Source organism: Frateuria sp. YIM B11624 (assembly GCF_049727805.1).
Lineage (GTDB): Bacteria > Pseudomonadota > Gammaproteobacteria > Xanthomonadales > Rhodanobacteraceae > Frateuria_A.
This window is the reverse complement of record NZ_JBCNYA010000008.1, coordinates 57,672-113,121: the sequence shown is the minus strand read 5'-3', so window position 1 is coordinate 113,121 and position 55,450 is coordinate 57,672. Positions and strand designations below refer to the sequence as shown.

Sequence of the window (55,450 nt, the reverse complement as noted above, 5' to 3'; positions counted from 1 at the left end):
GCGACCAGGTAGGTCGGCAGCGGCTTGGTGGTGGAGAAGGTCAGCGTCTTCCAGCCGTCGCCGGCCGGCGCTTCCTTGATCTGCTTGGTGTTGGCGACCGCCTTCTCGTCGTTGGGGATGGTAAGGCTGATGTCGAACGGGGTCTTGAAGTCGGGCTCGTCGAAGCCGGGGAAGGCGTAGCGCGCGCTGATCGGCTCCATCTGCGTCATCGCGTAGGGCACGCCCTCGTGGCTGACCTTGTACAGGCCCTGCAACTGCATGTTGAGCGGCGCGGTGTAGTCGAAGCGCAGGGTCAGTTCCTGCGGCTTGAGCGTGCTGCCGAAGTCGACCCGCACCACGCCTTCCTTCGGCGCGGCCTCGACGTACTTGGCGCTGTGGGTCTTGCCGGCGGCGTCGGTCACGCTGACCCTGGCGACTTTCAGCTCGTTGCCGTGCAGCCAGACGTGGTCGGAAGCCTGCTTGAGGTCGACCTTGATCACGGTGGTGCCGGAGAAATCCTGCTGGCGCGGATCGACCTTGAAGGACAGCGCATAGGATTCCGGCACCGCCCAGCGCGGCAGCTTGCCGTGCGGCACCTGGTCGGCGGTGGCGGCGAAGGCGGCGCCGCAGCAGGCGGCAAGCGCGGTGAGCACGAGGGGTTTGACGAGACGGCGCATGGTGTTTTCCCCAGGGGACTGTGAAGGCAACTTCCGGAAGCTAGGCGGCGCATGACTTGTGACACAGTGCCAAAAGGCATGGGCGGGGGTGCGTGAAGGCGCTCCTGCCGCGCGCGGGGTCGTGAGTGCGTACCCGCGCACGGAACACGGCCACCGACGGAGGGCACCACGCAGGAAAGGGCCTCCCGCAGCATTGTCCAAATCGATGACTGCCCTCACACTCATAGGCATGATCTATCGGAGCGCCCCATGAACCTGCGCGACCTCGCCTACCTCGTCTCGCTGGCCGAGCACCGCCATTTCGGCCGGGCCGCCGAGGCCAGCTTCGTCAGCCAGCCGACCCTCTCCACGCAGATCAAGAAGCTGGAGGACGAGCTGGGCGTGGCGCTGGTCGAGCGCACGCCGCGCAAGGTGCTGCTCACCGAAACGGGGCGTGAGATCGCCCGCCGCGCGCGCGGCGTGCTGGCCGAGGTCGAGGAGATCAAGGCGATCGCCCAGCGCACGCGCGACCCGGAGGCCGGCAAGCTGCGCCTGGGCGTGTTTCCCACGCTCGGCCCCTACCTGCTGCCGCACCTGGTGCCGCGCGTGCGCCAGCGCTTTCCACGGCTGGAGCTGCTGCTGATCGAGGAGAAGACCGAACAGATCGTGCGCATGCTGCGCGAGGGCTCGCTGGACGTGGGCATCCTGGCGCTGCCGATCCACGAGGAAAGCCTGCACGCGGAGTTCCTGTTCGAGGAGCCGTTCGTGCTGGCGGTGCCGGACGACCATCCGCTGGCCCACCGCAAGGCACGCCTGAAGCTCGCGGACCTCTCGGACGAGAGCCTGCTGCTGCTGGAGGACGGCCATTGCCTGCGCGACCAGGCGCTGGAGCTGTGCCAACTGGCCGGCGCCGGCGAGAAAGTGGGTTTCCGCGCCACCAGCCTGGAGACGCTGCGGCAGATGGTCGCCGCCAACGTGGGCATCACCCTGCTGCCGACGCTGGCGATCAAGCCGCCGGTGGCGCGCACCGACAACGTGCAGTTGCTGGAATTTTCCGGCCACGCGCCGAGCCGGCGCATCGCGCTGGTGTGGCGCAAGAGCTCCTCGCTGGGCCCCTTCCTCGAGCGCTTCGCCGACGTGGTGCGCAGCCTGCCGGCCGAGCTGCTCAAGCCCGAGCTGGCCGAACCGGAACGACGCAAGCGCGCCTGACGCGCATCCACAGGGGGAAATACCGATGCGGCGAGTGCTGTGGCTGGCATGGCTGGCGCTGCTCGGCTGGGGCGCGCTCCACTGGTGGCAGCAGCGCCCGCTGCACCCACCGCCGGGCGTGCTGGCGGCCGAGGCGCCCGAGCAGGTCGACCTGGGCGACGGTGCCGTGCTCCAGCGCGCCGACGTCTCCCTGCGCACGCGGGCGCATTTCGCACTGACCGCCCGCGTGCTCTCGCGCGAGGACTACCACTAGGACGCCGGCGCCTCGCTCGCGCCGATGGACCTGGCGCTGGGCTGGGGCCGCATGTCCGACAGCGCGGTGCTCGCGCGCATCGACGTCAGCCAATCGGGCCGCTTCTACTACTGGCACGTGGACAGCTTCCCGATCCCGCGCCGCGAGATCGAAACCTCCAGCGCCAACATGCACCTGATCCCCGCCGACGCGGGCGTGCGCCGCGCGATGGACCGCGTGCGCCGGGGCGAGCTGGTGCACATCGAGGGCTTCCTGGTCGACGCCAGCCGTCCGGACGGCTGGCACTGGCGCAGCTCGCTCACCCGCGACGACACCGGCAACGGCGCCTGCGAGCTGGTGTACGTGGAGGAACTGGAGCCGGTCGCTCCGTAGGGAACGGGAGGAACGGGCGTAGGCTGGCTTCAGCCCACCACCCGGACCTCATGGTGAGCTGAAACCCACCCTGCGCGGCTATTTTTCGCGCCGGGCCAGCGTCGCCATGCGCTGCGCATCGGCCAGCACGCCATGCAGGATGCGCAGCTCGCGCTCGTCCGGCTGCGCGCGCTGGAACAGGCGGCGCAGGCGCAGCATGATCGTGGTCGGCTCGCGGCCCTTGTGGAACTCGATCTCGTCCAAGGTCTGCGCCAGGTGCTCGAAGAAGCGCTCCATCCGCGCCGCGTCGGCCGGCGGCTCGTCGTGTTCCGGCGGCGCCGGCGGCGGTGCCTCGCCGAGCATGGCCAGGCGCTGCTCGTAGGCCATCACCTGCACCGCCTGGGCCAGGTTGAGCGAGCTGTAGTCCTCCACGCTGGGAATGCGCACCATCGCGTGGCAGCGCGCCAGCTCCTCGTTCTCCAGGCCGGTGCGCTCGTTGCCGAACACCAGCGCCACCTGCTCGCCGCGCGCCGCGGCGGCCAGCGCTTGCGCGGCGCCTTCGCGCGGCGTCAGCTCGGGCAGATTCACCCCGCGCCGCCGCGCCGACAGGCCGAGCACGAACGTGGAGCCGGCCAGGCCGTCCACCAGCGCACCATGCACCCCCGCTTCGGCCAATACGCTTACCGCGTTCGCCGCCAGCGCATCGGCCTCGCGGCTGGGAAATTCGGCCGGCGCGACCAACTCCAGCCGCGTGAAGCCCATGGTGCGAATCGCCCGCGCCGCGCTGCCGATGTTGCCCGGGTGCGAAGTACGCACGAGCACGAAGCGGAAGCGGGCGGCAAGGTCGAGGAAGTCGGACATGGGAGCGCGAGATAAAAAGGACGCCATCATAGTCGACCCTGTTGGGGCTCGCTGTTATCCCGCTTCTGGCGAGCTTTTGTCGGCCTTGTCGATTTCGGGCGTACGCAGTGTCCAGCTTCCAATCTGCCGGGCTCGTACAAGAAGAACCAACCCGATGAGCAGCTCAGTGAGGCGCGCTGCAGCCAATGCCCGTCTGCCCAGATCGAGCGAAGCCCACGCGGACTGACCGGTCGCGCCGCTGAGCAATTGCGCGCTTACCCACAGGTCGGCCAGGCCGCACAGTGCGCTCTTGAGCCACCATAGCCCCAACAGTATGCAACCGGCCACGACGAGATCGACCGCCCTCAATCCGTCAACGGCTTCGCGGGGAAGTCCGTGGAAGAAGAGGACCGATAAAGGCCCGGCCGCGAACCAGAGCACGACCGCCAAGGCAAATGCCCCCGCCGCCACAAATGCCAGCGTCTGCGATGCCGCCGGGCCATGCAAGGCCCCGGTATAGATGACGGTAGTGAGCACAGAGATGCAGAGCACAAGCGCCAGAAAGCGCAACCCAACGGCTGCCAGCATACGGATGGACATCCCTTTCTCCTGAATTCAGCCGACCCGTCGGTCGCTGGATCATGCACGAACTGGCGGAAGCCCGCAGCAATGGCTTTGTGTCCACGCCACCGTAGGTTCACGTGCGACCTCTGCTAGAATGCGCGGCCGCACTCCGCTCTTTTCCCAAAGCCGAAGCCATGCCAAGACCCGCCGTCACCATCGCGGCACGTGCCGCGCGCGCCGCAGGCAACGTGATCCTGCGTTACATGAACCGCATCGACGGCCTGCACGTGGTCGAGAAGCAGCGCATGGACTTCGCCTCCGAGGTCGATCGCCTGGCCGAGGCCGAGATCGTCAAGGAGCTGCGCCGCGCCTACCCCGACCACGCGATCCTCGCCGAGGAAGGCGGCGCCAGCGGCAAGAATCCGCTGACCTGGGTGATCGATCCGCTCGATGGCACGCACAACTACCTGCGCGGCATCCCGCACTTCTCCGTCTCGATCGCGCTGGTCGACAAGGGCGTGCCGGTCTACGGCGTAGTGTTCGATCCGCTGCGCGACGAACTGTTCACCGCCAGCAAGGGCGACGGCGCCTACCTCAACGACCGGCGCATCCGCGTCTCCCGCCGCGAGAACCTTGGCGGCGCGATGATCGCGACCGGTTTCCCGTACCGCCAGCGCGAGCACCTGGACGCCCAGTTGGCGATGACCCGCGCCCTACTCGGCCAGGCCGAGGATATCCGCCGCTCGGGCTCGGCCGCGCTGGACCTGGCCTACACCGCCGCCGCGCGCTACGACGGCTACTTCGAGATCGGCCTCAAGCCCTGGGACATGGCGGCCGGCGTGCTGCTGGTGCACGAGGCGGGCGGGCGCTACTGCGATTTCGCCGGCCGCGACGGCCTGCCAGCCAGCGGCAACCTGATCGCCGGCAACCTCCACGTGGCCAAGGCGATGACCGACGCGATCGGCGCGCAGGCCACGCCCTCGCTGCTCAAGGCCTGAGCGGCCACTCGGCGGATCGACGAGGGCGCCCACGGGCGCCCTTCGTTTTTGCACGCCCCACCTGCGCCAGTCGCCTGCCTGGGCAGCAGGCGGACGCTGCTGTAGATCTTTCCAGCGCGGGCGGTTTTTTCCAACCGCCCGACGCAGGACTCCTGCCCGCGACGCAGCTCGCGCTGGCATCCGCATTGCAACGCCCCTGCCCGTCCGAAGGGCCCGCGACGCGTCGCGACGCCCTTGCGGGCGACGGAGCGCCCGTCGCCATCGCGGCACACCGGGTGCCGATGGGCGGACGCGGGTCTTCAAACCCTGCCGGACCCGCTGTTTTCCGCTGGGCGCCGGGATGGCGGCCAGCCGAGCCTTGCGAAGAAAACCGATCGGATGCAGCTACGGAGATAACCCATGAGCCGGCAACAGTCCCCAGGCAGTCAGTCCCCCAGCAACAAGACCCACCACGCCGCCAACGGCACGATCGACGGCGCCCGCGGCAAGCTCAGCGTGCGCGAGGCAGGCCGCAAGGGCGGCCTGCGCGTGCGCGAACTGATCAACCGCGGTCGCCAGGTCGAAGCGCACCAGGGCGAACAACGCCCGCATTGACGGCCCCGCAGCAGGAGAACCCACGATGACCCAGCAAAAGAACCCGGGCAGTCACGGCAAACAGGCCGGCGGCAGCCAGCACGGCAAGGGCGACATGAGCGTGCGCGAAGCCGGCCGCAAGGGCGGCGAGACCGGCGGCCACAAGGGCGGCCAGCGCACACGCGAACTGATCGAGGAAGGCAAACAGGCCGAAGGCCACGGCGACAGCCGCAAGTGATCCACCGCGGCCCGCCGTGGTGGGCCGCATCGACGACGAGGCAGACAATGGCAAAGCACAGCGACAACCAGCACGACAAGGGCGACATGACCGTGCGCGAGGCTGGCCAGAAGGGCGGCCACAAGGGCGGCGAGATCCGCAAGGAACAGCTCGGTCCCGAAGGTTATTCCGAGCTCGGCCACAAGGGCGGCCAGCGCGTGCGCGAACTGATCGAGGAAGGCAAGCAGTCCGAGGGCAAGCACTAGAAGCACGACCGCCGCGCCGATGGCTCGGCGCGGCGGACCGATTCCACGAGCGGAGCCGGGGTTATGGCTTGACCGGCAGGTTGGCCATGATGCTCCAACCGGACGGATAGGTGCTCAGGTACCCGCCACCCGATCCCGGGTAGGCCGCAATGTTCTTCGAGACGAAGCCGCCGGTGCCGCTGTTCATCCACACGTACATGTCGCGCGACGCGCTGGTCCAGAGGATGCCGTCGCCGCGGCTGGAGAACCGGTCGATGGCTGCGATCGAGTATCCCGGCGACACGCCGATGACCCGATATCCGGTCCGGGTGGCACCGTTCATCAGCCAATAGGCGAAGTTGTGGTCGACGTCGTCCATCCAGATCAGGTCTGCGCGCTGGTCGGCATCGATGTGGCCGCTGCCCACCAGTCGCCAGCCCGCCGGGTAACTGAGCGAGCGCGTGCTCTTGAAGCCGCCGTTGCTGGCGGTCGTCCAGATGTACAGGTCGCGCGCCGGGCTGGTCCATGCGATATCGGCCCGGCCATCGCCGTTGAAGTCACCGATTGCGCCGATGTAATACCCCGTCGCGATCGACATGGTCCGGCTGGACGCTACCGTGGTGCCCTGCATGATCCAGTACATGAACTCGTGGGTCGTCGCATTCAGCCATAGCAGGTCGTCGCTGCCGTCACCGTTGAGGTCGCCGGTACCCACGAGCGTCCAGCCGGCGCTGTAGTTGGGACCCTGCACCGACTGGTAGGCGTCGGCGCCATTGTTGATCCAGAAGAACAGGTCGTGCGCTCCGCTCGTCCAGATCAGGTCCGCGCTGCCGCTGCCGTCCAGATCGCCAACGGCGGCGATCCGGTAGCCGGTCGTCCCCGTGCGCGTGTTGGTCTGGGGCAGGAAGTTGGCCGTTTCGAGCATGGTCGTGAACGAGCCGGCGTTGTCCTGCAGCACGATGTCGGCCTGGCGATCACCGTTGAGGTCCATCACTGCACCACTCGCCGCGCTGACGAAGTTGGCCACCACCGGCATGGTCTGGTTGAGCGCCAGGGTCTGGTTCGCGACCGTCGGATCGCCGCAACGGTTGCCGTTGCACAACGTGATGTTCGGATTGGCGAAATAAGGCACAGGCTCCTGGTCGCCGGTCGAATAGGCCATGATCGTCGAGAAGCTGCCCGAGGCGAGCGTCCTGCGCCAGCCGTAGGCATAGCTGAAGGCACCCGGGTCGGGTGCATTCGCCTGGTCGTGGGCCAGGCCCATGTTGTGCCCCAACTCGTGCGCCAGGGTGGTATCCCGGCAGTAGGTATTAGTCGACGGATCCTCGCCATCGCCCACCGTCGAGTAGCCGTAGGGCGCAAAGCCGGTGGTGAACGTCACCTCGTTGGCACCGTTCAGATAGCCGAGGCCGCAGAACCCCCCCTGACCGCTCTGGGTATATGGACGGATCAGGCTGACCAGGTCGGCACCCAGCGCAGCGCGCCGGGCGCGCAACCCCGCCAGCGGGCCGCTGGAGGAAGTGTTGGTCATGTCATTCAACACCTGGCTGTTCGGACCGGTATCCGAGTAGCTCACCGCCATCGTCCCTACCAGCCGGATGTGGTAGTTGACCTTACTGTCGTCGTACGCCTGGTTGGCGACCGCGACGAGATAGCTCAATCGCGTCTGTACGGCCGAAATCGTGCCGTAGCGGGTGACCATGCCCGGCGTATAGGCCAGCAGCACGTCCACCGTGGACGACGCGGCCGCTGTGGCGTTGGCCTGCGGCTGCGCCGCCTGCGCGCCCGGCACGGATGTGCCGGCCTGCGGCGGGCGCGGGGCGATCAGATAATCGCGGCCGGGCGGCTCCTGCGCCGGGCCGCCGGTACCGAGCCTCGCCGCGCTCGCATCCCGCTGCACCATGTAGGTCTTGCCACCACTGGTGACCAGTCGGAACGGCTCGCCCTTCGCGGTCACCAGTGAACCGAAGGTGGCGTCCGGGCCCATGGTGATCACCACGCTGCGCTCGCCACCTGGCACCGACACCTTGCCGATCCAGGTCTCGATGCCTCCCGCCTGCTCGAGCAACCGGACCGTGCGGGCGTAGACCCTGCCCCCGTCTGGCTGTGGCAACCACATGCCACCTTCGGTCACGGCCGCCTGCGGCGCAGAGTGCTCTATCCGCACGGGGTAGTAGCGGTCCGTTCCCTTGATGAAACTCGCCTGGCCCCCGACCAGTGCGAAAGGATCCACCGGGGCGGCGGAAACAGCGCCCGACCCCAGCAACATGGCCAACACCAGCATCCTGTACATGGTTCACTCCTGTCCACAATGTGTGTGCCTCGTTACGCCAGGCACGGTGCGTGGCGCAGAGCATGACCACGGCCGGGTAGCCGTTTTGTGTAAAGCGGGCGGGACCATCGTGGTGGATCGCGTGAAGCGAATGTCTAGTGCATCTCGCGCAGGAACTCGCGCAGGAACGGCACGGTGATACGCCGCTTCGCCGCCAGCGAGGCCTGGTCGAGACGGTCGAGCAGGTCCAGCAGCGCGGCCAGGTCGCGCGCGTAGCGGGCGAACAGCCAGTCGAGCACCGCCTCGTCCAGGCCGATGCCGCGCGCGGCGGCCTGCTCCTTCAGCACGGCGCGACGTTCGGCATCGTCCAGCGGCTTGAGCGCGAACTGCGTGCAGGCGCCCAACCGCGAGCGCAGGTCCGGCAGGCCGACGCCGAGCTGCGCGGGCGCCTTGTCGGCGGCGAACAGCATCGCGCCGCCTTCGGCGCGCATCTGGTTGTACAGGTCGAACAGCGCGTGTTCGGTGGCGCGCTCGCCCGCCAGCACGCCCAGGTCGTCGATCGCCAGCAGCTCGCTGCTGCCTACGCCGCGCAGGGCGCCGATGTGGTCGTGCATGGCAGTGAGCGGCAGGTACTGCACACGCCGGCCGGCCGCGCTCGCGGCCTGGCAGGCGGCCAGCAGCAGGTGGCTGCGGCCGCTGCCGGCCGGGCCGTGCAGGTACACCCAGGGCGCACCCGGGGTCTCGGCCAGCGCCCTCACCGCCGCCAGCGCGGCAGCATTGGCGCCGGCGTGGAAGTGCTCGAAGCGCTGCCGGCGCGGCCAGCGCAGGGCGAGCGGCAACTGCGGGATCATGGCGGGCCGTCGCTTCCGGGGGTGCGCTGCGCGGGAACCGCCGCGCTGCCCTGCGCCGTGCCTTCGGGCGTATCCACCGTCACGTCGACCTCGGCGATCACCGGGTCGTCGTGCCCGGGCTCGGTGTAGAGCTCGCTCATGCGGTAGCGCTCGAGCAGGTAGCGCAGCAGCACCATGATCACCGAAGCCGCCGGCAGCGCCAGCAGCACGCCGAGGAAGCCGAACAGGTAGCCACCGGCGAGCACCGCGAAGATCACCGCCACCGGATGCAGGCCGATCTTGTCGCCGACCAGCTTGGGTACCAGCACGTAGCCTTCCAGCAACTGGCCAATCACGAACACGCCGCAGACCAGCAACGGATGCGCCCAATCGCCGTACTGCACCAGTGCGGCGATGATCGCCGCGCCGAAGCCGACCATGAAACCCAGGTACGGCACGAAGCTGAGCAGGCCGGCGACCATGCCGATCAGCGGACCGACCGACAGCCCCACCAGCGTCAGCGCCACGCCGTAGAAAATGCCCAGCGCCAGCATCACCAGTAACTGGCCGCGCACGAAGGCGCCGAGCACGGCGTCCGACTCGCGTGCCAGATGCGCGACGGTGGGTTGCACCGAGCGCGGCAGCACGCTGTCGATGTAGGCGATCAGCCGGTCCCAGTCGCGCAGCAGATAAAACGCCACCACCGGCACCAGCACCACGTTGGTCAGCCACATCACTGCACCCAGGCTCGAGCGCGAGACGGTGCCCAGCACGGTGGTCGCCACCGCGCCGATCGAGCCGATGTGCGCGCGGATCGCCGCCATCAGCCGGCTGGTGTCGAACGCGTCAGGGTCGAGGCTGAGCTTGCGCTGCACCCAGGGCAGCGCGGTGTTCTGGAACCAGTCGACGTAGCGCGGCAGGTTGTGGATCAGGTTGCCGATCTGGTCGGAGATCAGCGGCACGAGCAACAGCAGCGCGCCGACCAGCAGCAGCACCAGCACGAAGAACACGATGCTCACTGCCCAGGTGCGGTTCATGCCCAGCCGCTCCAGCCGGTCGGCCAGCGGGTCGCCCAGGTAGGCCAGCATGCCGGCGACGGCGAACGGCATCAGCACCGGCGCCAGCAGCCAGATCAGGAAGCCGATCACCAGCACGATCGCGAGCAGCTGCCAGCGGCGGGAAATGTCGTGGGTCACGGAGGGCCTCACTCGGTGGATGCCTTGATGCAGGGGCGCGTACCCGTGCACGAATGTTTGGCGTCCCGGGCGCGCACGGGCGCGCTCCAGCGGGAGATGCGGATCAGTGCAACCACTGCAGGCTGGCATCGGCCCCTGCGTGGGGCGCGCCCTGGATCACCCGGCCGCCCGCCGCCAGGCTGGCGGCCAGCGCCGCGGGTGGCATGCCGGCCTTGATGCCGAGCAGGAAGCCGTCGTTGTCGGCCGCCAGCGTGTTCACCTCGCGCACGGCCGGATTGCCGCGCAGCATTGCCAGCAGGTTGGCGTAAGCCTGCGCCGAATCGACCTTGCCCACCCACAGCTTGCCGCTGCTGATGCTTGCGCCGATGACGTTGAGCTGCGAGCCGAGGCGGTCGGCCATCGCCGTGCCCGCGTCGGTGAGCAGGGCATCGGCGCTGACCGCCTGGTCGCTCCACGAGAGCACCTTGCCGCCGGACACCAGGGTCCAATCCGCGCTGCCGCCCTTCAGGCTGCCGACCAGGATCAGTCCGGTGTGGTAGCGCTGGGTAATCATCGCAAGCGCGGTCGGATCGGCCGCCGCCACCGCCGATGCGTCCGGCAGGTGGGACGGGTCCGGCCAGGCCAGCGCATAGCCGCGCGCCGCGGCCGACTGCGCCAGGGCACCCAGCGCATCCTGGCCCAGCAGGCTGCCGTCGCTGCCGTGCACCAGCGCCAGCACCGGCGGCTTGACGCCCGCGGCCGGCACGCCGATCTGCGCGATCAGCCGGCGCACGGCGCCCGGGTCGAAGTTCACCTGCAGCACGATGCCGGTGCCGGCACGCTGGTACTGGAACTGCTGCACCAGGCCGGGCGCGCCCTTGAGGGCGTCGTCGTAGCCGGGCTTGTCGCGCAGGTCCTGGCCGCCGGCCACGCGCTCGAGCACCTGGCCCAGCGCCGTGGCGAAGGCCGCGTCGCGCTGCGCCTCGCTGGTATCGGTGACCGGCACCACCACCGCGTAGGGCGAGGCCGGCACCGGCGCCGGTACCTGCGCGTGCACTGCGGGAGCGAGGAAACCCAGCAGGAGGAAGGCAGACAGCAGGCGGGGCAGGCGCATGGGCTAAGGCTCGTCCGTGGGGGCTCGGATATCGTGGGAGTCTGCCCAATCCAGCCGGCAGCGTCCATCGACGCCGCACGCAGCAACCCGTTCCCAGCGGATCGAAGTGCCCGCGGAAAGCAGGCCGCGGAAGACGCCAACACGTCGCGTAACGGACCCGCGGCCGGCGCGGGCGGTGGCGTGCTGGTAGAATTGCGCGCTTTCCCCAGGCCGCCCTCCGCCATGTCCGACGCCCTCACCTACCGCGCCGCCGGCGTCGATATCGACGCGGGCAATGCCGTGGTCGAACGCATCAAGCCGCTGGTCAAGCGCACCTTCCGCCCCGAGGTGATGGGCGGGCTGGGCGGTTTCGGCGGGCTGTTCGACCTGGCCGGCCGCTACCGCGAACCGGTGCTGGTGTCCGGCACCGACGGCGTGGGCACCAAGCTCAAGCTCGCCCAGCAGTTGGGCCGGCACGACACGATCGGCATCGACCTGGTCGGCATGTGCGTGAACGACGTGCTGGTGCAGGGTGCCGAGCCGCTGTTCTTCCTGGACTACTTCGCCACCGGCAAGCTGGACGTGGACACCACCGTGGCGGTGGTCGGCGGCATCGCCAAGGGCTGCGAGCTGGCCGGCTGCGCACTGATCGGCGGCGAGACCGCCGAGATGCCGGACATGTATCCGCCGGGCGAGTACGACCTGGCCGGCTTCACGGTGGGCGCCGTGGAGAAGTCGCAGTTGCTCTCCGGCGAGGCCATCGTGAGCGGCGACGCGGTGCTCGGCGTGGCCTCCTCGGGTCCGCATTCGAACGGCTATTCGCTGATCCGCAGGATCGTCGAGCGCGCCGGCAGCCCGATGGACGTCGAGGTCGGCGGCGTGAAGCTGGCCGACGCGCTGATGGCGCCGACCACGATCTACGTCAAGCCGATGCTCGAGCTGCTCAAGAACCAGCCGGTCCACGGCATGGCGCACATCACCGGCGGCGGCCTGAAGGAAAACATCATCCGCGTGGTGCCCGAGGGCCTGGGCCTGGCGCTGCACGCCGACGCCATCGTGCTGCCGCCGGTGTTCGACTGGCTGATGCGCGAGGGCAAGGTGGCGCGCGAGGAAATGTGGCGCACGTTCAACTGCGGCGTGGGTTTCACGGTGATCCTCCCGCGCGACGCGGTCGATGCCGCGGCCGCGCTGCTCGCGAAACATGGGCTGGCCAGCCGCGTCATCGGCGAAGTGGTCAAGGCGCAGGGCGACGAACGCGTCCATATCGGTTGAGGACAGGCCGCGGTTCGCCCGGCGCCGAGACAGACATGCCCCACCCTCTCCGCATCGCCGTCCTCGCCTCCGGGCGCGGCAGCAACCTCGCCGCGCTGCTGGCTGCACGCGAGCGCGGCGAGCTGGCGGCCGAGTTCGTGCTGGTGGCCAGCGACAAGTCCAACGCCGGCGCGCTGCAACTGGCCGCGGACGCGGGCGTTCGCACGCTGGTGCTCGACCCGAAGGCGTACCCGGACCGCCGCGCGTTCGACCTCGACCTGTTCGGCAAGCTCGCCGCGAGCGGCGCCGAACTGATCGTGCTGGCCGGCTTCATGCGCATCCTGGACGGCGAGGCGATCGCGCCCTGGGCCGGGCGCATGCTCAACATCCATCCCTCGCTGCTGCCCAAGTACCGCGGCCTGCACACGCATCGCCGCGCGCTGGAAGCGGGCGACCTGGAGCATGGCGCCAGCGTGCATTTCGTGACGGCCGAGCTCGACGGCGGGCCGGTGGTGGCGCAAGCCATCCTGCCGGTCGCGCCGGGTGATGACGAGCACCGCCTCGCGCAACGCCTGCTGCCGCTGGAACACCGGCTGCTGCCGGCGGTCGTGGCGCTGATCGCCGCAGGCCGCCTGGCCTGGCGCGACGGCGGCCCCTGGTTCGACGGCGCGCCGCTGCCAGCGCCGCTGCGGCTGGGCCCGCATGGTCTGCTTAACGCCTGAACCCCAAGGTTCAGACAGCCGCGGGCACACTCGAACGCATGACCATCCGTCCCCTGTTCCGCTTCACCCTCGCGCTGGCGCTTTCCGCCGTCAGCGGCCTGGTCCTCGCCGCCCCGCCGAAGGCCTTCACCGCCACCTACCGCGTGCTGCGCGACGGCTCGCCGATGGGCGAGGCGACGGTGAGCCTCAAGCCGCTGGGCAACGGCCAGTGGGAATACAGCAAGCATGTGCGCGGCACCTCCGGCCTGGCCGCCATGCTGGGCGCCAATCTCGACGAGGTGTCGCACTTCCGCTGGAAGGGCGATGTGCCCGAGGCGGTCAGTTACGACTACCGGCTGGATGCGGCCATCAAGACGAAGCAGCGCCACGTCATGGTGGACTGGGGCAAGCACCAGGTCACCGTCGACGAGGGCAAGGGCGCGGTGACCTATCCGGCGCAGCCTGGCATGGTCGAGCGCAATACCACCGCGCTGGCGATCGGTCTGGCACTGCGCGACGGGCAGAAGCAGATCGCGCTACCGGTCGCGGTGAAGCAGGAAGTGGAAACGCAACGCTTCAAGGTCACCGGCAAGGAGAAGGTCACCGTGCCGGCCGGCGGCTTCGATGCCGTGCGGGTCGACCGCACCGACGCCGACCGCGGCTTCAGCGCCTGGTATGCGCCGGAGCGTTATCCGTTGCCGGTGAAGCTGTCGCAGAAGGACGGCGGCGACCTGACGATGGAGCTGGTGAGTTTCCGGTAAGTCCACCGTTGAGCCCTCTCCCCTCCGGGGAGAGGGTTGGGTGAGGGGCCGGGGCTCGCGGGAAAGGCAAAGGCGAAAAACAGGGCTCGCTTCGTAGCAGGCCGTGTCGCAAGAGCGCCCCCTCACCCCAGCCCTCTCCCCGGAGGGGAGAGGGAGCAAAGACTGGCTCGCTCCGTAGCAAGTTCGCAAGAGCGCTGCGAGGCCTCTCCCCAGAAGTGAGGAAACAGAAGCCTCAGTTCGGCAGGCGGCGGATCTTCGCCCCCAGCACGCCGAGCTTCTCCTCGATGTTCTCGTAGCCGCGGTCGATGTGGTACACGCGGTCGACCACGGTGTCGCCATGCGCCACCAGGCCGGCCAGCACCAGGCAGGCCGAGGCGCGCAGGTCGGTGGCCATGATCGGGGCGCCACTCATGTAGTCCACACCCTGGATGATCGCGGTGTTGCCTTCCAGGCGGATGTCCGCGCCCAGGCGCTTGAGCTCCTGCGCGTGCATGAAGCGGTTCTCGAACACCGTCTCGGTGATCACGCCCACGCCCTCGGCCACGCAGTTGAGCGCGGTGAACTGCGCCTGCATGTCGGTTGGAAAGGCCGGGTACGGCGCGGTGACGATGTTGACCGCCTTCGGCCGGCGCCCGCCCATGTCCAGCTCGATCCAGTCCGGCCCGGTGCAGATGTGCGCGCCGGCCTCGTCCAGCTTGGCCAGCACGGCGTCCAGGGTGTCGGCGCGGGCGCCGCGGGCGCGCACCTTGCCGCCGGTCATCGCCGCACCGACCAGGAAGGTGCCGGTCTCGATGCGGTCGGGCAACACCTCGTATTCGGCGCCGTCGAGGCGATCGACGCCGTGGATCACCAGCGTGGCCGTGCCGATGCCCTCGATCCGCGCGCCCATCGCCACCAGGCAATGGGCCAGGTCGACCACCTCCGGCTCCTGCGCCGCGTTCTCGATCACCGTAGTGCCTTCGGCCAGCGTGGCAGCCATCAGGATGTTCTCGGTGCCGGTGACGGTGACCATGTCCATGGCGATGCGCGCGCCTTTCAGGCGCTTGGCCTTCGCGCGGATGTAGCCGTTCTCCACGGTCACCTCGGCGCCCAGCGCCTGCAGGCCGCGGATGTGCTGGTCGACCGGGCGCGAGCCGATCGCGCAGCCGCCGGGCAGCGACACCTCCGCTTCGCCGAAGCGCGCCACCAGCGGCCCGAGCACCAGGATCGAGGCGCGCATCGTGCGCACCAGGTCGTACGGCGCCACGTGGCTTTCGATGGTGCGCGGGTCGACGTGCATCTTCATGCGGTCGTCCAGCACCAGGTTGACGCCCATGCGGCCGAGCAGTTCGATGAAGGTGGTCACGTCGTGCAGGTGCGGCACGTTGGAGATCGTCACCGGGCCGTCGGCCAGCAGGCAGGCGGCCAGGATCGGCAGCACGGCGTTCTTGGCGCCGGAAATGGCGACTTCGCCGTGGAGCGGCTCGCCGCCGCTGATCAGGATCTTGGCCATGAATGTCCTTCGTGGAATGCAGGAAGCCGGCGCAGTCTCAACGGCGCGCCGCGGCTTCCTCGGGAGTCAGCGTCTTCAGCGCCAGCGCATGGATCGCCCCGCCCATCAGCTCGCCCAGCGTGCCGTACACCATGCGGTGGCGCGCCAGCGGCAGCTTGCCGGCGAACTGGCTGGCCACCACGGTGGCTTCGAAGTGCACGCCGTCGTCGCCGCTGACCTGCGCGGTCGCGCCGGGCAGGCCGGTTTCGATCAGTGCCTGGATGCGGGCAGGGTCCATCGGAGGGTCCATCGGTGGCGCGCGGCGGTGCGGGATTCCCAACGCTTGATGAATCCGGTGCGCGGCCATATGACGTTAAAATGCGGATATGCCATGGTAATGGAAATCCCATGGCGCAGAAATGCCAACGGCTTCCCGCTGCCCACGAGACCCCATGAACGCACGCATCGCCCCGCCCGCCGCCAACCTCGATCCGGACGCCATCGCCCGCAGCGCACGCACGGTGATCGCCACCGAGGCGGCCGCGATCCGCGCGCTGGAGCCGCGCGTGGACGCCGACTTCGTGCAGGCCTGCCGGCTGATCCTGGCCTGCCGCGGGCGCCTGGTGGTCACCGGCATGGGCAAGTCCGGCCACGTCGGGCGCAAGATCGCCGCCACCCTGGCCTCCACCGGCACGCCATCGTTCTTCGTGCATCCGGGCGAGGCCAGCCACGGCGACCTGGGGATGATCCAGCCCGACGACGTGGTGCTCGCGCTGTCCAATTCCGGCGAGACCGACGAACTGCTGTTCATCCTGCCGGTGATCAAGCGCCAGGGCATTCCGCTGATCGCCATCACCGGCAACCCGAAGTCCTCGCTGGCGCACCAGGCCGACGTGCACCTGGACGCGAGCATCTCCAGCGAAGCCTGTCCGCTGGGCCTGGCGCCCACCGCCAGCACCACCGCGGCGCTGGTGATGGGCGACGCGCTGGCCATCGCGCTGCTCGAGGCGCGCGGCTTCACCGCCGAGGATTTCGCCCGTTCGCACCCGGCCGGCAGTCTCGGTCGCCGGTTGCTGCTGCACATCAGCGACATCATGCACACCGGCGAGGGCGTGCCGATGGTGGCGCCCGACGCCAGCCTCACCGAGGCGCTGATGGAGATGACCCGCAAGCATCTGGGCATGACCGCCGTGGTCGATGCGGAGCGGCGCCTGCTCGGCGTGTTCACCGACGGCGACCTGCGCCGCGCGCTGGACGACGAGGAGGTCAACCTGCGCGGCGCCAACGTCGAGGCGCTGATGACGCGCGGCCCCAAGACGATCACCTCGGACAAGCTGGCCATCGAAGCGGCGCAGCTGATGGAAAAGCACCAGATCCATGCCTTGCTGGTGGTCGACGAGCAGCAGCGCGTGGTCGGCGCCCTGAACATCCACGATCTGCTGCGCGCAAGGGTCGTCTGATTTGTCTCGACAAATCGGACAAATCAGGCAAGGTCGCTTTTGACGTTCTTCCACGACAGTTCCGAACCGTGCCCACTTCTTCCTACCTCGCCAACTTGCCCGCCGACCTGATCGCCCGCGCCACCGGCATTCGCCTGGTGGTGTTCGACGTGGACGGCACGCTCACCGACGGGCGCCTCTACTACGGCGAGGACGGTCGCGAGACCAAGGTGTTCTTCGTGCAGGACGGCCTGGGCCTGAAGCGCCTGCAGGTACACGGCGTGCAGGTGGCCATCATCAGCGCGCGGATCAGCCACCCGGTCGCGCTGCGCGCGGAGGAACTGGGCATCACGCACGTCTACCAGGGCCAGGGCGACAAGCGCGCCTGCCTGATGGAGCTGCTCGACGCATTGAAGCTCGCCCCCGAGCAGGTCGCCTTCGTCGGCGACGACCTGCCCGACCTGCCGGCCATGCGCGTGGTCGGCCTGGCGGTGGCGGTCGCCAACGCCCATCCGTGGGTGGTCGAGCAGGCGCACTGGACCACCGCCCGCGCCGGCGGCCAGGGCGGCGCACGCGAGGTGTGCGACCTGATCCTGCATGCGCAGGGCAAGGCCGGCAACGAGAAGGAGCGCTGGCGGTGAGGGAATGGCTGCGCGACCGCCGTCTGGCGGCGGCCATCGTCGTGGTCGCGCTGCTGGCTGGCGCCACCCAGTTGCTGCTGTGGTGGATCGGGCCGGCGCCGAAGGCCAACCCGTTCGTCGGACCGCCTCGTTCGGGCTACACGCTCACCGACTTCAAGCTCGTCCAGTACGGCACCGATGGCCTGCCCAGCTTCCTGATCGATGCACCGCGGCTGGAGCGGCGCGAGGGCGACGAGTCGCTGTACATCAACGCGCCCGATTTCCGCCTGCCCTCCAACCAGGCGGCGGTGCCCGATTGGCTCGGCCGCTCGCTGTACGGCTGGGTCAACCGCGACGGCACGCTGCTCAAGCTGCAGGGGCCGGTGCACATGGAACGAGCAGCGTTCGATGACACGCCGCGGACGACACTCGACACCTCCGAGGTCACGGCCTGGCCCAAGCAGAACCGCCTGGAGACCGCCGCCCCGGCGCAGTTGGTGCAGGGCGGCACTAGAATTCACGGCGTCGGCATGCGTGCCGACCTCAACGACAAACACCTGGAGCTGCTCGATGACGTCCATGCCACGTTCCCGCCTCGCCAGCGTGCGCGCTAGCTGCGCGCTGGCCCTGCTGGGCCTGCTCGTGCTGGCGCCGGCGCAGGCCAAGAAGACCGACCGCGACCAGCCGATGAACGTGGACGCGTCGCATTTCGATGGTTTCCAGAAACCCAACAGCGTGAGCACGCTGACCGGCAACGTGGTCATCACCCAGGGGTCGCTCAAGGCGACCGCCGACCACGGCAAGGTGTACTTCGACGCCAATAGCGAGATCAGCCGCGTGGTGCTGACCGGCAGCCCGGCGCACCTGCAGCAGTTGGACGACAACGGCAACCTGATGCAGGGCGAGGCGGCCACCATCGACTACCAGGTCACCAAGGACTTTGCGGTGCTGCAGGGTCATGCCTCGATCACCCAGCAAGGCCGCGGCGAAGCGCACGGCGACCGGCTCACCTACAACACGCAGACCAGCGAAATGACCGGCGACAGCGGCGGCGACGGCCGCGTGCACATGACCTTCAAGCCCAAGCCCAAGCCGGCTGCGACGGCTGCGCCGGCCGGCAGCGCCGCAGCGCCCGCCGGCAACGCAACGGCACCGGCCAGCAGCAGTCCGGCGCCGGCCACCAGCGCGTCGGCGCCCGCCCCCGCCACCAGCGCCGGGCATCCCTGACCGATGCTCGCTGCCGAAGGCCTGCAGAAACGCTACCGCTCGCGCCAGGTCGTGCGCGATTTCGGTTTTTCCATCCGCCAGGGCGAAGTGGTCGGCCTGCTCGGCCCCAACGGCGCCGGCAAGACCACCTGTTTCTACATGGTGGTGGGCCTGATCGAGGCCGATGGCGGCACCATCCGCCTCGACCGCCAGGACATCACCGGCCTGCCCATGCACGCCCGCGCGCGGATGGGTATCGGCTACCTGCCGCAGGAAGCCTCGGTGTTCCGCCGGCTCAGCGTGGCCGACAACATCATGGCGGTGCTGGAATTGCGCGAGGGTCTGGACGCGCGCCAGCGCAACGAGCAGCTGGAAGGCCTGCTGGACGAGCTGAAGATCGCGCACATCGCCGACCAGAAGGGCATCAGCCTTTCCGGCGGCGAGCGCCGACGCGTGGAGATCGCCCGCGCGCTGGCCGCGCAACCGCGCTACATGCTGCTGGACGAACCGTTCGCCGGCGTCGACCCGATCTCGGTCGGCGAGATCCAGCGCATCGTGCGGCACCTGAAGGAACGCGGCATCGGCGTGCTGATCACCGACCACAATGTCCGCGAGACGCTCGGCATCTGCGACCGCGCCTACATCCTGAACGACGGCGAGGTGCTCTCGCGCGGCACCCCCGCGCACATCCTCGCCGACGAAAAGGTGCGCGAGGTCTACCTGGGGCGCGAATTCAAGCTGTGACGCGGCGCCGGCGAATGCCGGCCACGACTATGGTCGCGTCACAGCCAGCGGGGTAGGATGACCCGCACGTTCCTCCCCAACGGCTGGCATGAAACCCGGACTGCAGTTCCGCCTCAACCAACAGCTCACCCTGACGCCGCAGTTGCAGCAGGCGATCCGGCTGTTGCAGCTCTCGCAGCTGGAGCTCGAGGCCGAACTGCGCCAGATCGCCGAGGGCAACCCGCTGCTGGAGTTCGAGGAGGAAGCCACTCCGGGCGAGGCCGAGGAAGAAAGCTTCACGGCCGCACCGGCCGAGGCGGCCACGGTCGACCATGACGTCGACGACGGCGCCGACTGGAGCGAGCCCGATGCGCCGGCCGAAGCGCCGATCGACTTCTCGCTCAGCGGCAGCGCCAGCGGCGCCGGCAGCCGCGGCGAAGAGGATTTCGAGCCGCAGAACGCCGCGCCCGAGACGCTGCAGGAACACCTGCTGTGGCAACTCAACCTGACGCCGCTGAACACCCGCCAGCGGCTCATCGCCACCATCATCATCGACGCGCTCAACGCTGACGGCTACCTCGCCGAGGGCCTCGACGGCGTGCTCGCCGCGCTGCCGGCCGACCTGGACGCCAGCGTCGAGGAAGTCGAGACGGTGCGCCGCCAGTTGCAGCGCTTCGATCCGACCGGCATCGCCAGCCTGGACCTGCGCGACTGTCTGCGCGTGCAGCTGGAACAGTTCGACGCTTCCACGCCGCATCGCGAGCTGGCGATGCAGATCGTCGCCGGCGAACTGGAACTGCTCGCCCGCAACGACGTCGCCAGGCTCGCGCGCAAGCTGCGCGCCAGCGAGGAGGACGTCGCCGCCGCCGCGCTGTTGATTCGCAGCCTCGACCCGCGCCCCGGCGCCGCACTGGATGCCACCCCGGTGGAGTACGTCGCGCCCGACGTCTACGCCTACAAGGAAGGCACGCGCTGGAAGGTCAGCCTCAACCCCGACTGCCAGCCGCGGCTGGGCCTCAACCAGCACTACTGCAGCCTGATCGCGCAGGCGCGCGGCGAGGACGCCAGCTGGATGCGCGGCCAGTTGCAGGAGGCGCGCTGGCTGATCAAGAGCCTCGAATCGCGCGCCGAGACGCTGCTGAAGGTCGCCGACGCCATCGTGCGCCGGCAGAGCGCCTTCCTCGACTACGGCCCCGAGGCGATGCACCCGCTGGTGCTGCGCGAGGTCGCCGAGGAGGTCGGCATGCACGAATCGACCATCTCGCGCGTGACCACGCGCAAATACATCCACACGCCGCGCGGCACCTACGAGTTGAAGTACTTCTTCTCCAGCGGCGTTTCCACCGAAGACGGCGGCGGCGCCTCGGCCACCGCCATCCAGGCCATGATCAAGAAGCTCATCGACGCCGAGGACACACGCAAGCCGCTGTCCGACCAGGCACTGGCCGAGGAGCTCAACCGCAAGGGCATCCAGGTGGCCCGCCGCACCGTGGCCAAGTACCGCGAGGCCCTGCGCATCCCCAGTTCCAGCGAGCGCCAGCGCGCCGGCTGAACAGGAGGACTTGGAACCGGCCAGAACGCTCCCATAGGAATGAGAGACCGGCGTGCCGCAAGACCACCGGCATGCTGACCCCGCCGCCCCACGGCGGCCTGTACCAGAGGAGGCGAACCATGCAGTTCCAACTCACCGGCCAGCAGATCGAAGTCACCCCCGCCCTGCGTGCACATGCCACGTCACGGCTCGATCGCCTGACCCGCCTCGACGAGAAATGCACCGGCCTGAGCATGGTGCTGTCGCTGGACAAGCTGCAGCACTGTGCCGATGCGACCCTGACCACCAATGGCGCCGCCCTGCACGCCGCGGCGTGCGGGGCCGACATGTACGCCTCCATCGACATGGTGTTCGACAAGCTGGCCGCGCAGCTGCGCCGCCACCGCGACAAGGTGACCGACAAGCACCCGCAGGAGGCGCGCGACGCGCGGCAGTTCGGCTGAACGGCCTGCATCCGGACGAAAGGGACCCGCCCTCGTGGCGGGTCTTTTTTGTCCGGAGCACAAGCTTTCGCGGGCCAAAGTGCCATGCCAGTCCCCGAGCCTTTCCCCGCGAACGCTGGGAGGTGCCGACAGTCGGATGAGGGCGCTTTTGGGCGCGATACCCGGGTGGGCCTTTCGCACGGCTTCATTCCCCATCTGCCCTTCGGGCACCTTCCCCCGTCAACGGGGGAAGGATCAAAAGTGCAGCGCCACGTCCCCGAGCTTCCCCTCGCGACCGCCGGGGAAGGATCAAAGGCGCAGCGCCACGTCCCCGAGCCTTCCCCCGCGACCGCCGGGGAAGGATCAAGGGCGCAGCGCCACGTCCCCGAGCCTTCCCCCGCGACCGCGGGGGAAGGTGCCGACAGGCGGATGGGGGCGCCCCTGCGACACCCGCTCATCCCGCCCCGTCCCGCATAGCTGGCACAATGCCACCCGTTGCCCGCCGGCAGGAAACACAGGCCTTGGAACGTCTCACCGCACGACAACTCTTCGACGGCGTCCATGAACGCATGGGGTTGCGCTGGGTTTCGGGCATGCGCGGCGAAGGACGCGTGATCGAGCCGGGCGCCACCGCCACCCGCCGTCCGTCGCTGATCGGCTACCTGAACGTGATCTACCCCAACAAGGTGCAGATCATCGGCACCGAGGAGCTCAACTGGCTCGACGGCCTGGACTCGCGCCAGCGCTGGGAGGCGATGCACAAGATCGCCGCCTACCAGCCGGTGGCGCTGATCGTGACCAAGGACCAGACCATCCCCTCCGATCTGCGCGAGGTGGCGGAGGAAACCCACACGCCGCTGTGGATCAGCGCCAAGCGCGGCCACGAGCTGCTGACCTGGATGCAGTACCACCTGGCGCGCCTGCTGGCGCCGCGCAGCACCCTGCACGGCGTGTTCCTGGAGGTGTTCTCCATCGGCGTGCTGATCACCGGCGAATCGGGTTCGGGCAAGAGCGAGCTGGCGCTGGAGCTGATCAGCCGCGGCCACCGCCTGGTCGCCGACGACGCCACCGAGTTCACCCTGATCGCGCCGGACGTGATCGACGGCACCTGCCCCGAGCTGCTGCAGGACCTGCTCGAAGTGCGCGGTCTGGGCGTGCTCAACGTGCGCGAGATGTTCGGCCACACCGCGGTCAAGCATTCCAAATACCTGCGCCTGGTGGTGCACCTGAAAACCCTGCGCGAAGGCGAGGACATCGACGCGATGACCCGCCTGACCGGCGACACCAGCCATCGCGAGATCCTCGAGGTATCCGTGCCGATGATCACCATCCCGGTGGCCCCTGGCCGCAACCTGGCGGTACTGGTGGAAGCGGCGGTGCGCCACCATATGCTCAAGAGCAAGGGCATCGATCCCGCGCAGACCTTCATCGACCGCCAGGCGCACCAGATGCGCCGGCTTCCGCCATGGTGAGCCCAGTGAACCCCCACGAGCCCGCGCCGCCCAGCAGCCTCAACGACCCGAACGCCGTGCATTTGGTGGTGCTCACCGGCATGTCCGGCGGCGGCAAGACGGTCGCGCTGCGCGCGCTGGAGGACCTGGAGTTCTACTGCGTCGACAACCTGCCCAGCGGCCTGCTGCCGCAACTGGTGCAGTCGGTGATGCAGAACGGCGGCGGGCGGCGGCGTCGCATCGCAGTGGGCGTGGACGTACGCAACCGCGGCGAGGACTTCGCCCACATGCCGCTGGTGCTCTCGGAACTCGCTGCCGCCGGCGTGCACGTGCATCTGGTGTTCCTGGACTGCCGCGACGAGGTGCTGATCAAGCGCTATTCGGAGACCCGCCGCCGCCATCCGCTCGCGCTGCGCGGCGTCTCGCTGGCCGATGCCATCGCGGAGGAGCGCCGCCTGCTGCGTCCGCTGGTCGGCATCGCGGAAAAGGTGATCGATTCGAGCGAGCTCAACGTGCACCAGTTGCGCCGGCTGATCGCCACCGGCTACGCAGCGGCCACCGAAGGCCTCACGCTGATGTTCCAGTCCTTCGCCTTCCGCCGCGGGCTGCCGCTGGATTCCGACTTCGTGTTCGACGCACGCTGCCTGCCCAATCCGCACTGGCAGCCCGAGCTGCGTCCGCTCTCGGGCAAGGACGCGCCGGTGCGCGAATTCCTCGAGGCCGAACCGATGGTCGGCGAGTACTTCGCCGACACCGCCCGCTGGCTCGATGCCTGGCTGCCGCGCTTCGAACAGGACGACCGCAGCTACGTCACCATCTCGGTCGGCTGCACCGGCGGACGGCACCGCTCGGTGTACCTGGTCGAGCGCCTGGCCGCGCACTACCGCGCCAGGCGCGAAGGCGTGCTGACCTTCCATCGTGAACTCGAATGATGGCCATCTTCCCTCCCTCCCGTGGAGCGCGGCCATGAGCGTCGGCGTCCTCCTGATGACCCACGAGGCGGTCGGCAAGGCACTGATCTCCGCCGCCCACCACGTCATGCCCAAGCTTCCCTTGAAGGTCGAGGCGGTGGAGGTGCCGGCGCACGCCGACCCGGACGTGATGCGCACACTCACCGCCCACCACGCGCGCGAGCTCGACCAGGGCGACGGCGTGCTGGTGCTGGCCGACCTCTACGGCGCCACGCCCTGCAACATCGGCCTGTCGCTCGCGGCGCTCGGCGTGCGGTTGCGTTGTGTGTCCGGGCTCAACCTTCCGATGCTGCTGCGCGTGCTCAACTACGCCGAGAAGCCCTTGGACGAACTGGCACAGGTGGCCGCCCATGGTGGCCGCGGGGGAATCTTCATCGACCATGCTTGAACAGGAAATCACCGTCTCCAACAAGCTCGGCCTGCACGCGCGCGCCTCGGCCAAGCTGGTGCAGCTGGTGCAGGGCTTCAAATCCACCGTGTGGCTGGTCAGCAAGGGCCGCGAGGTCAACGCGCAGAGCATCATGGGCGTGATGATGCTTTCGGCCGGCATCGGCACGCCGCTCACCGTGCGCGCCGACGGCCCCGACGAGGTGCAGGCACTCACCGCCGTCATCGCGCTGTTCGAGCGCAAGTTCGACGAGGGCGCATAAGGTGAGAGCGGGGAACGGCGAAAGGGGAGCGGGGAACGTGCGGGACCGCGCAAGCGGGACCGCCTTCGCTTCGGCCGCTACGTGCAGATGCCTGGCTGGGTGCCGCACGCCGCATGTTCCCCGTTCCCCGTTCCCCGTTCCCGGTGGCCGCGGAGCCGCCCCATGAGGCAACTGCTGCCCGGCACCGCCGCCTCCAAGGGCATGGCCCTGGGCCGCGCGCGGCTGGTGCAGCCGAGCCGCTACCTGGTCGACACCCGGCCGCTGGCCGAGGACGAGGTCGAGGGCGAACTGGAAAACCTCCACCGCGCGCTCGACACCGCTCGGCAGGAGCTGCACGAGTTGCGCGGCCGCCTGCACGGCGCGCTCGCCCGCGAGGTCAACGAGTTCATCGACGCGCACAGCCTGCTGCTGGACGACAAGGAGCTGCTGCGCGGCCTGGACGACCTGATCCGCGTTGGCCACTACCGCGCCGGCGTGGCTCTCAAGAAGCAGCGCGACCGCCTGGCCAAGGTGTTCGAGGCGATGGACGATCCGTACCTGCGCAGCCGCCGCGAGGACGTCGATCAGGTCATCAACCGGGTGATCTCCGCGCTGCAGCGCCAGACCAGCCGCGAGGAACGCAAGCTCGCCGCGCGCGTGGGCGAGATCCTGGTCGCCGACACCATCGCGCCGGCCGACATGGCGCACCTGGTCGGCAACGGGCTGCTGGGCGTGGTGGCGAGCTCGGGCAGCCCCTATTCGCACAGCGCGATCCTGGCGCGCAGCCTGGACCTGCCGATGCTGGTCGGCACGCGCGACGCGCTGGCCACCATCCATGACGACGACCTGATCCTGCTCGACGCCGAGCGCGCCGAGACCATCGTCCACCCGACCGCCCAGGACCTGGCCCGCTATCGCGCCTGGCAGCGCGAGGCCGCGGCCGAGGGCCGGCGCCTGGCCAAGCTCGCCAACGCGCCCACGCGTACCCGCGACGGCGTGCCGGTCAAGCTGTTCGCCAACGCCGAGACCGCCACCGACATCGCCATGGCGCGCGCCCGCGGCGCCGATGGCGTGGGCCTGTACCGCACCGAGTTCCTATTCCTCAAGCACAAGGGGCTGCCCTCGGAAGACGAGCAGTTCAACGCCTACCGCGACCTGGTGCTCGGCATGGGCGGCCTGCCGGTCACCATCCGCACGCTCGACCTCGGCGCCGACAAGGCCGACGCCGCGGGCCTGGCCCTGCGCGGCGAGGACAACCCGGCGCTGGGCGTGCGCGGCGTGCGCCTGTCGCTGCGTTATCCGGCGGTGTTCACCACGCAGATCCGCGCCATCCTGCGCGCCGCCTGTTACGGCCCGGTGCGCGTGCTGGTGCCGATGGTCACCCAGCCGGACGAACTGATCGCCGTGCGCACGCTGTTCAAGCTGGCGCGCGAGGATCTCAAGCACGAGAACGTCGACCTGCCCGAGAAGCTGCCGCTGGGCGCGATGGTCGAAGTGCCCGCCGCCGCGCTCAACGTGCGCGCGCTGCTGGAGCACGCCGACTTCCTCGCCATCGGCACCAACGACCTGGCCCAGTACGTGCTCGCCGCCGACCGCGGCAACGACGGCCTGGAGAACATCTACAACCCGCTGCAGCCGGCGCTGCTGCGCCTGATCGCCTACGTCATCGCCGCCGGCCGCCGCGCCGGCAAGCCGGTGAGCCTGTGCGGCGAGATCGGCGGCGACGTCGGCTTCACCGCCCTGCTGCTGGCGCTGGGCCTGTGCGAATACAGCATGCACCCCAGCCAGATCCTGCACGTGCGCGACCGCCTCGCCACCCTCGACCACGCCGCCCTGCGCCGCCAGGCAACGCGCCTGCTCCGTGCGCACACGCACGAAGAGGTGGAGGCTTTGCTGGCGCAGCTCGCCGACGGGGCATGATCGATTCATGAGCGGGCAACTGCTCGCGAAGCGGAGCCCTGCTACGGCCCGCAAGCTTATCCATCGAGCGGATCTGCCCTGCCTGCCGGTTTGGTGGATGGTCCCAGCCGAAGCATGCGATCCGCGTCCATGACTATTCCCACGACGCATCTTGAACCGGGCCAGACGGAGACTTCCACGTACCGCTTTTGAGGGCGCGTGATGTAGGCACGGGAACCGTACCGCGTCCATGTCCAACCGGCCAGTTCCATGAGCTTCCGCCGAAGGGCAGCTTCATCGACACAACCAGGCGCATCCACTCCGAGCGTCGTACGGACGACCCGCCGTGTGCCGGCGGGCGTGTCTTCGACTTCAAACGTGACCTTTGTGTCGTAGCCGTCGGAGGTCCGGTAAGCCTGTGGGCTTATGTACCAGCCAAGGCGCGGTGGGGTGGCTACGAGATTGCCGCCCAGTATTTCACTGATGGTTTCGGTAGAAGCTGGCAAGGATGAAGTGATGGCCTGCACGAGCGCAGCCAGATCACTTTTCACATGCCTCTGTGCGTGTCCCGGCGGTGCGGCCAGCGAGAGCGGCGCGATCAGGAGCAGTAATCCACGGGTACTCACGGATCCCTCCGGTCCTCCCAAGGGGCGACCAAGCTGTTTGGCTTGGCCATCGACCCGATGTTGCGCTGAGCAAACCTCCCAGGGAACCGCCGTTCCGTCGCTTCCGGTTCTTCAGAATAGACAAAAAGGCCCTCGATACTGAGGGCCTTTCCGGTCGCGTCCATAGAGGTGTTCCTCAGAACGGAATGTCGTCGTCGTCGAAGCCGCCGCCGCTTTCGGCCGGCGCGGGCGCGTTCTGGCGCGGGGCGTTGCCGTAGTCGTTGCCGCCGCCGCGGGACTGGCCGCCGCCGTAGTTGCCGCCACCCTGGCGCTGGCCGCCCTGCGGGCGCTCGCGGAAGCCGCCGCCGCCGCCACCACCGCCGCCGCCACCTTCACCGCCCATGCCGCCGAGCATCTGCATGTCGCTGGCGACGATGTCGGTGGAGTATTTCTCCACGCCGTTCTTGTCGGTGTACTTGTCGGTGCGCAGGGAGCCTTCGATGTAGACCTGGCGGCCCTTCTTCAGGTACTCGCCGGCGATCTCGGCCAGCTTGCCGAACAGCTTCACGCGGTGCCACTCGGTGCGTTCCTGGCGTTCGCCGGACTGCTTGTCGGTCCACTGCTCGGAGGTGGCCACGCTGAGGCTGCACACGGCGGTGCCGCCGCCGGTGTAGCGGACCTCCGGGTCGGCGCCCAGGTTGCCGACGATGATGACCTTGTTGATGCCGCGTGCCATGGGGTTTCCTCGCTTTGCTGGCGGCCGGCGCGCGCGCCCGCCTCGTCATGAGATTCCCGCCGGCGGGCCGGCGGGGCGGCCCCTATCATACCGACCCTCCCCTTCCCGCGCGCCGGGGGACGCGTGCGCTTTTGCCGGCTGATCCGGCAAGTGGCGCCCCCATCCGCCTGTCGGCACCTTCCCCCGCGTCCGCGGGGGAAGGCCCAGCCAGGTGGCCTGAACGTGCCCTCTCACACCGCCGGCGAAGCCCCGGAAGGCACGGGCGCCGCGACAGGCATCCGCTCGACCGCGTGCCCGGCCGCCACCCAGGCATCCAGTCCGCCGCGCAGCGGACGCACCTGGCGGTAGCCCTGCATCTTCAGCAACTGCGCGGCGCGGGCGGCGGAAAACTCGTTGGGGCAGTTGCAGTAGAGCACCAGCTCGCGCTCGCGCGGCACGCCGGCCAGCAGCACGTCGAGGGCGAGCGGGTCGAAGGCGAGCGCGCCGGGTATCGCGCGGTCGTCGAGCTCGCGCGAGCCGGCGGCGCGCACGTCGAACACCAGCGGCGGGCGCGCCGAGCGCAGCGCCTGCGCCAGTTCGTCCACCTCGATCCGCGCCATGCGCAGCGCCACCAGCAGGCGCCGGCGCTGCCACCACTTGAACAGGATATAGGCCGCCAGCAGCGCACCCAGCAGCTCGACCGCCAGCGTGCCGGTGCCCTCGAACGCGGCCAGCACGTGTTCCACGCCGTCGGCGAACACAAAGCCCAGCGCTACCGCTGCGCCTGCCCAGAGCAGCGAGCCCAGCGCGTCGAACAACAGGAACACGCGCGGCGGCAAGCCGATCGCACCGACCAGCGGCGGCGCCACGGTGGACAGTCCCGGCACGAACTTGGCCACCAGCAGCACCGGCGCGCGCCAGCGCTGGAAGCGCAGTTCCGACTGCTTGACGCAGGAATCGGGCGAAAGCGAGATGCGGCAGAGTGTGCGCATCACGCCGGCGCCGTAGCGTCGACCGGCCGCGTACCAGGCAAAATCGCTGAGCAGGCAGCCGGCCAGCGCCACCAGCAGCACGCCCCACAGCGGCAGCCGCCCGGCGGCGGACAGCGCGCCAGCCACCACCAGCGTGGGCACGGCGGGCAGCGGCAGCCCGGCCTGCTCGACCAGGACGTTGAGGAAGACCAGCAGCAGGCCGTATTCGGCGATCAGCGCGACGATCTGGTGGGCCACGGGCAGGCTCGCGTGGGGTGGATGCCGCCGCACATGGGGGCGGCATCCGCGCAACGCAATGCCGTCAGGCCGCCTGTTCGGCCAGGCCGCGCGCGGCGATGCGGCGGGCGCCGAACGCCACCAGCGGCAGCCACAGCAGCGTGGCCGCCGCCGCGCACAGGAATACGCCGCTCACGCCCAGTCGGCCCAATGCGATGCCGCCGATGGCGCCGCCGACGAAGGCGCCGATGAACTGGCTGGTCGAGTACGCGCCCATCGCCGCGCCGCGCAGGTGCGCCGGCGCGAGCCGCGAGACCAGGCTCGGCAGCGCGGCTTCCAGCAGGTTGAACGCCGAGAAGAACGCCGCCGCCGACACGCCCAGCCACGCCAGGTGCCCGCCCGACTGCGTGAAACCCACCAGCGAAAGGCCGATCGCCGCCACGCACACCAGCACGATGCGCAGGCTCTGGCCGATCTCCTTCATGCGGTGCAGCGCGGCACCCATCACCAAGGCGGCGATCACCATCACCGGCAGGTACAGCTCCCAGTGCCGCTCGACCGGCAGGTGCAGCCGGTCGGCCAGCAGCAGCGGCAGGCCGACGAAGCTCGCCGTCAGCAGCAGGTGCAGGAAGAACACCGAACCGTTGAGCACCAGCAGCCGGCCGTCGCGCAGCATCGCCAGCACGCCGCCCAGGTTCGCCGCGGCGGGCGCCCGGGCGCGCTCGGGCGTGGGCACGATCAGCCACAGCAGCACCAGCGACGCCAGCGCCAGCACCGAGGTGGCGCCGAACAGTCCGGGCAGGCCGGCGACCGCTTCCAGCGGCGGCCCCAGGATCAGCGCCAGCAGGAAGGCCACGCCGATCGACACGCCGATGATGCCCATCACCTTGCCGCGCTGGTCCTCGCGGGTGAGGTCGGCGGCCAGCGCGGTGCCGGCGCCGGCCACCGCGCCCATGCCCTGCAGCGCGCGGCCGACGACGATCCCGAGCAAGGTGTGCGACATCGCCGCGACCAGCCCGCCGACCGCGAAGATCAGCAGGCCGAGGGTGATCGCCGGCTTGCGCCCGACCCGGTCCGACAGCAGCCCCAGCGGGATCTGCAGCAGCACCTGGCCCAGTCCGTACACGCCCAGCGCCAGGCCGATCAGCAAGCCGCTGGCGTCGGGCATCTGCTTCGCGTAGAGCGAGAACACCGGCATGATCAGGAACAGCCCGAACAGGCGCAGGCTGATCACGCAGGCCAGGGTCAGCGCGCTGCGGCGCTCGAGGGGCGAGAGCTTGCTCACCGGGACGGGGACGGGCGTGAGGTCATCGGCCCATTATAGGGAGCCGCTTCCCGGCCCGATTGCGGCGCCATGTCGCGCCGCCGCACCGAACCGGGCAGGCCCTATAATCGCCCGTCTCGCCACCCGGACACCCATGCACCCGATGCCCGCCGACGCCAGCCGAACCGCCGACTTCGCCGCCGTGCGCGAGCTGGCCGCCGCCGACATGCAGCGCGTGGACGCGCTGATCCGCGCGCGGCTGGCCTCGGACGTGGTGCTGATCAACCAAATCGCCGACCACATCGTCGCCGGCGGCGGCAAGCGCCTGCGCCCGATGCTGCACGTGCTGGCCGCCGGCGCGGCCGGCTATGCGGGCGCACAGCACGTCAAGCTGGCTGCGGTGATCGAGTTCATCCACACCTCGACCCTGCTGCACGACGACGTGGTCGACGAGTCCGACCTGCGCCGCGGCCGCAAGACCGCCAACGCGCTGTGGGGCAACGCCGCCAGCGTGCTGGTCGGCGATTTCCTCTACTCGCGCTCGTTCCAGCTGATGGTCGAGCTGGACGACATGCGCGTGATGCGCATCCTGGCCGACACCACCAACACCATCGCCGAGGGCGAGGTGCTGCAGCTGCTCAACATCGGCAATGCCGACGTGGACGAAGCGGCCTACCTGGCGGTGATCGAGCGCAAGACCGCGGTGCTGTTCGCCGCTGCCACCGAGCTGGGCGGATTGCTGGGCGGCCTGCCGGACGACCAGGTAGCCGCGCTGCGCCGCTACGGCATGGAGCTGGGCTACGCCTTCCAGATCGCCGACGACCTGCTCGACTACACCAGCGACGCCGACACGCTCGGCAAGAACATCGGCGACGACCTGGCCGAGGGCAAGCCGACCCTGCCGGTGATCTACGCGCTCAGGCAGGCCACGCCGGACGAGGCGCAGGCGATGCGCCAGGCGATCGAGCACGGCGACCTCAGCGCGCTGGACCGCGTGCTCGCCACGATCCGCCGCAGCGGCGCGCTGGAGCGCACGCACGAGCGCGCGGTGGCGCACGCCGATGCCGCGCGTGAGGCGCTCGCCGCCCTGCCCGCCTCGCCCTACCGCGACGCGCTGGATGCCCTGGCCGCCTACGCGGTCGAGCGCAGCGCCTGAGAAGCATGCGCGGCGCGCAGCTGACCGCTTCAGCGGGCAGCGCCGTGCATCCCGGTCGTTCCGTGGACCGCCGATGAAACCGTGGCGGTGGCTGACCTTGCGCATCGGCAGGCTGGCCGTGCTGCCGGCCCTGTTCCTGCTGCTGCCGCTTGCGCTGTCCGCCACCGCGGCACCTCCGCCGTCGGACTGGTCGCGCTGGGACAGTCCCACGTTCGCCCACCTGACCGTTCGCGCGGGTCTGCCGCACGCCACCACCACCGCCTTCGCGCAGGACCGCGACGGACTGATGTGGATCGGCACCTTCGGCGGGCTGGTGCGCTACGACGGCTACCGCGTGCAGGTGTTCCGCCAGTCCGGTGACGGCGGCCTGCCCGACAACTACATCCGCGCGCTGCGGGCGGCGGCGGACGGCAGCCTGATCGTCGGCACCTCGGCCGGCGGGCTGGCGCGCTTCGATCCGCGCGACAACCGCTTCTCGACCTACGACGCCTCACCCGTACACGGCACTGGTCCGCACATCCTCACCCTGGCGCCGGACGGCGACGGCGGCTTCTGGGTGGGCGGGCAGAACGGGCTGAGCCATCTGCGCGCCAGCCTGCGCACGATCGAGCGCCCGCCGGCCGACGCCGGCCTGCCTCGGGACGCGGCCGTGTTCGCGGTGCTGGCCGACCGCCGCGGCAACCTCTGGATCGGCAGCGCGCAGGGCCTGTACCTGCGCCGGGCCGGCGCGACGCGGTTTGCGCGTTTCGACAGTGACGATCATGCCGCCGCACCGGTGCTGGCCGAAGACATCTGGGCATTGCGCGAAGACGCCGCCGGCCGGCTGTGGGTCGGCAGCGGCACCCGCGGCGTGGCGGTGATCGACCGTCAGGGCCGCGCGCGCGTGCCGTCGGGACTGGATGGCGATGCGCCGGCGATCCAGCATCGCACCGTCCGCGACATCCTGGCAGCGCCGGACGGACGGCTGTGGATCGCCACCGACGGCGTCGGCATCACCGTCTACGATCCGGCCAACGGCGGCCTGGAAACGCTGCATCACGACAACGCGCGGCCGGCTTCGCTGGGCGGCAACATCGTGCGCGCGCTGTTCCTGGACCGCTCCAGCGGCCTGTGGGCGGCCACCGAGATCGACGCCTCGCGCTGCGACACGCGCCCGACCATCGTGCATACGCTCGATGGCCTGGCGCTGTCCGGCGGCCACGACGCCGCCTTCGACGAGAACGTGCGCAGCGTCTATGCCGACGGCGGCGGGGCGGTCTGGCTGGGCTTCAACCGCGGCCGCCTGGCCCGGGTCGATCCACGCAGCGGACAGGTCCGCATGCTGACCCTGGACGGCGCGCAGCAGGACCAGGACGTGCGCGCGATCGACGCGCTGGCCGACGGCCGCATCGTCGCCGGCGCGCGCGGGCTGGTGACGATCGATCCGGTGTCGCTGGCGGTACGTTCCTGGCCGGTGGCGGACCTCGACACGCGCCCGATCCTGGCGCTGCGCGCCTGGCGCGACGAGTTGCTGGTCGGCACCTACAACGGCCTCTACCGCATCGACCACGCCGGGCGCGTCACGCACTACCTGCACGTGCCCGGCAACGCGCACAGCCTGGTCGACAACCAGGTGCGCAACATCGCCGTGCTTTCCGACGGCAGCGTGTGGATCGCCACCAGCGGCGGCATTGGCATCCTCCGTCCTGGCGCGCACGGCTTCGAGAACCTCGCCCACACCGAGGGCGATCCGCACAGCCTGCCGCAGAACTACGCCGGCTCGGTGGTCGAGCTGGACGGGCGCATCTGGGTCGGCACCTACGGCGGGCTCGCCTCCACGCCGGCCGCGCCGCCCGGCTCGGACGGCTACCGCTTCGAGGTGCTGCGCGGCAGCGATGGCCTGGGCAGCGACAACGTCGCCAGCGTGCTGGCCGACCGCCTGGGCCGGCTGTGGATCGCCACCGCCAACGGCCTGGCAGTCTACGAGCCGGCGACCGGCCGGATCCGTTCGCTGGGCGAGCGCGACGGCCTGAGCGCGCGCTTCTACAACCACCGCACTGCGGCCGTGGGACCTTCCGGCGCATTGCTGTTCGGCGGCCTCGGCGGGTTGACCGTGATCGACCCGGCACCGCAGGCGCGCCTAGCGCAAGCGGTTGCGCCGCTGGTGGTGACCACGGCCCAGCGCGACGGCGCTCCGTCGCCCTACGCGGCGCTACCCACCGCGAGCCGCCCCCTGCACCTGGAGAACGTGCACGCGCTGCGGCTGGGCTTCGCCCTGCTCGACTACACCGCCAGCGCCGACGTGCGCTACCGCTACCGGCTGGAGGGCTTCGACGCGCAATGGACGGAACTCGATCCCGGCACCCCACCCGCCGCCGCGTTCACCAACCTGCCCGGTGGCAGTTATCGGCTGCAGTTGCAGGCAGACATTCCCGGCCTGCACGCGCGCACGGTGCGCGCCGTGGTCCCGGTCGAGGTGCGTGGCCGCTGGTATGAGCTGGGCTGGGCGCGCGTGGCGCTGGCCTTGCTGGCCGTCGCGCTGGTCTACCTGCTGGTGCGGCTGCGCACGCGCTACCTGCTGGCCCGCGCCGACCGGCTCGCGCGGCTGGTGCAGGAGCGCACGCGCGAGCTGCAGGAGGCCAACGACCGGCTCAACCGGCTGGCCAGCATCGACGAGCTGACCGGCCTGCTCAACCGCCGCGAACTGATGCGCCAGCTCGAGCTCGCGCACGAGGCTGCGCAACGCACGGGTGCGCCGCTGTCGATCCTGATGCTCGACCTGGACGCCTTCAAGGCGCTCAACGACACCCACGGCCACCAGGCCGGCGACGATGCCCTGCGCGGCGTCGCCGCGCGCGTCGCCGCGTTGTGCCGCAAGGACGACCGGCTCGGCCGCTACGGCGGCGAGGAGCTGATGGTGGTGATGCAGGGCGCCGACCTGGCCACGGCTGCGCAACGCGCCGAAGCGATCCGCCAGGCGATCGAGACGATGGAAGTGGATCACGGCGCGCATCGCCTGCGCCTGACCGCCAGCATCGGCGCCGCCCAGCTCAAGCCGGGCGAGCGCACGCATGAGCTGATCGCCCGCGCCGACGCGCGGCTCTACCGGGCCAAGCGGGAAGGACGCAACCGCGTGGCCGCCACGTGAGCCGCGACGGCACGATCGACTGCAACCACCGGCGCGAACCGGTCGGGAGATCAGGGGCGGTTCGCGAAAGCCGCGTCCAGCCAGTCGTGCATCATGCGGTAGCTGCGCGCGGCGGCACGGGCGTCGTACTTGCAGCCGGGCGAGTTCTCGTCGCTTTCGGTGAAGCAGTGCACTGCGTTGCCGAGCACCACGAACTGCCAGTCGGCGTCGCTGGCGCGCATCTCGTCCATGAACGCGTCGGCGTCAGGCATGGTGCCCTTGTCGTCGGCGCCGTTCATGGCCAGCACGCGCGCCTTGAAGCGGTCCGGCTGCGCGGCCTTGCCGGCGGCCAGGGCGCCGTGGAACGACACCACCGCCGCCACGTCGGCGCCGCTGCGTGCCAGGTCCAGCACCGCCGAGCCGCCGAAGCAGAAGCCGATCGCTGCGAGCCTGCCGGTGTCCAGCGGCGCCTTGCCGGCCTGCGCCTTGAGCTGGGCCAGCGCCAGGTTCACGCGATGGCGCATCAGCTCCCGGTCGGCGTAGAGCGGCTGCACCGCCGCCTTGGCCTGGGCGTCGCTGGTCGGGCGCACACCCTGGCCGTACATGTCGGTCAGCAGGATCACGTATTGCTTGCCGGCGATCATCTCGGCCTTCCTGATCGCCGCGTCGTTGACGCCGTACCAGTTGGGCACCATCACCAGGCCGGGTCGCCTGGCCGCGCTGGCATCGTCGTAGACCAACACGCTGTGGAAGCGGGTGCCGTTGTCGGTCCACTCCACCGATCGATGCACCATCTTCGCCGACGCGGCGAAGGCCAGGGGGAGCGAAAGCAGGGCGAACAGGATGCGACGCATGGCGACGGCTCCGGGGTTTGGGTTGGCGCTCCGCACCGGGGTCCGCGGCGTCCGGCCGTCGGTTGGGATCAGCGGCCGGCGGCGTGGGCGGCAAGCCGGCGCTTGAGCGGCGCCAGGCGATCGACCAGGCGCACGCCCAGCGCACGCGCGGCGACCAGCGGCGGCGCCTGCCAGGCGTAGATGCGGCCCAGCGCATCGAAGCTCCACGCATCCAGCGTGTCGGCGCTGCGCCGGCGGCGCGCGTAGCGGCGCAGCACGTGCGGTGCCGCGATGTCGCGGCCGGCCTCGCGTGCGGCCAGCAGCGTGTCGCGCAGCTCGACCACGTCGCGCAATCCGAGGTTCACGCCCTGCCCGGCCAGCGGATGCACCGTGTGCGCCGCATCGCCGAGCAGCACCAGCCGCTCGGCCTGGTAGCGGTCGGCCAGTTGCAGCTTCAGCGGGAAGGCGGCGCGGCGGGTGGTCGAGCGCACCGGCCCGAGTTGGAAGTCGCTGGCCACGCCGAGCTCGGCGCAGAAGGCGGCATCGTCCAGCGCCAGCACGCGTTGCGCCTCGGCCTCGGGCAGCGACCACACGATCGAGCTGCGCCCGTCCGCCAGCGGCAGCAGCGCCAGCGGTCCGCCGGGCAGGAAGCGCTGCCAGGCGGTGTGCTGGTGCGGCCGTTCGGTGGCCACGTGCGCGACCACCCCGCGCTGGCCGTAGTCGCGGCCGTGCGTGTCCAGCCCGGCCAGCCGGCGCAGCGGCGAGCCGGCGCCGTCGGCGGCGACCAGCAGGCGTGCCGACAGGCTGGCGGCGTCGCCCGCTTCCAGTTCCAGCACCACGCGGTCCTCGCGCGCCTCGTAGCCGGTCACCTGTGCCGGGCAGAGCCGCTGCACCCCGGCGGCCTCGAGCGCCTGCCACAGCGTCCACTGCACCAGGTTGTTCTCGACGATCCAGCCGAGCCAGGCGTGGCCCTCGGCGGTGGCATCGAAGTCGACCGTGGCGTCGGTGCGCGCGTCCCACACGTGCATCCGCGCATAGGAGGCGGCGCGGCTTTCGCGGATGGACGTCCAGACGTCCAGGTCGTGCAAAAGCGCGATCGACGAAGCCGCCAGCCCGACCACGCGCAGGTCGACTTCGTCATCCACGCGCCAGGGCGCCGGTGGCCGGGCCTCCAGCAAGGCGGTGGCAAAGCCGGCGCGCGCCAGCGCCAGCGCCGCGGCGGCGCCGACCATGCCGCCGCCGACCACCGCCACGTCGAGCAGCGGCGCGCGGCGGCGCGATTCCGAACGGGGTGCGTCGAAACGAGGCGTGTTCATGGCGCGCGCTCCAGCACGGCGCGCGGCGGCTCGCCGCGGAAACCCATGCCGCGACGGAGCACGGCGTCCTTGAGCGACGGCACGCGGTCGCAGGCAAGCAGGGCCAGCGAGCGCAGCGGGCCCAGCCACGGCTGCGGCAGACAGGCCAGTTGCACCAGGCCATGGCTCATCGCCATGGTGCCTTCGCGGTCGGGCGCGCGGCGCGCGGCGTAGGCGGCGAGCAGGCGTTCGTCGCCGGGATCGGCCGCGGCGGCAACCAGTTCGGCCAGCGTCAGCGCGTCTCGCAGGCCCAGGTTGAAGCCCTGCGCGCCGATCGGGTGCACGGTCTGCGCCGCGTTGCCGACCAGCACCGCGCGGGAGGCGATGAGACGGTTGGCAGCCACGCGCTGGATCGCATAGGGAAAGCGCTTGCCGGGACGGCGCAGCCGGCCCAGTCGCCAGCCGAAGCGGCGCTGCGCCAGCGCCAGGTAGTCGGCATCGTCCATCGCCGCCACCGCCTCGGCCTGCGCGGCCGGCACGGTGAGCACCAGCCCGCAACGGCGGTCGGCCAGCGGCAACAGGGCGACCGGACCCTCGTCGCTGAAGCGCTCGTAGGCGCGATGGTCGTGCGCTCGTTCGGGCGTGACCGTGCAGACGAACAGCGTCTGGCCGTAGTCGTAGGTGTCGGCGCCGATCCCCAGTCGGTCGCGCACGAAGGAAGCGGTTCCATCGGCACCGACCAGCAGCGGCGTATCGATCTCGCGGACGCCTTCGGCGCTGCGCACCGTCGCGCGCCAGCCGCCGGCGAACGGTTCGAGCGCTTCCAGCCGGGCGGGGGCGAGACGCTGGAGCTGCGTGCATTCCTGCAGCCGGCGCAACAGCGCGCCACCGAGTTCGCGCGCCGGCAGGGTCCAGCCCAGCGCATCGACGCCCGCCTCGCGTGCCTCCAACCGCACACTGCCGAACTCGCCGGCGCGGCTGACGTGGATGTGCTTGATCGGCGTGGCCCCTGCACGCGCGTGCGTCCATACGCCGATCGCGTCCAGTCCGTTGAGCGTGGCGCGCGCCAGCGCCAGGTTGCGCTCGTCGTAGCTCGGCTGGGCATCGGCGCGCGGCGCGGCCGCCTCGACCAGCATCGCATCGACGCCGGCGGCATCCAGCGCGATCGCCAGGCTGGCGCCGACCAGGCCGCCGCCGACGATCAGCACAGGCCCGCGTGGATTGGGGGGGACAGTCATGCCGCGGATGATACGGCCGAACACACGGGCCTCGCATGGGCCGGACAGGCTTCGGCTAAACTAATCCGCCTTATCCACGCCGCCTGCATACGGAGCACCCTCATGGCTATGACGCGAACCCAGCGCCTCGGCATTTTCCTGGCACTCGCCCTGGTGATGGCCGTTACCCGCGGCGCAGTGCACCTGCATCATTTCGAGGCGCTGCCGGACGCGTCCTGGGGCGTGTTCTTCCTGGCCGGCTTCTGGCTGCGCGGCGCAGGGCGCTGGGCCTTCCCGCTGCTGATGGGCGAGGCCGTGCTGGTCGACTACCTGGTGATCACCGGCCAGGGCCTTTCCTTCTGGAGCCACTACTGCGTGTCGCCGGCGTACTGGTTCCTGGTCGCCGCCTACGGCGCGCTGTGGCTGGGCGGCAGCTGGCTGGCCCGCCGCCAGGCCGGCATGAAGCTTTCCACCGCGGGTCTGGCCGTGGCCGCGCTGCTGATCAGCGAGGCGGTCTGCTTCGTGGTCTCCAACGGCAGCTTCTACTGGCTGAGCGACAGCGTGCCGGCGCCGCGCAGCATGGCTGCGTGGTTCGCCAACATGGGCGACTGGTACCTGCCGTTCCTGCAGGTCACCGCGCTGTACGTCGGCCTAGGCGCCGTGCTGCACGTGCTGGCGACCCAGCTGACCCGCGCACTGGCGCACGCCGGCCAGGCGCACTGATGGGCAACCGCCTGTCGAAGATCTACACGCGCACCGGCGACGACGGCAGCACCGGGCTGGGCGACGGCTCGCGCGTGCCGAAGGATTCGGCCCGCGTGGCCGCCTACGGTACGGTGGACGAACTCAACAGCACGATCGGCATGGTGCTCGCCTGTGAAGACGTGCCGGCGGAGGTGCGCGAGGCGCTGACCCAGGTGCAGCACGAGCTGTTCGACCTCGGCGGCGAGCTGTGCATCCCCGGCATGGCGATGGTCCAGGACGCCGACATCACGCGGCTGGAATCGGTACTCGACGGCTTCAACGAGCCGTTGCCGCCGCTGAAGGATTTCATCCTTCCCGGCGGCGGCATGGCGGCCGCCTGCGGTCACCTGGCGCGCACGGTGTGCCGCCGCGCCGAACGCGAGGTGATCGCACTGGCCCGCGAGGAAGCCGTGCGTCCGCAGGCCCAGCGTTATCTCAACCGGCTGTCCGACCTGCTGTTCGTGATCTGCCGCGTGCTGGCGCGCGCCGGCGGCCACGGCGAGGTGATCTGGCAGCACGAGCGGCGCCCGCGCGGCTGAGGATCCGGCCATGCTGCGGCTCTACACCCACCCGGCCTGCCTGCAGCACGATCCCGGCCCCGGCCACCCCGAATCCCCCGCGCGCCTGCACGCCGTGCTGGCGGCGCTCGACCGCGACCGCTTCGCCGCGCTGGACCGCATCGAGGCCCCGCGTGCCAGCATCGAGGCGCTCGAGCGCGTGCACGACGCCACGTACGTGGCACGCATCCTCGCCAGCGCACCGGGCGAGGGTCGGGCCCGGCTCGACGAAGACACCCTGATGTCGCCCGCCTCGGCCGAGGCCGCGCTGCGTGCCGCCGGCGCGGTGGTCGCGGCGGTCGATGCCGTGCTCGACGAGCGTGCCAGTTGCGCGTTCTGCGCCGTGCGTCCGCCGGGCCACCACGCCACGGCCGACCAGGCGATGGGCTTCTGCCTGTTCAACAACGTGGCCGTGGGCGCCGCACACGCGCTGGCCGAACATGATCTGGAGCGCGTGGCGATCGCCGACTTCGACGTGCACCACGGCAACGGCACGCAGGACATCTTCGCGCGCGAGCCGCGGGTGCTGTTCGTCTCCAGCCACCAGTCGCCGCTCTATCCGGGCAGTGGCGGCGCGGAAGAAACCGGCGTGGGCAACCTGCTCAATGCGCCATTGCCGGCGGGTACCGGTTCGGCCGCGTTCCGGCACACCTGGGAGGAACGGCTGCTGCCGCGGCTCGATGCCTTCCGCCCGCAGCTGCTGCTGGTCTCCGCCGGCTTCGACGCCCATCGCGCGGACCCGATGGCGCAGCTGGAGCTGCTGGCCGACGACTACACCTGGCTGACCGCACGGCTGGTGGATATCGCTCGCCGCCACGCGGGCGGCCGCGTCGTCTCGACCCTGGAAGGCGGCTACGACCTCGACGCCCTTGCCGCCAGCGCGGCCGCACACGTCGCCGCGCTGATGGGGTGAGCGGGCCTCGCCCGCGCGGCTGCAGGAAGCGGCGGCAAGGCACGATTCCTGCCGGCCATGCGGCCTTTCTGCTAGCGTTACGCGTCCTGACGAACCCCGACAGCCCACCGTGACGCCGAGCTACACGACCCTGCGCGCCTTGCCTCCACGCCGCCTGCTTGCGGTCGCCGCCGCGCTCGCCCTGACCGGCGCTCCGGTCGAAGCCCAGACCGCGACGCCCACGCCCGCGCCGGAACCCGCAGCGGCGACGCCGGCCGGTGCCGATGCCGTGTCGAGCTGCCCGCTGGGCGTGTTCCACTGCCCACCGCGCCCGGAAAGCTTCGTGCTGTGCCGTCCCAACGCGCTGCTGGATTTCTACGATCCCACCCTGCCGCGCGACGCCACGCTGCGCGAGACCTCCGACACGGTCGTCGACGCCGCCCACGTGGACAGTTCCGACCGCGCGGTCTACCGGCTTTCCGGCAACGTGCGCATCGAGCGCGCCGACCAGCTGCTGCGCGCCGACCGGGTCGATTACAACGACACCACCACCGACTACGACGCGCAGGGCAACGTGCGCTACCAGGAGGCCGGCGAGCTGCTCAGCGCCGACCGCCTGCGCGGCAACAACCAGGCCAACCACGGCATCGCCGAAAACGTGCGCTACCAGTTGCTGCAGTCGCGCGGCAACGGCACCGCCGCGCGCGGCGAGCTGATCGACGCACAGCACAGCCGCTACAGCCTGGTGAGCTACTCCACCTGCGACGTCGGCCACCACCTGTGGGAAGTCCGCGCCAAGAGCCTGAAGATCGACAAGACCACCGGGGTGGGCACGGCGCACGGCGCCACCATGCGCTTCGCGGACGTGCCGTTCCTGTACCTGCCCTACTTCACCTTCCCGATCGACAACCGGCGCAAGAGCGGCTTCCTGTATCCGACCTTCGGCAGCTCGAACCGCTCGGGCACGATGTTCGCGATCCCCTATTACCTCAACCTTGCGCCGAACTACGACGCCACGCTCGAGCCGCGCATCTATTCCCAGCGCGGCACGCTGCTGGCGGGCGAGTTCCGCTACCTGGTGCCAGGGACGCGCGGCCAACTGAACCTCGAGTACCTGCCCAACGACCGCGGCGACAACACCACCGCGGCGGCGCCGACCAAGGGTACCGACCGCTGGTTGTTCAAGTACCGCGACATCACTCGCATCGGCGGACCGTGGTACTTCAGCACCGCGATCAACCGTGCCTCCGACCGCAGCTACCTGCGCGACTTCGGCAACGACCTTTACACCACCGCGGTGGGCACGTTGACCTCCAGCGGCTACATCCGCGGCAACGGCGACTGGTGGAACGCCTCGTTCGGCGCGAGCAGCTACCAGAACGTCGACCCGTACCTGCCCGACAGCGTGGTGCAGTACAAGCGCTGGCCGAGCGCCACGCTGGGGCTGGACATCCCGATCAACCGCTGGCTCGAGTTCGGCGCGGACACCTCGGCGACCGCCTTCCGCAAGGACGAGCGCATCGAGGGCGACCGCCTCGACCTCTATCCCTACCTGGCCGCCGATTTCCGCGGGGCAGCCTGGTTCGTGCGGCCGAAGCTGGCCTATCGCTACACCGCCTACCAGCTGGACGGCAACTACCAGAACTACGGCTACCGCGGCCCGCTCACCGGCACGCAGGTCTCGCCCTTCGACGACCGCACACCTAGCCGGGCGCTCCCGATCGCCAGCCTCGACACCGGACTGATCTTCGAGCGCAAGACCTCGCTGTTCGGCACGTCGTACACGCAGACGCTGGAGCCCCGGCTGTACTACCTGTACGTGCCCTACCGCAACCAGGACGACCTGCCGGTGTTCGACTCGCGCCGCATGTCGTTCGACTACTGGCAGCTGTTCTCGCCCAACCAGTTCTCCGGCGCCGACCGCCAGATGAACGCCAACAACCTCACCGCGGCGCTGACCACCCGGTTGCTGGACGATGATGGTGTCGAGCGGCTGTCGGCCAGCATCGGACAGATCCATTATTTCGCGCCACAGCGGGTGCAACTGCCCAACGGGCCTGTCACCACGACGGCGCCCACCGACTGGACGCGTTCGGACTACGTAGCCCAGCTGAACGTGCAGCTGAACGACCGCTGGCGCCTCGACAGCGCCTACCAGTGGAGCCCGAACACCCGGCAGACCAACCTCGGCTCGCTGGGACTGCAACGGCGCGTCGGCACGGACGGCATCTTCAACTTCTCCTACCGCTTCCGCCGCAACCTCGTCGAGCAGTACGACGCCTCGGCGATCTACCCGATCTCGGAGCGCTGGCGCCTGCTCGGCCGGTGGGTCTACTCGGTGCGCGACAAACGCACGGTCGAGGCGCTGGCGGGCGTGGAGTACGACAGCTGCTGCGTCGCCGTTCGCGTGGTCGGACGCCACTACGTAATCACGCGCGGAGCGCTCGCATCGCAAGGCGAAAGCAACAACGCGCTGATGTTCGAGCTGGTCTTCAAGGGCCTGGGTGCCTTCAACGGCCAGACCGAGGACGTGCTGCGGCGTGGTATTCTTGGCTATCAATAACGGCCTGGCCGCGAACTTTCGCTCGCCGTTGCGATCCACGGTTGTCGGGCCGGCCCGAGCCGGCCGCAAGGCTCCGTTCCCTCCAACCATCGCCTCGCCGGCGAGTGAAGGTTCCGACCGATGAAGCACCCCTCCGCGCTGCTCCTCCTCGCGCTCGCCGCGGTCACCGCCCTGCCCGTACAGGCACAGTTGCTGCCGCAGGGACAGACCGCGGTTTCCGGCACGCAACCGCTCGACCGCATCGTCGCGGTGGTCGACGAGGACGTGATCCTGCAGAGCGAGCTGGACGAGGCCGTGCGCTCGGTCAAGCAGCAGTACGCCAGCAACCCCGGCCAGCTGCCGCCGGACGACGTGCTCGAGCGGCAGGTGCTCGACCGCCTGATCCTGATGAAGCTGCAGGTCGCCAAGGCGTCCGAGCAGGGCGTGCGCGTCTCCAATGCCGACGTCGACCAGGCCGTGGCCGCGGTGGCCCAGCAGAATCACCTGACACCCGAACAGCTGCAGCAGGCGGTCGAACAGAGCGGTCAGAGCTTCGCCGCCTTCCGCAGCCAGCTGGGCGACCAGGTGATGGTGCAGCGCCTGCACGAGAGCGTGGTGCGCGACTCGGTCAACATTACCGACAGCGAGATCAACAACCTGCTCAACAGTCCGACCTACAAGGCCGGCGAGGTGCACCTGGCGCACATCCAGATCTCGATTCCCGCCGGCGCCAGCGCGGCCGACATCCAGGCGGCGCAGGCCAAGGCGCAGCAGGCGATCGACGCGATCAAGGGCGGCATGGATTTCAACGCCGCCGCGATCCGTTATTCCGATGCGCAGGACGCACTCGAGGGCGGCGACCTCGGCTGGCGCAAGATGGACGAAATCCCGCCGGCCTTCGCCGATACGGTTTCCGGCATGAAGCCCGGCCAAGTCAGCCCGGCGCTGCGCGGCCCCACCGGCTTCCACATCCTCAAGCTGGTCGACCAGCGCGCGCCCAGCCGCCAGGTGGTGACCGAATACCACGCGCGCCAGATCCTGATCCGTCCGAGCGAGCTGGTCACCAACGAGCAGGCGCAGCAGAAGGCGCAGGACCTGTACAACCGCATCGTCAACAAGCACGAGGATTTCGCCAAGCTGGCGAAGGAAAACTCCAAGGATCCGACCACCGCCAACGCCGGCGGCGACATGGGCTGGTTCCAGCGCGACCAGTGGGGCAGCACCATCGCCCAGCAGCTGGCCGGGCTCAAGGATGGCGAGGTCTCGCAGCCGTTCCAGAGCGAGGCAGGCTGGCACATCATCCAGCTCGAAGGCACGCGCAAGAGCGACGTGACCGAGGAAAGCGAGCGCAACCAGGCCCGCCAGGCGATCGGCAACCGCAAGGCCGAGCAGGCCTACGACGACTTCCTGCGCCAGCTGCGCTCGGATGCCTACGTCGACATCCTGGTGCCGGCGCTGAAGGATCCGGACGCGCGGGACAAGTCCTGAGCGAGCCCTTGAACGCCGGCCTGCCCCGACTGGCGCTGACCGCCGGGGAACCGGCCGGGGTCGGTCCCGAACTGCTGGTGCACCTGGCCACCCTGCCGCTGGCGGCGGGACTGGTTGCGATCACCGATCGCGACCTGCTGCATCGCGCCGCCACCCGCTGCGGTGTGGCGCTCGACCTGCTCGACGACGACGGCCTGGCCCATCCGCACGCGCCAGGCAGCCTGCGCGTGCGGCATGTCCCGCTCGCGGTCGAGGAGCATCCGGGCCAGCCCGATCCGCGCAACGCCCGGCACGTGCTGGCCACGCTGGCCGAGGTGGCCGACGGCTGCCTGGCCGGACGTTATGCTGCGGTGGTCACGGCGCCGCTGCAGAAGGCCTCGATCAACGACGCGGGCATTCCCTTCAGCGGCCACACCGAGTTCTTCGCCCAGCGTGCGGGCGTCGAGGTAGTGATGATGCTGGCCAGCCCGGAGCTGCGCGTGGCCCTGGCCACCACGCACCTGCCGTTGCATGCGGTGCCGGCGGCCATCACCGGCGAGGCGCTGGAACGCACGCTGCGCATCGTGCACGGCGAACTCCGCGGCAAGTTCGGCCTGGCCCAGCCACGCATCGCCGTGCTCGGACTCAACCCGCATGCCGGCGAAGGCGGCCACATGGGCCGCGAGGAACTGGACGTGATCGAACCCACGCTGGCGCGGTTGCGTGCGCAAGGCATGGCGTTGCTAGGTCCGCTGCCGGCCGACACCGCCTTCGTGCCGGCGCAGCGCACACGCTACGACGCGGTGCTGGCGATGTACCACGACCAGGCGCTGCCGGTGCTCAAGAGCGAAGCCTTCGACCGCACCGTCAATCTGACCCTGGGCCTGCCGTTCATCCGCACCTCGGTCGACCACGGCACGGCGCTGGACCTGGCCGGCACCGGCCGCGCGGATCCTTCCAGCCTGATCGCCGCCGCGCGGATGGCGCTGGAGCTGGTGGAGCGCTCGACCCCATGAGCGCCCGGCCCAAGAAAAGTTTCGGCCAGCACTTCCTCCACGAGAAGCGCTACATCGAGCGCATCGTCAGCGCCATCGCGCCGCGGGCGGATGACCGCGTGGTCGAGATCGGCCCGGGCGAAGGCGCGCTCACGCTGCCGCTGCTGGCGGCCGCCGGCCGGCTCACCGCGATCGAGCTGGACACCGACCTGATCCCCGGCCTGCAGGCGCGCGCGAGCGCAGTCGGCACGCTGGAAATCGTCCACGCCGACGTGCTCAAGGTGGACTTCACTGCGCTGGCGCAGCGCCTGGGCGTACCGCGCGTGCGCCTGGCCGGCAACCTGCCCTACTACATCTCCAGCCCGATCCTGTTCCATTGTGTGGACCACGCCGACGCGATCGAAGACATGCACTTCATGCTGCAGAAGGAAGTGGTCGACCGCATGGCCGCCGAACCGGGCAACAAGGTGTACGGTCGGCTGTCGGTGATGCTGCAATTGGCCTGCCGGGTGGAGCCGCTGTTCACCGTGCCGCCCGGTGCTTTCCGCCCGCCACCGAAGGTCGACTCGGCGGTCGTGCGGCTGGTGCCACTGGCCGAGCACGAACGCCATGACGCCGATCCGCAGCGCGTGCACGCGATCGTCAAGGCGGCCTTCGCGCAACGGCGCAAGACGCTCGCCAACGGGCTCAAGACATTGCTTGGCAGCGAGGCCATCGCAGGCGCCGGCATCGATCCGAAGGCGCGTGCGGAAACGCTTGCTCCCGACGATTTCGTGCGCCTCGCGAAGCTTCCCGCCTGACCCGTCGCCTACACGCGCAGGCACGCGCGCAGGCCGTACAATCGACGCATGAATCCCAAACCCTCCTACACGATCGACGTGCAGGTCGAAACCCGCTTCGTCCCCGACCAGTCCAAGCCGCACGACAACCGCTACGTGTTCGCCTACACGGTGACGCTGCACAACGCCGGCGACGTGCCCGCGCGCCTGCTCACCCGGCACTGGGTGATCACCGACGCCAACGGCAAGGTGGAAGAAGTGCGCGGCGAAGGCGTGGTCGGCGAACAGCCGTGGATGCGCCCGGGCGACCGCTACCAGTACAGCTCCGGCGCCGTGCTCGACACCGCCGTGGGCACCATGCAGGGCAGCTACCAGATGCTCGCCGACGATGGCACTCGCTTCGACGCGCCCATCGCGCCATTCACGCTGTCCATACCGCGCACCCTGCACTGATGGCACGCACAACCGAGGGTTCGCCTGCGATGGAGCGGCTCTGGATGGACGAGTTCTGATGGCGACATATGCAATCGGCGACGTGCAAGGCTGCTATCCGGAGCTCTCGCGTTTGCTCGACAAGCTGAGGTTCGACCCGGCGCAGGATCAGCTGTGGTTCTGTGGCGACCTAGTCAACCGCGGCGGCCAGTCGCTGGAAACGCTGCGGCTGATCCATGGGCTGCGCGAGAACGTGGTCGTCACCCTCGGCAACCACGACTTGAGCCTGCTGGCGATCGCCCAGCGCAAGCCCGACGCGCAGTCGCGGGTCAACCCGGAGCTGCGCGAGGTGCTGTTCGCCGAGGACGCACCGGTACTGTTCGAGTGGCTGCGCAACCAGAAGCTGCTGCACTACGACGAGGCGCTGGGCTGGGGCATGGTGCATGCTGGCCTGGCGCCGCAGTGGACGTTGCGCCAGGCCTTGCGGGCGGCGCAGGAAGTGGAGCGGGAACTGTCCAGCCCACGCCATCCGCGGCTGCTCAAGAACCTGTTCGGCAACCGCCCGGCCGCCTGGTCGAGCCGGCTGCAGGGGATCGAGCGCTTCCGCGCATCGATCAACACGATGACGCGCATGCGCTATTGCGACGTCAACGGTCGCATCGATTTCGAGGCCAAGGGCATCCCCGGCTCACAGAAGCCCGGGTTGTATCCATGGTTTGCCGTGCCGGGCATGCGCCGGCGCGAGGTCAATATGGTCTGCGGGCACTGGTCCGCGCTGGGGCGTTTCGCCGGGTTGGGCGTGTACGCGATCGACACCGGCTGCGTGTGGGGCGGCCAATTGACCGCACTGCGTCTGGACGGCGAGGAGCCGCAGTACATCGCGGTTAACGCCGAGCCGCACCGCAAGCGTCCGCCGGGCGGCGGGGACTGAGTTCTGCGCCCTCTCCCCTGTTCCTGATGAACAAAGGAGAGAGGAAGCGAAGCGGGGTCAGGCCAGCTGGCCGTGGCAGTGCTTGTACTTCTTGCCCGAACCGCAGGGGCACGGATCGTTGCGGCCGATCTTCGGGCCTTCGTGATGCACGGTACCCGCGGCAGCCGGCGGCGGGGCATCGTTGCCGAGCGCATTGACCGGCGCGCCGCCGCCGCTGGCCAGCATCTGCTGCTGCAGGCGCGCGGCCAGGCGCTGCTGCTCGGCCTCCATCGCGGCGACTTCTTCCTCGCTGCGGATGCGGATGCGGGCGAGCATCTGCACCACCTCGCTCTTGATGCGGTCGAGCATGGCGGAGAACAGTTCGAACGACTCGCGCTTGAACGCCTGCTTGGGATCCTGCTGCGCATAGCCGCGCAGGTAGATGCCCTGGCGCAGGTAGTCCATGCTCGCCAGGTGTTCCTTCCAGGCATTGTCGACCACGGTCAGCATCACGTGTTTCTCGAGCTGGCGCATGGTGTCGGCGCCGATCTGCGCTTCCTTTGCGGCGAACGCCTGGTCCATCGCCTCGCGCACGTGGCTGCGGATCTGCGCGGCCTCGAGCTCGTGCTGCTGCTCGACCCAGGCCTTCAGGCCGGTGGCGATGCCGAACTCGCTTTCAAGCGCGCGTTCCAGGCCGGCGATGTCCCACTGCTCATCGATGCTGTCCGGCGGCACGTGGCTGTTGACGATGGACTCGACCACGTCCTCGCGGATGTCGGCGATGGTGGCCGAGACGTCCTCTCCTTCCAGCAACTCGTCGCGCTGGCGGTAGATCACCTTGCGCTGGTCGTTGGCGACGTCGTCGAACTCGAGCAGGTGCTTGCGGATGTCGAAGTTGTGCTGCTCGACCTTGCGCTGCGCCTTCTCGATCTGGCGGCTGATCATGCGCTCCTCGAGCGGATCGTCCTCCTTCATGCCGAAGCGCTTCATCCAGCGCACCAGGCCCTCCCCGCCGAAGATGCGCAGCAGGTTGTCCTCCAGCGCCAGGTAGAAGCGCGAGGAACCCGGGTCGCCCTGGCGGCCGGAGCGGCCGCGCAGCTGGTTGTCGATGCGGCGGGATTCGTGCCGCTCGGTGCCGACGATGTGCAGGCCGCCGGCGGCGATGACCTGCTCGTGGCGCTTCTTCCATTCGCTCTTGACGCGCTGGCGGTCGACCTCGGAGGCGTCTTCCGGCAACGCGGCAAGCGCCGCTTCGAGGCTGCCGCCGAGCACGATGTCGGTACCGCGGCCGGCCATGTTGGTGGCGATCGTCACCGAACCGGGTGCGCCGGCCTGCGCCACGATCTGCGCCTCGCGCTCGTGCTGCTTGGCGTTGAGCACCTCGTGCGGGACCTTGGCCTTGGTCAGCAGCTCGGAGAGAAGCTCCGACACCTCGATCGAGGTGGTGCCGACCAGCACCGGCTGGCCGCGCTTGTGGCATTCCTTGATGTCCTCGATCACCGCGCGGTACTTGGCCGCCTGGCTGAGGAACACGATGTCCAGGTTGTCCCTGCGGATCATCGGCTTGTGGGTGGGGATCACCACCACTTCCAGGCCGTAGATGGTCTGGAACTCGTACGCCTCGGTGTCGGCCGTGCCGGTCATGCCGGCCAGCTTCTTGTACATGCGGAACAGGTTCTGGAACGTCACCGTCGCCAGCGTCTGGTTCTCGCGCTGGATCGGCACGCCTTCCTTCGCCTCGACCGCCTGGTGCAGGCCATCGGACCAGCGGCGGCCAGCCAGGGTACGACCGGTGAACTCGTCGACGATGATGACCTCGCCGTCGCGCACGATGTAGTCGACGTCGCGCTGATAGATGCCGTTGGCGCGCAGCGCGGCGTTGAGGTGGTGCACTACCGCCAGGTTCTTCGGGTCGTACAGGCCGCTCTCGGGCTCGATCACGCCGGCCTTCTGCAGCAGTTCCTCGGCGTGCGCCATGCCCTCCTCGGACAGGTGCACCTGCTTCTGCTTCTCGTCGACCCAGTAATCGCCCGCGCCGTCCTCGGCCTGCTGGCGCACCATGTGCGGCACGATCTTGTTCACCGCCATGTAGAGCTGCGGGGAATCCTCGGCCGGGCCGGAGATGATCAGCGGCGTGCGCGCCTCGTCGATCAGGATCGAGTCGACCTCGTCGACGATCGCGTAGTTGAGGCCGCGCTGATAACGCTGTTCCTTCGACAACGCCATGTTGTCGCGCAGGTAGTCGAAGCCGAATTCGTTGTTGGTGCCGTAGGTGATGTCGGCGCCGTAGGCTGCATGCTTGTCGCCGTGGTCCATGCCCGGGTAGACCACGCCTACCGACAGGCCCAGGAAGTTGTAGAGCTTGCCCATCTGCGCGGAGTCGCGGCGGGCCAGGTAGTCGTTCACCGTGACCACGTGCACGCCCTTGCCTTCCAGCGCGTTGAGGTAGACCGGCAGCGTGCCCACCAGCGTCTTGCCTTCGCCGGTGCGCATTTCGGCGATCTTGCCCTGGTGCAGCACCATGCCGCCGATCATCTGCACGTCGTAGTGGCGCATGCCCAGCACGCGCTTGGCGCCTTCGCGCACCACGGCGAAGGCCTCGGGCAGCAGCTTGTCGAGCGTGTCGCCTTTGGCCAGGCGCTCCTTGAATTCATCGGTCTTGGCGCGCAGTGCCGCGTCGTCCAGCTTCTCGAACTCCGGTTCCAGCGCATTGATGCGCGCGACGGTCTTGGAAAGCTGGCGCAGCACGCGCTCGTTGCGGCTGCCGAAAAGGCTGGTCAAGGCGCGATTGAACATCGATCTTCCGTCAGTGAAGGCTCAAGGCCCGCGGCGGCCACGGGCGAAAGGAGACATGTTACTACAGCCGCTCCAGTCGGCCGGGATGGCGGCGGAAGACGGGGGATTCAAGAGGGCAGCGGCACGCTCTTCCCCGGGCCTGCCGGGGAGAGAGATGGGGAAATGAGGGTCGTGCTGCCCGCGGGAATCGGGCGGAGGCCTTAGCGGTGGCTCTTCACGTAGGCCAGCGGATTGACCACGCGGCCCTTGTACCAGACCTCGAAATGCACGTGCGGGCCGGTCGAGCGGCCGGTGGAGCCGGCCTGCGAGATCACCTCACCCACGTGCACGCGCTGGCCCGGGCGCACCAGCAGCTTGCTGTTGTGCGCGTAGCGGGTCATGTAGCCGTTGCCGTGGTCGATCTCGACCACCTTGCCGTAACCGCTGCGCTGGCCGACGTAGGTCACCATGCCCTCGGCGACGGCATGGACCGAGGCGCCGAACGGCACCGCGATGTCCAGGCCGGTGTGGCGGGCGCTGTGACCGTCGAACGGATCGGGACGCACGCCGAAATAGGAGGAGATATAGCCCGAGGCCGGCATGCCGGTGGGCTTCAGGTTGGAATCGATCTTGGCATCCAGCAGCAGGCTCTGCAGCGCGGACAGCTGCGCCTGCTGGACGTCGAACTGGCCGGCGAGCTGGTCGATGCTCTTGTCCAGCGTGGGCGGCAGGGCATAGGCACTGCCGGTGGTGTCTTCCAGGCCGCCGACCGCGGGAGGCTGGTCGAAGTTGAACTCGTCCGGATCCAGCTTGCCGACCTCGGTGAGCCGCTCGCCGAGCGCGTTGAGGCGGGTGGACTGCGCCTCGAGCTGGCCAAGCTTGATCGCCAGCGCATCGAGTTCGCGCTGCGAGTCCTTGCGCACGCCCGCCAGCTGGGCGTCCTGCTGGTGGATCTGCTGCTTGAGCTGGCGTATTTCGGCCAGTGCACGATCGCGCGGACTGGACACGGTCAGCGCCACCGCGGCGCCCAGTACGCCACACCCGACCACCGCCGCCACGGCCAGGCCCGCCAGCCGCCAGCGCAACCGATGCTGGCGCAGATCGAAGGTCTTGGGCACTTTCCTGGAGCGGGATACGAGTATGATCTGCATTGCTTTTTTTCACTTCAGATGACGGCACCATGCAGCGCGCCGATGCCCCCGCTTCCCGCCGCCCCGACCGTGGCCCCAAGCCGCTGGCCGAATGCGGTTCGTTCGCCTCGCTGGCCAAGAAGGCCGGTGAGCTGGATGCGTTGGATCGTGCCCTGCGCCAGACGTTGCCGACGCCCTTGCGCGAGCAGGTGAGATTCGCCCACCTGCGCAACGGCCGCCTCGTCTTCCTGGCGTCCTCACCGGCCTGGGCAGCTCGCCTGCGCCTGATGCAGACGCAGATACTCGCCACCGCGCGTGCCATCGGCACGAGCGCCAGTTCGGTCACCGTGAAAGTGGCCCCCCTCCGACCGGCCGCAACAGAACCGGATCGGTCAAAACCGCTTTCGCCTGCCGCAGCCATTCATCTCAAAGCCGCCGCAGCATCAATCACAGACCCGGAACTGAAAGGTCTGTTCCTCGAGCTGGCGTCCATCGCCGAAACTGCTGGATTCCCGGTCGCCAAGGACTGAACTGGCGCGGGGCGCCGTGCCTTCGCGGAGTGCCCGGCGGGCACCGACTTCCCCCTTGCCGCCCCGTGGCGGCAGAAGGTTTATAGCACGGTGGGAGGGCAGGTACACCCCGGGACGTGGCCGTAGCGTGAAGCTGGGCGTGTTCGGCGGGCGGCGTGCGTCACAGAAACGACGAAGGCCGCCTCTTGCGGGGCGGCCTTCGCGAGAACGGCCCCGGCGGAATCAGATCGCCTGGGCCGGGTGCGCGTAGGAGATCGGCGAAACGGCCGGATCGTCCTTGTAGACCACCTCTTCCCAGGCGGCGGGATCGGCGATCAGCGTGCGCAGCAGCTTGTTGTTGAGCTCGTGGCCGGACTTGTGCGCGTGGTAGGCGCCGATCAGGCTGTGGCCGAGCAGGTACAGGTCGCCGATGGCGTCCAGGATCTTGTGCTTGACGAACTCGTCCTCGTAGCGGAGGCCGTCCTCGTTCAGCACGCGGTAGTCGTCCAGCACCACGGCGTTGTCCATCGAACCGCCGAGCGCCAGGTTGTGTTCGCGCAGCATCTCGATGTCGCGCATGAAGCCGAAGGTACGCGCGCGGCTGACTTCCTTGACGAACGAGGTCGTGGAGAAGTCGATCTCGGCGCGCGAGGTGCGCTTGGAGATGATCGGGTGGTTGAACTCGATCGAAAAGCCGACCTTGAAGCCTTCGAACGGCTCGAAGCTGGCCCACTTGTCGCCTTCCTGCACCTTCACCGGCTTCTTGATGCGGATGAAGCGCTTGGCGGCGTTCTGCTCCTCGATGCCGGCCGACTGCAGCAGGAACACGAAGGGACCGGCGCTGCCGTCCATGATCGGCACTTCCGGCGCGGACAGCTCGACGATCGCGTTGTCGATCCCCAGGCCGGCCATCGCCGAGAGCAGATGCTCGACGGTGGAGACGCGCACGTCGCCCTTGACCAGGGTGGTGGACAAACGGGTGTCGCCCACGCAATCGGGGCGCGCATGGATGTCGACCGGCGGATTGAGGTCCGTACGGCGGAACACGATGCCCGTGTTCGGCGCGGCGGGACGCAAGGTCATGTAGACCTTGTCGCCGGTGTGCAGGCCGACGCCGGTCGCACGGATGATGTTCTTGAGCGTACGCTGCTTGATCATTTTTATAGGTACCAGTGTGGGCAGCAGCCAATCAGGGGACGGATGCTAACACAGTCTTAACCTGCCGCAATAGCAAACCGTACCGTACAGTCTGGTCGCCTCTTTAGGATTCCTTCATCCGTGATCCCGGTCACGAGACAGGATCAAAAGCCCGTCGCCTCAACTAGTTACCGCGACACGCCCCCTGCGCCGGGAGGACGGGTATCCGGCGCAAGGGGGCGGACAGGCCGGCGGCTCCCTGCCGGCCGGCGCGCGCGCCGGTCCTCGGCGCGCTGTCTTCACTTTCCAATCACCGTCTCGGCAGTCACGGAAACCACACAGGCGGTCGACGCCTGTCGGGCAACGTCATGCACTGACCTGTCGATCTGGTGTTTCGTTCAATTTTCGCAAGGTCTCCGGTGAGTGCCGCTCAATCGGCCTGGCGGCGCAAGAAGGCCGGGATGTCCAGGTAATCGAAGCTGGGATCGGCGCCCTTGGCCGGCGACTCCGCCTTGTGCGAGGCGACGACGTCCGGCGCGGCATAGTCCACCACCTCGTTGCCGGTGCCGGTGCGCAGCACCACCGGACGCGGGCGCTGGCGCATCTCCACCTGCTGGGTGGCGACCGGGCGCACCGGCTGGCGGGTAGCGGTGGCACGGTTCAGCCCGGTGGCAACCACCGTCACGCGCACGTCGTCCTGCATCTCCGGATCGAGCGAGGTGCCGATCACCACGGTCGCATCTTCGCTGGCGAAATCGTGGATGACCCGGCCGATCTCGTCGAACTCGCGCATGGTCAGGTTCGGGCCGGCGGTGACGTTGACCAGGATGCCGCAGGCGCCGTTGAGGTTGACGTCCTCCAGCAGCGGGTTGTTGATCGCCGCCTCGGCCGCCGCCTGGGCACGGTCGTCGCCGCGGGCGGTGCCCGAACCCATCATCGCCATGCCCATCTCGGACATGACCGTGCGCACGTCGGCGAAATCGACGTTGATCAGGCCCGGCGCGGTGATGAGATCCGCGATGCCCTGCACGGCGCCCTGCAGCACGTCGTTGGCGGCCTTGAAGGCATTGAGCAGGGTGACTTCGCGGCCGAGCACCGACAGCAGCTTTTCGTTCGGCACGGTGATCAGCGAGTCGACGTGCTGGGACAGGTCCTCGATGCCCTTCATCGCCACCTGCATGCGACGGCGACCCTCGAACGGGAACGGCTTGGTGACCACCGCCACGGTGAGGATGCCCTTCTCCTTGGCCAGCTGGGCCACGACCGGGGCGGCGCCGGTGCCGGTGCCGCCGCCCATGCCGGCGGTGATGAACACCATGTCGGCGCCGTCGAGCATCTCCTCGATGCGCTCGCGGTCCTCCAGCGCGGCCTGGCGGCCGACTTCCGGGTTGGCGCCCGCGCCCAGGCCCTTGGTGACGTTGGCGCCGAGCTGCAGGTGGGTGCGCGAGCCGCAGTTCTTCATGGCTTGCGCGTCGGTATTGGCGACGACGAACTCGACGCCTTCGATGTTGGCGTTGAGCATGTGCGCCACGGCGTTGCCGCCGCCGCCGCCCACGCCGATGACCTTGATGACCGCGTTGGGTGCCAGTTTTTCGATAAGTTCAAACATTTCCCGTCCTCCGTAGAGCTTCGTTGTCGTTGTAACCGCGGGTCCGGCGTCCTACCGGCCTGCGGTGGTGGGCGAACCTCCATTCGCCCGCGATGGCGCTCCGCGCCACCGCCTAAAAATTCCGGGTGATCCAGCCGCGCACCTTGTCGACCAGCCCGCCGACGCTGCCGCCGACCGGATGGCTGATGCGCGCGCCACCCGAGCGCGCGCCGTGCAGCAGCAGGCCCACGCCGGTCGAATGCAGCGGATTGGCGATCACGTCGCCCAGGCCGGTGACGTGCTGCGGCACGCCGATGCGCACCATCTTGTGGAAGATCTCCTCGGCCAGCTCGAGCGCGCCTTCCATGCGGGAGGCGCCGCCGGTCAGCACCACACCGGCGGCGACCAGGCTGTCGTAGCCGGAGCGGCGCAGCTCGTCCTGCACCATTTCGAAGATTTCCTCGTAGCGCGCCTGCACGCTCTGCGCGAGCGACTGGCGGGCCAGCCGGCGCGGCGGGCGGTCGCCCACGCTGGGCACCTGGATGGTTTCCTCGGCATGGGCCAGTTGCGCCAGCGCGCAGGCGTACTTGATCTTGATCTCCTCGGCATGCGCGGTCGGCGTGTGCACGCCGTAGGCGATGTCGTTGGTGACCTGGTCGCCGCCGACCGGCAGCGACTTGGTGTAGCGGATCGAGCCCTGCGTATAGATGGCGATGTCGGTGGTGCCGGCGCCGATGTCGACCAGGCATACGCCCAGTTCGCGCTCGTCGTCGGTCAGCACCGCCTTGGCACTGGCCACCGCCGAGGGCACCAGCTCGTCCACCGACAAGCCGCAGCGCTGGATGCACTTGGAGATGTTCTGCACCGCGGCGGCCGCGCCGGTGACCAGGTGCACTGAGGCTTCCAGGCGCACGCCGCTCATGCCGACCGGCGAACGGATACCGTCCTGGCCGTCGATGCGGTACTCCTGCGACTCCTTATATAGAACCTTGCGGTCGGCCGGGATCGCCACCGCGCTGGCTGCCTCGAGCACCTGTTCCAGGTCGCCGGGGGTGACCTCGCGATCGCGGATCGCCGCGGTGCCGTGCGAGTTCTTGGTCTCCAGGTGGCTGCCGGAGATCGAGGCGAACACCGAGCGGATGTCGCAGCCGGCCATCAGCTCGGCCTCTTCCACCGCGCGCTGGATCGAGTGCACGGTCGACTCGATGTCGACCACCGAGCCGCGCTTCATGCCGCGGGAGAC

Annotated in this window: 54 protein-coding genes (2 of these 54 only partly in view); 34 read left to right on the top strand and 20 right to left on the bottom strand. The window is 69.5% G+C overall.

Annotated elements, in window-relative coordinates; all coding sequences use genetic code 11:
* Positions 1 to 656, bottom strand: partial view of a M1 family metallopeptidase gene (locus AAIL17_RS06090; RefSeq protein ID WP_424681931.1) — the beginning only. It extends 2,026 nt beyond the left edge of the window; 656 of the gene's 2,682 nt are visible here — the first part of the coding sequence; the start codon lies at positions 654 to 656; the stop codon falls past the left edge of the window.
* Positions 657 to 905: 249 nt separating this feature from the next.
* On the opposite strand from AAIL17_RS06090, the gene oxyR reads away from it, so the two are divergent.
* The 3 genes from oxyR to AAIL17_RS06075 are packed head-to-tail and all read left to right on the top strand — an operon-like array spanning position 906 to position 2,469.
* Positions 906 to 1,844, top strand: a complete 939-nt coding sequence (oxyR, locus tag AAIL17_RS06085) for a DNA-binding transcriptional regulator OxyR (RefSeq protein ID WP_424681930.1) — start codon at positions 906 to 908, stop codon at positions 1,842 to 1,844.
* Between the two features lie 25 nt (positions 1,845 to 1,869).
* Positions 1,870 to 2,097, top strand: coding sequence for a hypothetical protein (locus AAIL17_RS06080; protein WP_424681929.1), 228 nt, complete (start codon positions 1,870 to 1,872; stop codon positions 2,095 to 2,097).
* A gap of 24 nt (positions 2,098 to 2,121) precedes the next feature.
* Positions 2,122 to 2,469: a hypothetical protein gene (locus tag AAIL17_RS06075; RefSeq protein ID WP_424681928.1), complete on the top strand. Its 348-nt coding sequence runs from the start codon at positions 2,122 to 2,124 to the stop codon at positions 2,467 to 2,469.
* 78 nt (positions 2,470 to 2,547) lie between these two features.
* On the opposite strand, the gene AAIL17_RS06070 is transcribed toward AAIL17_RS06075, so the two are convergent.
* Together AAIL17_RS06070 and AAIL17_RS06065 are read right to left on the bottom strand one after the other, a co-directional pair.
* Positions 2,548 to 3,309, bottom strand: coding sequence for an RNA methyltransferase (locus tag AAIL17_RS06070; RefSeq protein WP_424681927.1), 762 nt, complete (start codon positions 3,307 to 3,309; stop codon positions 2,548 to 2,550).
* A gap of 54 nt (positions 3,310 to 3,363) precedes the next feature.
* Entirely contained in the window at positions 3,364 to 3,888 is a 525-nt protein-coding gene (locus AAIL17_RS06065) for a hypothetical protein (RefSeq protein ID WP_424681926.1), read from the bottom strand.
* Positions 3,889 to 4,046: 158 nt separating this feature from the next.
* Here AAIL17_RS06065 and AAIL17_RS06060 point away from each other — a divergent pair, with 158 nt between their 5' ends.
* From AAIL17_RS06060 to AAIL17_RS06045, 4 genes are all read left to right on the top strand, one after another.
* On the top strand, positions 4,047 to 4,850 hold the full coding sequence (locus AAIL17_RS06060; protein WP_424681925.1) for an inositol monophosphatase family protein: 804 nt from the start codon (positions 4,047 to 4,049) through the stop codon (positions 4,848 to 4,850).
* 399 nt (positions 4,851 to 5,249) lie between these two features.
* Positions 5,250 to 5,444: a hypothetical protein gene (locus tag AAIL17_RS06055; protein WP_424681924.1), complete on the top strand. Its 195-nt coding sequence runs from the start codon at positions 5,250 to 5,252 to the stop codon at positions 5,442 to 5,444.
* A gap of 25 nt (positions 5,445 to 5,469) precedes the next feature.
* Positions 5,470 to 5,661, top strand: a complete 192-nt coding sequence (locus AAIL17_RS06050; protein WP_424681923.1) for a hypothetical protein — start codon at positions 5,470 to 5,472, stop codon at positions 5,659 to 5,661.
* A gap of 47 nt (positions 5,662 to 5,708) precedes the next feature.
* Positions 5,709 to 5,906 carry a hypothetical protein gene (locus tag AAIL17_RS06045; protein WP_424681922.1) on the top strand — a complete coding sequence of 66 codons (198 nt, stop codon included), beginning with the start codon at positions 5,709 to 5,711 and terminating at the stop codon, positions 5,904 to 5,906.
* Between the two features lie 61 nt (positions 5,907 to 5,967).
* Here the strand turns inward: AAIL17_RS06045 and AAIL17_RS06040 are convergent, their stop codons facing one another.
* The 4 genes from AAIL17_RS06040 to AAIL17_RS06025 form a co-directional block, all read right to left on the bottom strand.
* Positions 5,968 to 8,178, bottom strand: a complete 2,211-nt coding sequence (locus AAIL17_RS06040) for a reprolysin-like metallopeptidase (protein WP_424681921.1) — start codon at positions 8,176 to 8,178, stop codon at positions 5,968 to 5,970.
* A 134-nt stretch (positions 8,179 to 8,312) separates the two neighbouring features.
* Positions 8,313 to 9,008, bottom strand: coding sequence for a DnaA regulatory inactivator Hda (gene hda / locus AAIL17_RS06035; protein WP_424681920.1), 696 nt, complete (start codon positions 9,006 to 9,008; stop codon positions 8,313 to 8,315).
* Positions 9,005 to 10,183 (bottom strand): AI-2E family transporter, encoded by a 1,179-nt coding sequence (locus AAIL17_RS06030; RefSeq protein WP_424681919.1) that lies wholly within the window; start codon positions 10,181 to 10,183, stop codon positions 9,005 to 9,007. Before AAIL17_RS06030 ends, hda begins: the two co-directional genes overlap by 4 nt.
* A gap of 103 nt (positions 10,184 to 10,286) precedes the next feature.
* Complete coding sequence (locus AAIL17_RS06025) at positions 10,287 to 11,276, bottom strand: DUF2066 domain-containing protein (protein ID WP_424681918.1); 990 nt, start codon at positions 11,274 to 11,276, stop codon at positions 10,287 to 10,289.
* Between the two features lie 222 nt (positions 11,277 to 11,498).
* Here AAIL17_RS06025 and purM point away from each other — a divergent pair, with 222 nt between their 5' ends.
* The 3 genes from purM to AAIL17_RS06010 are packed head-to-tail and all read left to right on the top strand — an operon-like array spanning position 11,499 to position 13,968.
* Positions 11,499 to 12,527, top strand: coding sequence for a phosphoribosylformylglycinamidine cyclo-ligase (gene purM / locus AAIL17_RS06020; protein ID WP_424681917.1), 1,029 nt, complete (start codon positions 11,499 to 11,501; stop codon positions 12,525 to 12,527).
* A gap of 35 nt (positions 12,528 to 12,562) precedes the next feature.
* Positions 12,563 to 13,228, top strand: a complete 666-nt coding sequence (purN, locus tag AAIL17_RS06015) for a phosphoribosylglycinamide formyltransferase (RefSeq protein ID WP_424681916.1) — start codon at positions 12,563 to 12,565, stop codon at positions 13,226 to 13,228.
* A gap of 38 nt (positions 13,229 to 13,266) precedes the next feature.
* Positions 13,267 to 13,968: a DUF3108 domain-containing protein gene (locus AAIL17_RS06010; RefSeq protein ID WP_424681915.1), complete on the top strand. Its 702-nt coding sequence runs from the start codon at positions 13,267 to 13,269 to the stop codon at positions 13,966 to 13,968.
* Between the two features lie 232 nt (positions 13,969 to 14,200).
* On the opposite strand, the gene murA is transcribed toward AAIL17_RS06010, so the two are convergent.
* Complete coding sequence (murA, locus tag AAIL17_RS06005) at positions 14,201 to 15,460, bottom strand: UDP-N-acetylglucosamine 1-carboxyvinyltransferase (RefSeq protein ID WP_424681914.1); 1,260 nt, start codon at positions 15,458 to 15,460, stop codon at positions 14,201 to 14,203.
* Positions 15,461 to 15,497: 37 nt separating this feature from the next.
* Entirely contained in the window at positions 15,498 to 15,737 is a 240-nt protein-coding gene (locus AAIL17_RS06000; protein WP_424681913.1) for a BolA family protein, read from the bottom strand.
* Between the two features lie 154 nt (positions 15,738 to 15,891).
* Here AAIL17_RS06000 and AAIL17_RS05995 point away from each other — a divergent pair, with 154 nt between their 5' ends.
* From AAIL17_RS05995 to ptsP, 12 genes are all read left to right on the top strand, one after another.
* Positions 15,892 to 16,899, top strand: coding sequence for a KpsF/GutQ family sugar-phosphate isomerase (locus AAIL17_RS05995; RefSeq protein WP_424681912.1), 1,008 nt, complete (start codon positions 15,892 to 15,894; stop codon positions 16,897 to 16,899).
* A 68-nt stretch (positions 16,900 to 16,967) separates the two neighbouring features.
* The gene (locus tag AAIL17_RS05990) at positions 16,968 to 17,519 is read left to right on the top strand and encodes a KdsC family phosphatase (protein ID WP_424681911.1); all 552 of its coding nucleotides are present in this window, start codon (positions 16,968 to 16,970) and stop codon (positions 17,517 to 17,519) included.
* Positions 17,510 to 18,112 carry an LPS export ABC transporter periplasmic protein LptC gene (gene lptC / locus AAIL17_RS05985; protein ID WP_424681948.1) on the top strand — a complete coding sequence of 201 codons (603 nt, stop codon included), beginning with the start codon at positions 17,510 to 17,512 and terminating at the stop codon, positions 18,110 to 18,112. The genes AAIL17_RS05990 and lptC overlap by 10 nt, the downstream gene beginning before the upstream one ends.
* Positions 18,078 to 18,725, top strand: a complete 648-nt coding sequence (gene lptA / locus AAIL17_RS05980; RefSeq protein WP_424681910.1) for a lipopolysaccharide transport periplasmic protein LptA — start codon at positions 18,078 to 18,080, stop codon at positions 18,723 to 18,725. The genes lptC and lptA overlap by 35 nt, the downstream gene beginning before the upstream one ends.
* A 3-nt stretch (positions 18,726 to 18,728) precedes the next feature.
* A complete protein-coding gene (gene lptB / locus AAIL17_RS05975; protein WP_424681909.1) occupies positions 18,729 to 19,448 on the top strand; it encodes an LPS export ABC transporter ATP-binding protein in 720 nt (239 codons plus the stop codon).
* An 88-nt stretch (positions 19,449 to 19,536) separates the two neighbouring features.
* Positions 19,537 to 20,979, top strand: coding sequence for an RNA polymerase factor sigma-54 (locus AAIL17_RS05970; protein ID WP_424681908.1), 1,443 nt, complete (start codon positions 19,537 to 19,539; stop codon positions 20,977 to 20,979).
* 119 nt (positions 20,980 to 21,098) lie between these two features.
* Positions 21,099 to 21,422, top strand: a complete 324-nt coding sequence (hpf, locus tag AAIL17_RS05965; RefSeq protein ID WP_424681907.1) for a ribosome hibernation-promoting factor, HPF/YfiA family — start codon at positions 21,099 to 21,101, stop codon at positions 21,420 to 21,422.
* Positions 21,423 to 21,922: 500 nt separating this feature from the next.
* Entirely contained in the window at positions 21,923 to 22,873 is a 951-nt protein-coding gene (hprK, locus tag AAIL17_RS05960; protein ID WP_424681906.1) for an HPr(Ser) kinase/phosphatase, read from the top strand.
* The gene (gene rapZ / locus AAIL17_RS05955; RefSeq protein WP_424681905.1) at positions 22,867 to 23,784 is read left to right on the top strand and encodes an RNase adapter RapZ; all 918 of its coding nucleotides are present in this window, start codon (positions 22,867 to 22,869) and stop codon (positions 23,782 to 23,784) included. The genes hprK and rapZ overlap by 7 nt, the downstream gene beginning before the upstream one ends.
* Positions 23,785 to 23,818: 34 nt before the next feature.
* Entirely contained in the window at positions 23,819 to 24,211 is a 393-nt protein-coding gene (locus AAIL17_RS05950; RefSeq protein WP_424681904.1) for a PTS sugar transporter subunit IIA, read from the top strand.
* Positions 24,204 to 24,473 carry an HPr family phosphocarrier protein gene (locus tag AAIL17_RS05945; protein WP_424681903.1) on the top strand — a complete coding sequence of 90 codons (270 nt, stop codon included), beginning with the start codon at positions 24,204 to 24,206 and terminating at the stop codon, positions 24,471 to 24,473. The genes AAIL17_RS05950 and AAIL17_RS05945 overlap by 8 nt, the downstream gene beginning before the upstream one ends.
* A 162-nt stretch (positions 24,474 to 24,635) precedes the next feature.
* Positions 24,636 to 26,372: a phosphoenolpyruvate--protein phosphotransferase gene (gene ptsP / locus AAIL17_RS05940; protein WP_424681902.1), complete on the top strand. Its 1,737-nt coding sequence runs from the start codon at positions 24,636 to 24,638 to the stop codon at positions 26,370 to 26,372.
* 780 nt (positions 26,373 to 27,152) lie between these two features.
* On the opposite strand, the gene ssb is transcribed toward ptsP, so the two are convergent.
* The 3 genes from ssb to AAIL17_RS05925 form a co-directional block, all read right to left on the bottom strand.
* Complete coding sequence (gene ssb, locus AAIL17_RS05935; RefSeq protein WP_424681901.1) at positions 27,153 to 27,692, bottom strand: single-stranded DNA-binding protein; 540 nt, start codon at positions 27,690 to 27,692, stop codon at positions 27,153 to 27,155.
* A 230-nt stretch (positions 27,693 to 27,922) separates the two neighbouring features.
* Positions 27,923 to 28,900: a DedA family protein/thiosulfate sulfurtransferase GlpE gene (locus AAIL17_RS05930; protein ID WP_424681900.1), complete on the bottom strand. Its 978-nt coding sequence runs from the start codon at positions 28,898 to 28,900 to the stop codon at positions 27,923 to 27,925.
* A gap of 64 nt (positions 28,901 to 28,964) precedes the next feature.
* On the bottom strand, positions 28,965 to 30,164 hold the full coding sequence (locus AAIL17_RS05925; protein WP_424681899.1) for an MFS transporter: 1,200 nt from the start codon (positions 30,162 to 30,164) through the stop codon (positions 28,965 to 28,967).
* Positions 30,165 to 30,297: 133 nt separating this feature from the next.
* Here AAIL17_RS05925 and AAIL17_RS05920 point away from each other — a divergent pair, with 133 nt between their 5' ends.
* Both AAIL17_RS05920 and AAIL17_RS05915 read left to right on the top strand, forming a co-directional pair.
* On the top strand, positions 30,298 to 31,299 hold the full coding sequence (locus AAIL17_RS05920) for a polyprenyl synthetase family protein (RefSeq protein ID WP_424681898.1): 1,002 nt from the start codon (positions 30,298 to 30,300) through the stop codon (positions 31,297 to 31,299).
* A gap of 73 nt (positions 31,300 to 31,372) precedes the next feature.
* On the top strand, positions 31,373 to 34,426 hold the full coding sequence (locus tag AAIL17_RS05915) for a diguanylate cyclase (RefSeq protein WP_424681897.1): 3,054 nt from the start codon (positions 31,373 to 31,375) through the stop codon (positions 34,424 to 34,426).
* Between the two features lie 50 nt (positions 34,427 to 34,476).
* On the opposite strand, the gene AAIL17_RS05910 is transcribed toward AAIL17_RS05915, so the two are convergent.
* The 3 genes from AAIL17_RS05910 to ubiH form a co-directional block, all read right to left on the bottom strand.
* Positions 34,477 to 35,259 carry a dienelactone hydrolase family protein gene (locus tag AAIL17_RS05910; RefSeq protein WP_424681896.1) on the bottom strand — a complete coding sequence of 261 codons (783 nt, stop codon included), beginning with the start codon at positions 35,257 to 35,259 and terminating at the stop codon, positions 34,477 to 34,479.
* 68 nt (positions 35,260 to 35,327) lie between these two features.
* On the bottom strand, positions 35,328 to 36,554 hold the full coding sequence (locus tag AAIL17_RS05905) for a UbiH/UbiF/VisC/COQ6 family ubiquinone biosynthesis hydroxylase (protein ID WP_424681895.1): 1,227 nt from the start codon (positions 36,552 to 36,554) through the stop codon (positions 35,328 to 35,330).
* A complete protein-coding gene (gene ubiH / locus AAIL17_RS05900; protein WP_424681894.1) occupies positions 36,551 to 37,771 on the bottom strand; it encodes a 2-octaprenyl-6-methoxyphenyl hydroxylase in 1,221 nt (406 codons plus the stop codon). Before ubiH ends, AAIL17_RS05905 begins: the two co-directional genes overlap by 4 nt.
* Positions 37,772 to 37,873: 102 nt before the next feature.
* Here ubiH and AAIL17_RS05895 point away from each other — a divergent pair, with 102 nt between their 5' ends.
* From AAIL17_RS05895 to AAIL17_RS05855, 9 genes are all read left to right on the top strand, one after another.
* On the top strand, positions 37,874 to 38,473 hold the full coding sequence (locus AAIL17_RS05895) for a hypothetical protein (RefSeq protein ID WP_424681893.1): 600 nt from the start codon (positions 37,874 to 37,876) through the stop codon (positions 38,471 to 38,473).
* Positions 38,473 to 39,033: a cob(I)yrinic acid a,c-diamide adenosyltransferase gene (locus AAIL17_RS05890; RefSeq protein WP_424681892.1), complete on the top strand. Its 561-nt coding sequence runs from the start codon at positions 38,473 to 38,475 to the stop codon at positions 39,031 to 39,033. The genes AAIL17_RS05895 and AAIL17_RS05890 overlap by 1 nt, the downstream gene beginning before the upstream one ends.
* Before the next feature lie 13 nt (positions 39,034 to 39,046).
* The gene (locus AAIL17_RS05885; protein WP_424681947.1) at positions 39,047 to 39,964 is read left to right on the top strand and encodes a histone deacetylase family protein; all 918 of its coding nucleotides are present in this window, start codon (positions 39,047 to 39,049) and stop codon (positions 39,962 to 39,964) included.
* A 109-nt stretch (positions 39,965 to 40,073) separates the two neighbouring features.
* Positions 40,074 to 42,506: an LPS-assembly protein LptD gene (locus tag AAIL17_RS05880; protein ID WP_424681891.1), complete on the top strand. Its 2,433-nt coding sequence runs from the start codon at positions 40,074 to 40,076 to the stop codon at positions 42,504 to 42,506.
* Between the two features lie 120 nt (positions 42,507 to 42,626).
* Entirely contained in the window at positions 42,627 to 43,973 is a 1,347-nt protein-coding gene (locus AAIL17_RS05875; RefSeq protein ID WP_424681890.1) for a peptidylprolyl isomerase, read from the top strand.
* An 8-nt stretch (positions 43,974 to 43,981) separates the two neighbouring features.
* Positions 43,982 to 44,968 carry a 4-hydroxythreonine-4-phosphate dehydrogenase PdxA gene (pdxA, locus tag AAIL17_RS05870; protein WP_424681889.1) on the top strand — a complete coding sequence of 329 codons (987 nt, stop codon included), beginning with the start codon at positions 43,982 to 43,984 and terminating at the stop codon, positions 44,966 to 44,968.
* Positions 44,965 to 45,747: a 16S rRNA (adenine(1518)-N(6)/adenine(1519)-N(6))-dimethyltransferase RsmA gene (gene rsmA, locus AAIL17_RS05865; protein WP_424681888.1), complete on the top strand. Its 783-nt coding sequence runs from the start codon at positions 44,965 to 44,967 to the stop codon at positions 45,745 to 45,747. Before pdxA ends, rsmA begins: the two co-directional genes overlap by 4 nt.
* 48 nt (positions 45,748 to 45,795) lie before the next feature.
* Positions 45,796 to 46,179: a Co2+/Mg2+ efflux protein ApaG gene (gene apaG, locus AAIL17_RS05860; protein ID WP_424681887.1), complete on the top strand. Its 384-nt coding sequence runs from the start codon at positions 45,796 to 45,798 to the stop codon at positions 46,177 to 46,179.
* A gap of 58 nt (positions 46,180 to 46,237) precedes the next feature.
* Positions 46,238 to 47,089, top strand: a complete 852-nt coding sequence (locus tag AAIL17_RS05855) for a symmetrical bis(5'-nucleosyl)-tetraphosphatase (RefSeq protein ID WP_424681886.1) — start codon at positions 46,238 to 46,240, stop codon at positions 47,087 to 47,089.
* 57 nt (positions 47,090 to 47,146) lie between these two features.
* Here AAIL17_RS05855 and secA read toward each other — a convergent pair whose 3' ends face one another.
* Together secA and AAIL17_RS05845 are read right to left on the bottom strand one after the other, a co-directional pair.
* Positions 47,147 to 49,864, bottom strand: coding sequence for a preprotein translocase subunit SecA (gene secA, locus AAIL17_RS05850; RefSeq protein ID WP_424681885.1), 2,718 nt, complete (start codon positions 49,862 to 49,864; stop codon positions 47,147 to 47,149).
* Positions 49,865 to 50,064: 200 nt separating this feature from the next.
* The gene (locus AAIL17_RS05845; protein WP_424681884.1) at positions 50,065 to 50,994 is read right to left on the bottom strand and encodes a peptidoglycan DD-metalloendopeptidase family protein; all 930 of its coding nucleotides are present in this window, start codon (positions 50,992 to 50,994) and stop codon (positions 50,065 to 50,067) included.
* Positions 50,995 to 51,023: 29 nt separating this feature from the next.
* Here AAIL17_RS05845 and AAIL17_RS05840 point away from each other — a divergent pair, with 29 nt between their 5' ends.
* The gene (locus AAIL17_RS05840; RefSeq protein ID WP_424681883.1) at positions 51,024 to 51,503 is read left to right on the top strand and encodes a DciA family protein; all 480 of its coding nucleotides are present in this window, start codon (positions 51,024 to 51,026) and stop codon (positions 51,501 to 51,503) included.
* A 222-nt stretch (positions 51,504 to 51,725) separates the two neighbouring features.
* Here the strand turns inward: AAIL17_RS05840 and lpxC are convergent, their stop codons facing one another.
* The 3 genes from lpxC to ftsA all read right to left on the bottom strand — a co-directional run.
* The gene (lpxC, locus tag AAIL17_RS05835) at positions 51,726 to 52,640 is read right to left on the bottom strand and encodes a UDP-3-O-acyl-N-acetylglucosamine deacetylase (protein WP_424681882.1); all 915 of its coding nucleotides are present in this window, start codon (positions 52,638 to 52,640) and stop codon (positions 51,726 to 51,728) included.
* Positions 52,641 to 53,049: 409 nt separating this feature from the next.
* Positions 53,050 to 54,228, bottom strand: a complete 1,179-nt coding sequence (ftsZ, locus tag AAIL17_RS05830) for a cell division protein FtsZ (RefSeq protein WP_424681881.1) — start codon at positions 54,226 to 54,228, stop codon at positions 53,050 to 53,052.
* A 112-nt stretch (positions 54,229 to 54,340) separates the two neighbouring features.
* A protein-coding gene (gene ftsA, locus AAIL17_RS05825) for a cell division protein FtsA (RefSeq protein WP_424681880.1) crosses the window boundary here: on the bottom strand, positions 54,341 to 55,450 show its 3' portion. Its footprint extends 123 nt past the window's final position; 1,110 of the gene's 1,233 nt are visible here — the last part of the coding sequence; its start codon lies off the right edge, out of view — the gene reads right to left on this strand; its stop codon occupies positions 54,341 to 54,343.

What these genes read in the sequence shown, in the direction of transcription:
- oxyR (WP_424681930.1), top strand. Translation starts at nt 906, where the DNA reads ATGAACCTGCGCGACCTCGCCTACCTCGTCTCGCTGGCCGAGCACCGC.
- AAIL17_RS06080 (WP_424681929.1), top strand. Translation starts at nt 1,870, where the DNA reads ATGCGGCGAGTGCTGTGGCTGGCATGGCTGGCGCTGCTCGGCTGGGGC.
- AAIL17_RS06075 (WP_424681928.1), top strand. Translation starts at nt 2,122, where the DNA reads ATGGACCTGGCGCTGGGCTGGGGCCGCATGTCCGACAGCGCGGTGCTC.
- AAIL17_RS06070 (WP_424681927.1), bottom strand. Translation starts at nt 3,309, where the DNA reads ATGTCCGACTTCCTCGACCTTGCCGCCCGCTTCCGCTTCGTGCTCGTG.
- AAIL17_RS06065 (WP_424681926.1), bottom strand. Translation starts at nt 3,888, where the DNA reads ATGTCCATCCGTATGCTGGCAGCCGTTGGGTTGCGCTTTCTGGCGCTT.
- AAIL17_RS06060 (WP_424681925.1), top strand. Translation starts at nt 4,047, where the DNA reads ATGCCAAGACCCGCCGTCACCATCGCGGCACGTGCCGCGCGCGCCGCA.
- AAIL17_RS06055 (WP_424681924.1), top strand. Translation starts at nt 5,250, where the DNA reads ATGAGCCGGCAACAGTCCCCAGGCAGTCAGTCCCCCAGCAACAAGACC.
- AAIL17_RS06050 (WP_424681923.1), top strand. Translation starts at nt 5,470, where the DNA reads ATGACCCAGCAAAAGAACCCGGGCAGTCACGGCAAACAGGCCGGCGGC.
- AAIL17_RS06045 (WP_424681922.1), top strand. Translation starts at nt 5,709, where the DNA reads ATGGCAAAGCACAGCGACAACCAGCACGACAAGGGCGACATGACCGTG.
- AAIL17_RS06040 (WP_424681921.1), bottom strand. Translation starts at nt 8,178, where the DNA reads ATGTACAGGATGCTGGTGTTGGCCATGTTGCTGGGGTCGGGCGCTGTT.
- hda (WP_424681920.1), bottom strand. Translation starts at nt 9,008, where the DNA reads ATGATCCCGCAGTTGCCGCTCGCCCTGCGCTGGCCGCGCCGGCAGCGC.
- AAIL17_RS06025 (WP_424681918.1), bottom strand. Translation starts at nt 11,276, where the DNA reads ATGCGCCTGCCCCGCCTGCTGTCTGCCTTCCTCCTGCTGGGTTTCCTC.
- purM (WP_424681917.1), top strand. Translation starts at nt 11,499, where the DNA reads ATGTCCGACGCCCTCACCTACCGCGCCGCCGGCGTCGATATCGACGCG.
- purN (WP_424681916.1), top strand. Translation starts at nt 12,563, where the DNA reads ATGCCCCACCCTCTCCGCATCGCCGTCCTCGCCTCCGGGCGCGGCAGC.
- AAIL17_RS06010 (WP_424681915.1), top strand. Translation starts at nt 13,267, where the DNA reads ATGACCATCCGTCCCCTGTTCCGCTTCACCCTCGCGCTGGCGCTTTCC.
- murA (WP_424681914.1), bottom strand. Translation starts at nt 15,460, where the DNA reads ATGGCCAAGATCCTGATCAGCGGCGGCGAGCCGCTCCACGGCGAAGTC.
- AAIL17_RS06000 (WP_424681913.1), bottom strand. Translation starts at nt 15,737, where the DNA reads ATGGACCCTGCCCGCATCCAGGCACTGATCGAAACCGGCCTGCCCGGC.
- AAIL17_RS05995 (WP_424681912.1), top strand. Translation starts at nt 15,892, where the DNA reads ATGAACGCACGCATCGCCCCGCCCGCCGCCAACCTCGATCCGGACGCC.
- lptA (WP_424681910.1), top strand. Translation starts at nt 18,078, where the DNA reads ATGCCACGTTCCCGCCTCGCCAGCGTGCGCGCTAGCTGCGCGCTGGCC.
- lptB (WP_424681909.1), top strand. Translation starts at nt 18,729, where the DNA reads ATGCTCGCTGCCGAAGGCCTGCAGAAACGCTACCGCTCGCGCCAGGTC.
- AAIL17_RS05970 (WP_424681908.1), top strand. Translation starts at nt 19,537, where the DNA reads ATGAAACCCGGACTGCAGTTCCGCCTCAACCAACAGCTCACCCTGACG.
- hpf (WP_424681907.1), top strand. Translation starts at nt 21,099, where the DNA reads ATGCAGTTCCAACTCACCGGCCAGCAGATCGAAGTCACCCCCGCCCTG.
- rapZ (WP_424681905.1), top strand. Translation starts at nt 22,867, where the DNA reads ATGGTGAGCCCAGTGAACCCCCACGAGCCCGCGCCGCCCAGCAGCCTC.
- AAIL17_RS05950 (WP_424681904.1), top strand. Translation starts at nt 23,819, where the DNA reads ATGAGCGTCGGCGTCCTCCTGATGACCCACGAGGCGGTCGGCAAGGCA.
- AAIL17_RS05945 (WP_424681903.1), top strand. Translation starts at nt 24,204, where the DNA reads ATGCTTGAACAGGAAATCACCGTCTCCAACAAGCTCGGCCTGCACGCG.
- ptsP (WP_424681902.1), top strand. Translation starts at nt 24,636, where the DNA reads ATGAGGCAACTGCTGCCCGGCACCGCCGCCTCCAAGGGCATGGCCCTG.
- ssb (WP_424681901.1), bottom strand. Translation starts at nt 27,692, where the DNA reads ATGGCACGCGGCATCAACAAGGTCATCATCGTCGGCAACCTGGGCGCC.
- AAIL17_RS05920 (WP_424681898.1), top strand. Translation starts at nt 30,298, where the DNA reads ATGCACCCGATGCCCGCCGACGCCAGCCGAACCGCCGACTTCGCCGCC.
- AAIL17_RS05915 (WP_424681897.1), top strand. Translation starts at nt 31,373, where the DNA reads ATGAAACCGTGGCGGTGGCTGACCTTGCGCATCGGCAGGCTGGCCGTG.
- AAIL17_RS05910 (WP_424681896.1), bottom strand. Translation starts at nt 35,259, where the DNA reads ATGCGTCGCATCCTGTTCGCCCTGCTTTCGCTCCCCCTGGCCTTCGCC.
- AAIL17_RS05905 (WP_424681895.1), bottom strand. Translation starts at nt 36,554, where the DNA reads ATGAACACGCCTCGTTTCGACGCACCCCGTTCGGAATCGCGCCGCCGC.
- ubiH (WP_424681894.1), bottom strand. Translation starts at nt 37,771, where the DNA reads ATGACTGTCCCCCCCAATCCACGCGGGCCTGTGCTGATCGTCGGCGGC.
- AAIL17_RS05895 (WP_424681893.1), top strand. Translation starts at nt 37,874, where the DNA reads ATGGCTATGACGCGAACCCAGCGCCTCGGCATTTTCCTGGCACTCGCC.
- AAIL17_RS05890 (WP_424681892.1), top strand. Translation starts at nt 38,473, where the DNA reads ATGGGCAACCGCCTGTCGAAGATCTACACGCGCACCGGCGACGACGGC.
- AAIL17_RS05875 (WP_424681890.1), top strand. Translation starts at nt 42,627, where the DNA reads ATGAAGCACCCCTCCGCGCTGCTCCTCCTCGCGCTCGCCGCGGTCACC.
- rsmA (WP_424681888.1), top strand. Translation starts at nt 44,965, where the DNA reads ATGAGCGCCCGGCCCAAGAAAAGTTTCGGCCAGCACTTCCTCCACGAG.
- apaG (WP_424681887.1), top strand. Translation starts at nt 45,796, where the DNA reads ATGAATCCCAAACCCTCCTACACGATCGACGTGCAGGTCGAAACCCGC.
- AAIL17_RS05855 (WP_424681886.1), top strand. Translation starts at nt 46,238, where the DNA reads ATGGCGACATATGCAATCGGCGACGTGCAAGGCTGCTATCCGGAGCTC.
- secA (WP_424681885.1), bottom strand. Translation starts at nt 49,864, where the DNA reads ATGTTCAATCGCGCCTTGACCAGCCTTTTCGGCAGCCGCAACGAGCGC.
- AAIL17_RS05845 (WP_424681884.1), bottom strand. Translation starts at nt 50,994, where the DNA reads ATGCAGATCATACTCGTATCCCGCTCCAGGAAAGTGCCCAAGACCTTC.
- AAIL17_RS05840 (WP_424681883.1), top strand. Translation starts at nt 51,024, where the DNA reads ATGCAGCGCGCCGATGCCCCCGCTTCCCGCCGCCCCGACCGTGGCCCC.
- lpxC (WP_424681882.1), bottom strand. Translation starts at nt 52,640, where the DNA reads ATGATCAAGCAGCGTACGCTCAAGAACATCATCCGTGCGACCGGCGTC.
- ftsZ (WP_424681881.1), bottom strand. Translation starts at nt 54,228, where the DNA reads ATGTTTGAACTTATCGAAAAACTGGCACCCAACGCGGTCATCAAGGTC.